Source organism: Modicisalibacter tunisiensis (assembly GCF_020148005.1).
In the GTDB taxonomy this organism is placed as follows: Bacteria; Pseudomonadota; Gammaproteobacteria; order Pseudomonadales; family Halomonadaceae; genus Modicisalibacter; species Modicisalibacter tunisiensis.
Window position 1 is genome coordinate 496,153 of the sequence record NZ_JAGXFD010000001.1, and the last position, 57,287, is coordinate 553,439.

The 57,287-nt window shown below is 67.6% G+C and carries 48 protein-coding genes, 4 tRNA genes and 1 rRNA gene (1 of these 53 running past the window's edge); 21 read left to right on the forward strand and 32 right to left on the reverse strand.

Annotated features, from left to right (window positions below):
* Positions 1-3: 3 nt before the first annotated feature.
* The 4 genes from KGQ91_RS02310 to tyrS all read right to left on the reverse strand — a co-directional run bounded on the left by KGQ91_RS02310 (position 4) and on the right by tyrS (position 3,715).
* Positions 4-79: transfer RNA gene (locus KGQ91_RS02310), tRNA-Ala, on the reverse strand.
* Between the two features lie 123 nt (positions 80-202).
* Positions 203-279: transfer RNA gene (locus KGQ91_RS02315), tRNA-Ile, on the reverse strand.
* A gap of 94 nt (positions 280-373) precedes the next feature.
* Positions 374-1,911, reverse strand: a 16S ribosomal RNA gene (locus tag KGQ91_RS02320).
* A gap of 607 nt (positions 1,912-2,518) precedes the next feature.
* Positions 2,519-3,715, reverse strand: a complete 1,197-nt coding sequence (gene tyrS, locus KGQ91_RS02325) for a tyrosine--tRNA ligase (RefSeq protein WP_224416434.1) — start codon at positions 3,713-3,715, stop codon at positions 2,519-2,521.
* A gap of 100 nt (positions 3,716-3,815) precedes the next feature.
* Here tyrS and KGQ91_RS02330 point away from each other — a divergent pair, with 100 nt between their 5' ends.
* On the forward strand, positions 3,816-4,925 hold the full coding sequence (locus tag KGQ91_RS02330) for an anhydro-N-acetylmuramic acid kinase (RefSeq protein ID WP_224416433.1): 1,110 nt from the start codon (positions 3,816-3,818) through the stop codon (positions 4,923-4,925).
* A gap of 26 nt (positions 4,926-4,951) precedes the next feature.
* Here the strand turns inward: KGQ91_RS02330 and KGQ91_RS02335 are convergent, their stop codons facing one another.
* Positions 4,952-6,097, reverse strand: a complete 1,146-nt coding sequence (locus tag KGQ91_RS02335) for a PilT/PilU family type 4a pilus ATPase (RefSeq protein ID WP_224416432.1) — start codon at positions 6,095-6,097, stop codon at positions 4,952-4,954.
* Positions 6,098-6,135: 38 nt separating this feature from the next.
* The gene (locus KGQ91_RS02340) at positions 6,136-7,176 is read right to left on the reverse strand and encodes a type IV pilus twitching motility protein PilT (protein WP_163650527.1); all 1,041 of its coding nucleotides are present in this window, start codon (positions 7,174-7,176) and stop codon (positions 6,136-6,138) included.
* 47 nt (positions 7,177-7,223) lie between these two features.
* On the opposite strand from KGQ91_RS02340, the gene KGQ91_RS02345 reads away from it, so the two are divergent.
* From KGQ91_RS02345 to metW, 5 genes are all read left to right on the forward strand, one after another.
* Positions 7,224-7,931: a YggS family pyridoxal phosphate-dependent enzyme gene (locus tag KGQ91_RS02345; protein WP_163650526.1), complete on the forward strand. Its 708-nt coding sequence runs from the start codon at positions 7,224-7,226 to the stop codon at positions 7,929-7,931.
* A 28-nt stretch (positions 7,932-7,959) separates the two neighbouring features.
* The gene (gene proC, locus KGQ91_RS02350) at positions 7,960-8,796 is read left to right on the forward strand and encodes a pyrroline-5-carboxylate reductase (protein WP_224416431.1); all 837 of its coding nucleotides are present in this window, start codon (positions 7,960-7,962) and stop codon (positions 8,794-8,796) included.
* A 12-nt stretch (positions 8,797-8,808) separates the two neighbouring features.
* Positions 8,809-9,399: a YggT family protein gene (locus KGQ91_RS02355; protein WP_163650524.1), complete on the forward strand. Its 591-nt coding sequence runs from the start codon at positions 8,809-8,811 to the stop codon at positions 9,397-9,399.
* Positions 9,400-9,486: 87 nt separating this feature from the next.
* On the forward strand, positions 9,487-10,647 hold the full coding sequence (gene metX, locus KGQ91_RS02360) for a homoserine O-succinyltransferase MetX (RefSeq protein WP_163650523.1): 1,161 nt from the start codon (positions 9,487-9,489) through the stop codon (positions 10,645-10,647).
* Positions 10,647-11,258, forward strand: a complete 612-nt coding sequence (gene metW, locus KGQ91_RS02365; RefSeq protein ID WP_163650522.1) for a methionine biosynthesis protein MetW — start codon at positions 10,647-10,649, stop codon at positions 11,256-11,258. The genes metX and metW overlap by 1 nt, the downstream gene beginning before the upstream one ends.
* Before the next feature lie 34 nt (positions 11,259-11,292).
* Here metW and sfsA read toward each other — a convergent pair whose 3' ends face one another.
* Together sfsA and KGQ91_RS02375 are read right to left on the reverse strand one after the other, a co-directional pair.
* Complete coding sequence (gene sfsA / locus KGQ91_RS02370; RefSeq protein WP_163650521.1) at positions 11,293-12,051, reverse strand: DNA/RNA nuclease SfsA; 759 nt, start codon at positions 12,049-12,051, stop codon at positions 11,293-11,295.
* 1 nt (position 12,052) lies between these two features.
* The gene (locus tag KGQ91_RS02375) at positions 12,053-13,219 is read right to left on the reverse strand and encodes an aminotransferase class I/II-fold pyridoxal phosphate-dependent enzyme (protein WP_163650520.1); all 1,167 of its coding nucleotides are present in this window, start codon (positions 13,217-13,219) and stop codon (positions 12,053-12,055) included.
* Positions 13,220-13,457: 238 nt separating this feature from the next.
* On the opposite strand from KGQ91_RS02375, the gene dksA reads away from it, so the two are divergent.
* The 12 genes from dksA (at position 13,458) to hisC (ending at position 26,591) form a co-directional block, all read left to right on the forward strand.
* Positions 13,458-13,895, forward strand: a complete 438-nt coding sequence (dksA, locus tag KGQ91_RS02380) for an RNA polymerase-binding protein DksA (protein WP_163650519.1) — start codon at positions 13,458-13,460, stop codon at positions 13,893-13,895.
* Positions 13,896-13,955: 60 nt separating this feature from the next.
* Complete coding sequence (gluQRS, locus tag KGQ91_RS02385; protein ID WP_163650518.1) at positions 13,956-14,843, forward strand: tRNA glutamyl-Q(34) synthetase GluQRS; 888 nt, start codon at positions 13,956-13,958, stop codon at positions 14,841-14,843.
* A gap of 87 nt (positions 14,844-14,930) precedes the next feature.
* On the forward strand, positions 14,931-15,107 hold the full coding sequence (locus KGQ91_RS02390) for a hypothetical protein (protein ID WP_224416430.1): 177 nt from the start codon (positions 14,931-14,933) through the stop codon (positions 15,105-15,107).
* A complete protein-coding gene (locus tag KGQ91_RS02395; protein WP_224416429.1) occupies positions 15,097-18,060 on the forward strand; it encodes an ATP-binding protein in 2,964 nt (987 codons plus the stop codon). The genes KGQ91_RS02390 and KGQ91_RS02395 overlap by 11 nt, the downstream gene beginning before the upstream one ends.
* The gene (locus KGQ91_RS02400; RefSeq protein WP_224420173.1) at positions 18,038-19,429 is read left to right on the forward strand and encodes a sigma-54-dependent transcriptional regulator; all 1,392 of its coding nucleotides are present in this window, start codon (positions 18,038-18,040) and stop codon (positions 19,427-19,429) included. Before KGQ91_RS02395 ends, KGQ91_RS02400 begins: the two co-directional genes overlap by 23 nt.
* Before the next feature lie 214 nt (positions 19,430-19,643).
* On the forward strand, positions 19,644-19,949 hold the full coding sequence (locus tag KGQ91_RS02405; RefSeq protein ID WP_163650514.1) for a hypothetical protein: 306 nt from the start codon (positions 19,644-19,646) through the stop codon (positions 19,947-19,949).
* A gap of 408 nt (positions 19,950-20,357) precedes the next feature.
* Positions 20,358-21,767, forward strand: coding sequence for a polynucleotide adenylyltransferase PcnB (pcnB, locus tag KGQ91_RS02410; protein ID WP_163650513.1), 1,410 nt, complete (start codon positions 20,358-20,360; stop codon positions 21,765-21,767).
* Positions 21,760-22,260 carry a 2-amino-4-hydroxy-6-hydroxymethyldihydropteridine diphosphokinase gene (gene folK, locus KGQ91_RS02415; RefSeq protein WP_163650512.1) on the forward strand — a complete coding sequence of 167 codons (501 nt, stop codon included), beginning with the start codon at positions 21,760-21,762 and terminating at the stop codon, positions 22,258-22,260. Before pcnB ends, folK begins: the two co-directional genes overlap by 8 nt.
* A 122-nt stretch (positions 22,261-22,382) precedes the next feature.
* Positions 22,383-23,174, forward strand: coding sequence for a 3-methyl-2-oxobutanoate hydroxymethyltransferase (gene panB / locus KGQ91_RS02420; RefSeq protein WP_224416427.1), 792 nt, complete (start codon positions 22,383-22,385; stop codon positions 23,172-23,174).
* Positions 23,174-24,025, forward strand: a complete 852-nt coding sequence (gene panC / locus KGQ91_RS02425) for a pantoate--beta-alanine ligase (protein WP_224416426.1) — start codon at positions 23,174-23,176, stop codon at positions 24,023-24,025. The genes panB and panC overlap by 1 nt, the downstream gene beginning before the upstream one ends.
* A 188-nt stretch (positions 24,026-24,213) precedes the next feature.
* Entirely contained in the window at positions 24,214-25,392 is a 1,179-nt protein-coding gene (locus tag KGQ91_RS02430; protein ID WP_163650509.1) for an acetyl-CoA C-acetyltransferase, read from the forward strand.
* A 140-nt stretch (positions 25,393-25,532) separates the two neighbouring features.
* The gene (hisC, locus tag KGQ91_RS02435; protein ID WP_224416425.1) at positions 25,533-26,591 is read left to right on the forward strand and encodes a histidinol-phosphate transaminase; all 1,059 of its coding nucleotides are present in this window, start codon (positions 25,533-25,535) and stop codon (positions 26,589-26,591) included.
* Between the two features lie 90 nt (positions 26,592-26,681).
* On the opposite strand, the gene pnp is transcribed toward hisC, so the two are convergent.
* The 15 genes from pnp to rlmE form a co-directional block, all read right to left on the reverse strand.
* Positions 26,682-28,805 carry a polyribonucleotide nucleotidyltransferase gene (gene pnp / locus KGQ91_RS02440; protein WP_224420174.1) on the reverse strand — a complete coding sequence of 708 codons (2,124 nt, stop codon included), beginning with the start codon at positions 28,803-28,805 and terminating at the stop codon, positions 26,682-26,684.
* A 194-nt stretch (positions 28,806-28,999) separates the two neighbouring features.
* Complete coding sequence (gene rpsO, locus KGQ91_RS02445; protein ID WP_163650506.1) at positions 29,000-29,269, reverse strand: 30S ribosomal protein S15; 270 nt, start codon at positions 29,267-29,269, stop codon at positions 29,000-29,002.
* 108 nt (positions 29,270-29,377) lie between these two features.
* Complete coding sequence (gene truB / locus KGQ91_RS02450; protein WP_224416423.1) at positions 29,378-30,280, reverse strand: tRNA pseudouridine(55) synthase TruB; 903 nt, start codon at positions 30,278-30,280, stop codon at positions 29,378-29,380.
* Positions 30,280-30,681, reverse strand: coding sequence for a 30S ribosome-binding factor RbfA (rbfA, locus tag KGQ91_RS02455; protein WP_163650504.1), 402 nt, complete (start codon positions 30,679-30,681; stop codon positions 30,280-30,282). The genes truB and rbfA overlap by 1 nt, the downstream gene beginning before the upstream one ends.
* A gap of 21 nt (positions 30,682-30,702) precedes the next feature.
* Positions 30,703-33,213, reverse strand: coding sequence for a translation initiation factor IF-2 (gene infB / locus KGQ91_RS02460; RefSeq protein ID WP_163650503.1), 2,511 nt, complete (start codon positions 33,211-33,213; stop codon positions 30,703-30,705).
* 27 nt (positions 33,214-33,240) lie between these two features.
* A complete protein-coding gene (gene nusA, locus KGQ91_RS02465; protein ID WP_163650502.1) occupies positions 33,241-34,734 on the reverse strand; it encodes a transcription termination factor NusA in 1,494 nt (497 codons plus the stop codon).
* 28 nt (positions 34,735-34,762) lie between these two features.
* A complete protein-coding gene (gene rimP / locus KGQ91_RS02470; protein WP_163650501.1) occupies positions 34,763-35,224 on the reverse strand; it encodes a ribosome maturation factor RimP in 462 nt (153 codons plus the stop codon).
* Between the two features lie 142 nt (positions 35,225-35,366).
* Positions 35,367-35,443 (reverse strand) — tRNA-Met (locus KGQ91_RS02475).
* A 109-nt stretch (positions 35,444-35,552) separates the two neighbouring features.
* Positions 35,553-35,639, reverse strand: a tRNA-Leu gene (locus KGQ91_RS02480).
* Positions 35,640-35,762: 123 nt separating this feature from the next.
* Positions 35,763-36,125, reverse strand: a complete 363-nt coding sequence (gene secG / locus KGQ91_RS02485) for a preprotein translocase subunit SecG (RefSeq protein ID WP_163650500.1) — start codon at positions 36,123-36,125, stop codon at positions 35,763-35,765.
* Between the two features lie 2 nt (positions 36,126-36,127).
* A complete protein-coding gene (gene tpiA, locus KGQ91_RS02490) occupies positions 36,128-36,877 on the reverse strand; it encodes a triose-phosphate isomerase (protein WP_163650499.1) in 750 nt (249 codons plus the stop codon).
* A gap of 76 nt (positions 36,878-36,953) precedes the next feature.
* Entirely contained in the window at positions 36,954-38,303 is a 1,350-nt protein-coding gene (gene glmM / locus KGQ91_RS02495; RefSeq protein ID WP_224416417.1) for a phosphoglucosamine mutase, read from the reverse strand.
* Positions 38,300-39,163: a dihydropteroate synthase gene (gene folP, locus KGQ91_RS02500; RefSeq protein WP_224416416.1), complete on the reverse strand. Its 864-nt coding sequence runs from the start codon at positions 39,161-39,163 to the stop codon at positions 38,300-38,302. Before folP ends, glmM begins: the two co-directional genes overlap by 4 nt.
* A gap of 96 nt (positions 39,164-39,259) precedes the next feature.
* Entirely contained in the window at positions 39,260-41,224 is a 1,965-nt protein-coding gene (gene ftsH / locus KGQ91_RS02505; RefSeq protein WP_224420175.1) for an ATP-dependent zinc metalloprotease FtsH, read from the reverse strand.
* Between the two features lie 93 nt (positions 41,225-41,317).
* Positions 41,318-41,965 carry a 23S rRNA (uridine(2552)-2'-O)-methyltransferase RlmE gene (gene rlmE / locus KGQ91_RS02510; protein WP_224420176.1) on the reverse strand — a complete coding sequence of 216 codons (648 nt, stop codon included), beginning with the start codon at positions 41,963-41,965 and terminating at the stop codon, positions 41,318-41,320.
* 241 nt (positions 41,966-42,206) lie between these two features.
* Here rlmE and yhbY point away from each other — a divergent pair, with 241 nt between their 5' ends.
* Positions 42,207-42,533: a ribosome assembly RNA-binding protein YhbY gene (gene yhbY / locus KGQ91_RS02515; protein WP_224416413.1), complete on the forward strand. Its 327-nt coding sequence runs from the start codon at positions 42,207-42,209 to the stop codon at positions 42,531-42,533.
* A gap of 124 nt (positions 42,534-42,657) precedes the next feature.
* Here the strand turns inward: yhbY and greA are convergent, their stop codons facing one another.
* The 4 genes from greA to dapB form a co-directional block, all read right to left on the reverse strand.
* A complete protein-coding gene (gene greA / locus KGQ91_RS02520) occupies positions 42,658-43,134 on the reverse strand; it encodes a transcription elongation factor GreA (RefSeq protein ID WP_163650494.1) in 477 nt (158 codons plus the stop codon).
* Entirely contained in the window at positions 43,131-46,361 is a 3,231-nt protein-coding gene (carB, locus tag KGQ91_RS02525; protein WP_224420177.1) for a carbamoyl-phosphate synthase large subunit, read from the reverse strand. The genes greA and carB overlap by 4 nt, the downstream gene beginning before the upstream one ends.
* A gap of 51 nt (positions 46,362-46,412) precedes the next feature.
* Entirely contained in the window at positions 46,413-47,558 is a 1,146-nt protein-coding gene (carA, locus tag KGQ91_RS02530) for a glutamine-hydrolyzing carbamoyl-phosphate synthase small subunit (protein ID WP_224416411.1), read from the reverse strand.
* A gap of 295 nt (positions 47,559-47,853) precedes the next feature.
* Entirely contained in the window at positions 47,854-48,666 is an 813-nt protein-coding gene (gene dapB / locus KGQ91_RS02535) for a 4-hydroxy-tetrahydrodipicolinate reductase (RefSeq protein WP_224420178.1), read from the reverse strand.
* Positions 48,667-48,792: 126 nt separating this feature from the next.
* On the opposite strand from dapB, the gene KGQ91_RS02540 reads away from it, so the two are divergent.
* Entirely contained in the window at positions 48,793-49,764 is a 972-nt protein-coding gene (locus KGQ91_RS02540) for an esterase-like activity of phytase family protein (protein WP_163650490.1), read from the forward strand.
* Here the strand turns inward: KGQ91_RS02540 and KGQ91_RS02545 are convergent.
* The 5 genes from KGQ91_RS02545 to grpE all read right to left on the reverse strand — a co-directional run bounded on the left by KGQ91_RS02545 (position 49,736) and on the right by grpE (position 55,432).
* Positions 49,736-50,662, reverse strand: a complete 927-nt coding sequence (locus KGQ91_RS02545; RefSeq protein ID WP_224416409.1) for a DMT family transporter — start codon at positions 50,660-50,662, stop codon at positions 49,736-49,738. The two genes, KGQ91_RS02540 and KGQ91_RS02545, sit on opposite strands and share 29 nt — an antisense overlap.
* A gap of 64 nt (positions 50,663-50,726) precedes the next feature.
* Positions 50,727-51,344 (reverse strand): LysE family translocator, encoded by a 618-nt coding sequence (locus tag KGQ91_RS02550; protein WP_224416408.1) that lies wholly within the window; start codon positions 51,342-51,344, stop codon positions 50,727-50,729.
* A 192-nt stretch (positions 51,345-51,536) separates the two neighbouring features.
* A complete protein-coding gene (dnaJ, locus tag KGQ91_RS02555; protein ID WP_224416407.1) occupies positions 51,537-52,682 on the reverse strand; it encodes a molecular chaperone DnaJ in 1,146 nt (381 codons plus the stop codon).
* A gap of 89 nt (positions 52,683-52,771) precedes the next feature.
* Positions 52,772-54,706, reverse strand: coding sequence for a molecular chaperone DnaK (gene dnaK, locus KGQ91_RS02560; RefSeq protein WP_224416406.1), 1,935 nt, complete (start codon positions 54,704-54,706; stop codon positions 52,772-52,774).
* A 105-nt stretch (positions 54,707-54,811) separates the two neighbouring features.
* Positions 54,812-55,432, reverse strand: coding sequence for a nucleotide exchange factor GrpE (gene grpE, locus KGQ91_RS02565; protein ID WP_224416405.1), 621 nt, complete (start codon positions 55,430-55,432; stop codon positions 54,812-54,814).
* 195 nt (positions 55,433-55,627) lie between these two features.
* On the opposite strand from grpE, the gene recN reads away from it, so the two are divergent.
* Positions 55,628-57,287, forward strand: the 5' portion of a protein-coding gene (gene recN / locus KGQ91_RS02570; protein ID WP_224416404.1) for a DNA repair protein RecN. The gene runs 14 nt beyond the window's last position; 1,660 of the gene's 1,674 nt are visible here — the first part of the coding sequence; the start codon lies at positions 55,628-55,630; its stop codon lies beyond the right edge, outside the window.

The window sequence follows — 57,287 nt, forward strand, 5'->3', positions numbered from 1 at the left end:
TGATGGTGGAGCCTACCGGGATCGAACCGGTGACCTCCTGCGTGCAAGGCAGGCGCTCTCCCAGCTGAGCTAAGGCCCCCAATCACGTCAAGAACGTCAGCTTGCGCTTTCATCCTTGGCAATCCTGGTCAGGACAAGGCATTTCGAGGCGACGCCTAGCCTGCTAGGCGATTCACGAAATAACGCTGTCATGGCTAGGATTTGGTGGGTCTGGGCAGACTCGAACTGCCGACCTCACCCTTATCAGGGGTGCGCTCTAACCAACTGAGCTACAGACCCGGCTTACCACTGGGTCCTCGACCCAAACAGTCGTTGCTCTGGCCGATCAGGTAATTCATTGTGGACACTTGACCGGACACGGTGACGTGTCGGTTAAGGAGGTGATCCAGCCGCAGGTTCCCCTACGGCTACCTTGTTACGACTTCACCCCAGTCATGAACCACACCGTGGTGATCGCCCTCCGAAGTTAGGCTAACCACTTCTGGTGCAGTCCACTCCCATGGTGTGACGGGCGGTGTGTACAAGGCCCGGGAACGTATTCACCGTGACATTCTGATTCACGATTACTAGCGATTCCGACTTCACGGAGTCGAGTTGCAGACTCCGATCCGGACTGAGAACGGCTTTCTGGGATTCGCTCCCTCTCGCGAGATTGCAACCCTTTGTACCGTCCATTGTAGCACGTGTGTAGCCCTACCCGTAAGGGCCATGATGACTTGACGTCATCCCCACCTTCCTCCGGTTTGTCACCGGCAGTCTCCCTAGAGTTCCCGACCGAATCGCTGGCAAATAGGGATAGGGGTTGCGCTCGTTACGGGACTTAACCCAACATTTCACAACACGAGCTGACGACAGCCATGCAGCACCTGTCTCTCGGTTCCCGAAGGCACCAAGGCATCTCTGCCAAGTTCCGAGGATGTCAAGGGTAGGTAAGGTTCTTCGCGTTGCATCGAATTAAACCACATGCTCCACCGCTTGTGCGGGCCCCCGTCAATTCATTTGAGTTTTAACCTTGCGGCCGTACTCCCCAGGCGGTCGACTTATCGCGTTAACTGCGCCACTAAGTCCTCAAGGGACCCAACGGCTAGTCGACATCGTTTACGGCGTGGACTACCAGGGTATCTAATCCTGTTTGCTACCCACGCTTTCGCACCTCAGCGTCAGTGTCAGTCCAGAAGGCCGCCTTCGCCACTGGTATTCCTCCCGATCTCTACGCATTTCACCGCTACACCGGGAATTCTACCTTCCTCTCCTGCACTCTAGCCTGCCAGTTTCAAATGCCATTCCCAGGTTGAGCCCGGGGCTTTCACATCTGACTTAACAGGCCGCCTACGCGCGCTTTACGCCCAGTAATTCCGATTAACGCTTGCACCCTCCGTATTACCGCGGCTGCTGGCACGGAGTTAGCCGGTGCTTCTTCTGCGGGTGATGTCGTCCGTGCCGGGTATTAACCGGCACGCTTTCTTCCCCGCTGAAAGTGCTTTACAACCCGAAAGCCTTCTTCACACACGCGGCATGGCTGGATCAGGCTTTCGCCCATTGTCCAATATTCCCCACTGCTGCCTCCCGTAGGAGTCTGGGCCGTGTCTCAGTCCCAGTGTGGCTGATCATCCTCTCAGACCAGCTACGGATCGTTGCCTTGGTGAGCCGTTACCTCACCAACAAGCTAATCCGACATAGGCTCATCCGATAGCGCAAGGTCCGAAGATCCCCTGCTTTCTCCCGTAGGACGTATGCGGTATTAGCCTGGGTTTCCCCAGGTTATCCCCCACTACCGGGCAGATTCCTATGCATTACTCACCCGTCCGCCGCTCGACGCCTCCCAGCAAGCTGGGATCGTTTCCGCTCGACTTGCATGTGTTAAGCCTGCCGCCAGCGTTCAATCTGAGCCATGATCAAACTCTTCAGTTTAAAGTCTGATAGTTCCTAAGGTGGAACCAAACCTGACTCAAGGTTCAAACGTCTCTTGACGAGTCGCTTGCCTTGATATTTGGTGACGTGTCACCGTTATCTCGGCCAAGCGCCCACATGAATTACCTGATCGAATTGTTAAAGAGCGTCGCAACCGTTGCTCGTTGAGCGCCTCGTTGCGAGAGAGGCTGTATTCTACCGATTCGGCCCGGCGTGTCAAGCGGCGTCTGGCGTCGTGGCGATCGGTGAACACCGATCCCGCGGCGGCCGCCGGCCTGCCGAATCACGGGAGAGCATTCTAGGCGTTTCGACGTGGCCTGGCAAGTGCAATTTTCATCGCACCTTCCAAAAACCGTCGAGGAAACAACCACTTGCTTCTCCCCTCCACCGCCGGTGACGTGTCCCGTCGTCGGCAGCGGATGCGTACTTTACGCCCCACCTTCGGCCCTGACAAGCCCTCGGCCGAAAAAAATTTCGAGGTCCTCCCGAATGCCCCCTTTCACCTGGCCACGCCCGCTCTCGCGAGACGCCGACAAACCGGGTGTGGATAAACCAGAACGCCCGCCAGAAGGCGGGCGTCGGAAACGGCAACAAGCTGACAGTACTCTCAGGCGAGCGTCACCCGTGCGTAGCGCTTCTTGCCGGCCTGGATCACGTAGCTCCTGCCGGTATCGAGCATGTGATCGCGGGCGACCACTTCGCCATCGACCTTGACCCGGCCATTGCCGAGCATGTCCTTGGCCTGGGCGCTGTTGTTGGTCAGGTTGGCGCGGTTGAGCACCGCGGCGATGGGTGCCTGCCCGCCCTCGAACTCGACCGTGACTTCCGGCATGTCCTCGGGGAGCTCGCCCTCGGCCAGCTGGTTGCCGGCGCTGCGGTGCGCGTTGGCGGCGGCTTCCTCGCCGTGGTAACGGGCGATCAGCTCGCGCGCCAGCTCCATCTTGATGTCCCGGGGGTTGGCACCCGCGTCGATGCGCCGACGCAGGTCCTCGATTGCCTCGTTGGACTTCAGCGACAGCAGCTCGAAGTAGCGCCACATCAGCGAGTCGGGCATCGACACCAGCTTGTTGAACATGGTGCCCGGGGCCTCGTCGAGCCCCACATAGTTGCCCAGCGACTTGGACATCTTCTGCACACCATCGAGCCCCTCGAGCAGCGGCATGGTGATGACGACCTGCGGCGCCTGCCCGAAGTGCTTCTGGATCTCGCGGCCCATCAGCAGGTTGAACTTCTGGTCGGTGCCACCCAGCTCGACATCGGCCTCCAGCGCCACCGAGTCGTAGCCCTGCACCAGCGGGTAGAGGAACTCGTGAATCGAGATCGACTGGTTGGCCCTGTAACGCTTCTCGAAATCGTCGCGCTCGAGCATGCGTGCCACCGTGGACTGGGCGGCCAGCTCGATCATGTCGGCGGCGGAGAGCTTGCTCATCCAGTCGGCATTGAAGGCGACGATGGTCTTCTCCGGGTCGAGCACCTTGAAGACCTGCTCGCGGTAGGTCCTGGCGTTGGCCTTGATCTCCTCCTCGGTGAGCGGCTTGCGGGTGACGTTCTTGCCGGTGGGGTCGCCGATCCGTCCGGTGAAGTCGCCGATCAGGAAGATCACCTCGTGGCCCATGTCCTGGAACTGACGCATCTTGGTCAGCAGCACGCTGTGCCCGAGGTGCAGGTCCGGGGCGGTGGGGTCGAAGCCGGTCTTGATACGCAGCTTGCGCCCGGAAGCGAGCTTCTGCTTCAGCTCATCCTCGAGCAGGATTTCATGAGCACCGCGCTTGAGCAGCGCCAGCGCATCGGCGACATCGGTCATCGTGCCCTTCTCCACAGCAAACGGTTGTCTGGATCAATGGCCGGGGATGGTAGCATGTCTGGCACACGCGGTTGAGCGCATCCCACGGAAGGAGACCTTCATGCCCCTGTTCGTCGGCCTGATGTCGGGCACCAGCCTGGACGGCATCGATGCAGCCCTGGTCCGCTGCGGCGAGGGCCGCCCCGAGCTGCTGGATGCCGTCGGCGTGCCCATGCCGGAGACGCTGCGCGCCGACCTGCTGGCCCTGTGCCAGGCCGACGCGGTGCGCTTCGCCGACCTGGCCCGGGCGGAATCGGCCTTCTGCCGGCGGCAGGCCGAGGCGGTCCAGCAGCTGCTCGAGCGCAACCACCTGGACGCCGGCGCGATCGCCGCCATCGGCAGCCACGGCCAGACCATCGAGCACGCCCCGGACGGCGAGGCCCCCTATACCTGTCAGCTCGACAATCCCAGCCTGCTGGCCGAACTGACCGGCTGTGCCGTGGTCGGTGACTTCCGCCGCCGCGACCTGGCCGCCGGCGGGCAGGCGGCCCCGCTGGCCCCGGCCTTTCATGCCGCACTGTTCTCGGACAGCGACGAATGGCGGGCGGTGCTCAACCTGGGCGGCTTCGCCAACCTGACCCTGCTTCCGCCCGGCTCGCGAGCGCTGCCGGTCACCGGCTTCGATACCGGGCCGGCCAATACGCTGCTCGACGCCTGGTACGCCCGCCATCATGACCACGGCCACTATGATGCCGACGGTCGCTGGGCCGCCGCCGGCACGGTCGATGCCGCCCTGCTCGAGCGCCTGCTGGAAGATCCGTTCTTCGCCCGACACCCGCCCAAGAGCACCGGCCGCGAATACTTCCACCTCGCCTGGCTGGAGGCACAGCTGAGCGGCCGCGAAGCGGCGCGGGACGTTCAGGCGACGCTCGCCGAACTGACCGCCAGGAGCATCGCGCTGGGCGTTACCCAGACGCTCGGCCCGGTGCCCGCCACCCTGATCCCCTGTGGCGGCGGCACGCACAACGCCGATCTGCTGCAACGCCTGGGCCGCCATCTGCCGACCCTGACGCTGGCCGGCTGCGAGACGTTCGGCTGGCATGCCGACTGGCTCGAGGCCGGCGCCTTCGCCTGGCTGGCCTGGCGGCGTCTGGAAGGGCTGCCCGGCAACCTGCCGGCCGTCACCGGCGCGGCGGGCGGACGCGTGCTGGGCGGCCTCTACAGCCGCTGACGCCGCGCCGAGCGCGGCAGCGGCCTTCAGTAGTCGTCGCTGTCGCGCAGCGACAGCCGGTCGGCGGCATCCAGCGCCTGCTCCACGCCCTGATGGGCGCCGTCGCCGAACTTGATCATCATGCGCAGGTCGTTGGCCGACTCGGCATGGACCAAGGCCACATCCTCGCTGATGTCGCCCCGTCGATAGCACTCATAGAGCGCCTGGTCGAAGGTCTGCATGCCCAGCTCCCGCGAACGCGCCATCAAGCCCTTGATCTCGCCCACCTCGCCCTTGCGGATCAGGTCGCCGATCAGCGGCGAGCGGCGCAGGATCTCGATCGCCGCCACGCGACCCCGGCCGTCCTGACGCGGCAGCAGCTGCTGGGCGACGATCGCCTGCAGGTTCAGCGACAGATCCAGCCAGACCTGCTCGTGGCGTTCGGCGGGAAAGAAGTGGATGACGCGCTCGAGCGCCTGGTTGGCGTTGTTGGCGTGCAGGGTCGCCAGGCACAGGTGACCGGTCTCGGCGAAGGTCAGCGCCTGCTCCATGGTCTCGCGGGAGCGGATCTCGCCGATCATGATCACGTCCGGCGCCTGGCGCAGGGCGTTCTTCAGCGCCACCTCGAACGACTCGGTATCGATGCCCACCTCGCGCTGATTGATGATCGCGCGGCGATGCGGATGGATGTATTCGATCGGGTCCTCGATGCACAGGATGTGGCCGCCGGCGCTGGCGTTGCGATACTGGATCATCGACGCCAGGGTGGTGGACTTGCCGGTGCCGGTGCCGCCCACCACGAACACCAGCCCCCGCTTGAGCAGCGCCAGCTCGCCCAGCGCGTCCGGCAGGCCCAGCGCCGTCAGCGACGGAATGTCGAAGGCGATGCGGCGGATGACCATGGCCATCTGGCTGCGCTGATAGAAGGCGCTGACCCGAAAGCGCCCCTTGCCCTGCAGGCTCAGCGCGAAGTTGGCCTCGTGGTCGCGCTCGAAGCGCTCGGTCAGGCCCTGGGGCAGGGCCGCCATCACCAGCTGGCGAACTTGGGCGATCGACAGCGGCGTCTCGCCCAGCGCCACCAGCTGGCCGTCGATCTTCAGCGAGGCCGGCGCATTGGTGGAAATCAGCATGTCCGAGGCCTGCTTGTCGATCATCAGGTCCAGCAGCTGCTGCAGCCATTCACCGGGTGTCATGCCGGTCTCCTTGTCGCGTCACCATGGTATTCATTGTTTCAGGAGGCCGCCGGCAGGCGTCCCTTGGCCTTGGCCTGGGCCTCCTCGCGGGACACCAGGTTCTGGTTGACCAGCCGGCTCAGCGCCATGTCCAGGGTCTGCATGCCCAGGTTGCCCCCGGTCTGGATCGCCGAATAGATCTGCGCCACCTTGTCCTCGCGGATCAGGTTGCGCACCGCCGAGGTGGCCACCAGGATCTCGTGGGCGGCGACGCGCCCGCCCCCCTGGCGCTTGAGCAGGGCCTGTGACACCACCCCCTGCAGCGACTCGGAGAGCATCGAGCGCACCATCGCCTTCTCGTCGCCGGGAAAGACGTCGATGACCCGGTCGATGGTCTTGGCCGCCGAGGTGGTGTGCAGCGTGCCGAATACCAGATGTCCGGTCTCCGCCGCGGTCAGCGCCAGCCGGATGGTCTCCAGGTCACGCAGCTCGCCGACCAGGATCACGTCGGGATCCTCGCGCAGCGCCGAGCGCAGCGCCTGGGAGAATCCCTGGGTGTGACGGTGCACCTCGCGCTGGTTGATCAGGCTGCGCTTGCTGACATGCACGAACTCGATCGGATCCTCGATCGTCAGGATATGATGGTGGCGTGTCTCGTTGATGTAGTCGACCATCGCCGCCAGCGTCGTCGACTTGCCCGAGCCGGTGGGCCCGGTCACCAGCACCAGCCCCCGCGGCATCCGCGCGAACTGGCGGAACACCTCGCCCAGCTCCAGGTCCTCGAGCGTCATCACCCGGCCGGGGATGGTGCGGAACACCGCCCCCGCACCGCGGCCCTGATTGAAGGCATTGACGCGAAAGCGCGCCACCCCGGGCACCTCGAAGGAGAAGTCGGTCTCAAGGTAGGCCTCGTAGTCGCGGCGCTGGCGATCGCCCATGATGTCGTAGATCATCCGGCGGACTTCACTGTCCTCCATCGCCGGCACATTGAGCCGGCGAATGTCACCGTCGACCCGGATCATCGGCGGCAGCCCGGCGGACAGGTGCAGGTCCGAGGCGTTCTGCTTTGCCGAGAATGCCAGTAGTTCGGTAATATCCATTCACTTCCCCTGCTCGTGTTGCTGTCGTTATTCGGATAGAGGCCAGTATGCCAGACGCTCAGGTCAGCGAAGCCCTCCTGCGCGCCCGCCGGCGCCTGGACGCGGCTCTTCGGCAGTCCGGCCGCCGTGCCGACGCCACCCGCCTGCTGGCGGTCAGCAAGACCCAGCCGGCCGAACGCCTCCGCGAGGCCTACCGGGCCGGGCAGCGCGACTTCGGCGAAAACTACCTGCAGGAAGCCCTCGACAAGCAGGCCGCGCTCGCCGAGCTGGAAGATATCGTCTGGCATTTCATCGGCCCGCTGCAATCCAACAAGACCCGCGAGGTGGCCGAGCATTTCCGCTGGGTGCACAGCGTCGACCGGCTCAAGATCGCCCGCCGCCTCTCGGCCCAGCGCCCCGCCGAACTCGGCCCGCTGGAGATCTGCCTGCAGGTCAATGTCAGCGGCGAGGCCAGCAAGTCGGGCGTGCCGCCCGAGGCGCTCGAGGCACTGGCCCTCGAGGTCGCCGGCCTGCCCAATCTGCGCCTGCGCGGGCTGATGGCGATTCCCGCCCCGGCCGAGACCCTGGACGCCCAGCGCCGGCCCTTCGCCCAGCTGCGCGAGTGCCTGGAACGCCTCAACACGGCGCACCCCGAACGGGCCCTGGACACCCTGTCGATGGGCATGAGCGGCGACCTGGAAGCCGCTGTGCAGGAAGGCGCCACCTGGGTGCGGCTGGGCACCGCCATCTTCGGGGCCCGGCCTCCGCGCCCCTGACCACTCACGCTTCTCAGAGGAGCTTCGCATGGCAAGCCAAGTCACCTTCATCGGCGCCGGCAACATGGCCAGCGCCATCTTTGGCGGCATGATCGACAACGGCTATCCGGCCACGGCGATCACCGCCACCAGCCCCGACGCCGAGCGGCTGACGGCGCTCGCCGCCGAACGTGGCATCCACACCACCGACGACAACGCCGCGGCCGTCGCCGAGGCCGACGTGGTGGTGCTGGCGGTCAAGCCGCAGATCATGCGCGAGGTCTGCGAAGGCCTGCGCGACGCCGTGCAGGCGCGCCGTCCGCTGATCGTCTCGGTAGCCGCCGGCCTCACCGCCGAAACCCTGGACACCTGGCTCGGCGGCGACCTGGCGGTGGTGCGCTGCATGCCCAACACGCCGTCGCTGGTGGGGGCCGGCGCCAGCGGCCTCTACGCCAATGCCCGGGTCAGCGACGCGCAGCGCGAGCTCGCCACCACGCTGCTGGAGGCCGTGGGCATCGTCGAGTGGGTCGACGACGAGGCCCTGCTCGAGGCCGTCACCGCGGTGTCGGGCAGCGGCCCGGCCTACTTCTTCCTGGTCTTCGAGGCCCTCGAGGAAGCCGGGGTACGGCTCGGCCTGCCCGCCGCCACGGCGCGCCGGCTGGCCTTGCAGACCGGCCTGGGGGCGGCGACGATGGCGCAACGCAGCGAGCACGACCCCGCCCAGCTGCGCCGCAACGTGATGTCGCCGGGCGGCACCACCGAGCGCGCCATCCACAGCCTCGAGGACGGCGGGCTGCGCGAGCTGTTCGCCGACGCAACCGAAGCCTGCGCCGCCCGCGCCCGCGAGATGGCCGCCGAACTCGGCGAGTCGACGCCGAACCGATAACGGAGGGACTCCATGGGAAGTCAACTGGGAAGCGCCGGCCTGATGCTGGTCAACACCCTGATCAACATCTACCTGTTCCTGCTGATGCTGCGCTTCCTGCTGCAGGCATCGCGTGCCGACTACTACAACCCGATCAGCCAGTCGGTGGTCAAGGTGACCCAGCCGGTGGTCAAGCCGCTGCAGGGATTCCTGCGGCCCATGGGTCGCGTCGACCTGGCGACCCTGGCGGCCGGCTTCATCATCAAGGCGCTGAGCATCATCCTGATCATGCAGGTGGCGATCGGCGGCATTCCCTCCTTCGGCGGCATCGCCATCGCCTCGGTGGCGGCGCTGGCCAGCGCGATCCTCAAGATCTACTTCTTCGCCCTGATCGGCATGATCATCCTCAGCTGGGTGGCGCCTCACGCCAGCCACCCGGGCGCGATCCTGATCATGCAGCTGGTCGAGCCGATCATGGCCCCGGTACGCCGCGTGATCCCGCCGCTGGGCATGATCGACCTGTCGCCGATCGTGGTGTTCATCGCCATCAACCTGATCGACAGCGTCCTGGTCGGCTCGCTGACCCGCGCCGCCGGCATCGCCGGCGCCCTGGTCGGTCTCTGAACGGCGGCCCGGCAATCGACAATACCGATAATGACGCAAGACACAGGGTCCGACCGGGCCCTGTCACGAACTGGACACGGACCCCTCATGCCCGAAACGCTCCCCGCCGATTCGGTCGGTCTGGTGACGCCGCAGCAGGCCCGCTTCGACGAGCCCCTGCCGCTGGCCTGCGGCAAGACCCTGCCGGCCTATGAGCTGGTCTACGAGACCTACGGCGAGCTCAATGCCGAGCGCAGCAACGCCGTGCTGGTCTGTCATGCCCTGTCGGGCCATCATCACGCCGCCGGCTATCACAGCCCCGACGACCGCAAGCCCGGCTGGTGGGACGCCCACATCGGTCCCGGCAAGGCCATCGATACCGACCGCTTCTTCGTGGTTTCCCTGAACAACCTGGGGGGCTGCCACGGCAGTACCGGCCCCTGCCACATCAATCCCGAGACCGGCCGCCTGTGGGGACCGGAGTTCCCGGTGATGACCGTCGGCGACTGGGTCGACAGCCAGGTCCGGCTCGCCGACCGGCTGGGCATCGCGCGCTTCGCCGCCGTGGTCGGCGGCAGCCTGGGCGGCATGCAGGTGCTGCAGTGGGCCATGCGCTACCCGGAACGCATCGCCAACGCCGTGGTGATCGCCGCCACCCCCCGGCTGACCGCACAGAACATCGCCTTCAACGAGGTCGCCCGCCAGGCGATCCGCTCCGACCCCGACTTCCACGGCGGCTGGTACGCGGCGCACGATACCGTGCCCAAACGCGGCCTCAAGCTGGCGCGCATGGTCGGCCACATCACCTACCTGTCCGAGCACTCGATGGGCGCCAAGTTCGGCCGCGACCTGCGCAGCGACGAGCTCAACTTCGGCTATGACGTGGAGTTCCAGGTCGAGTCCTACCTGCGCTACCAGGGCGACGCCTTCTCCACCGCCTTCGACGCCAACACCTACCTGCTGATGACCAAGGCGCTGGACTACTTCGACCCGGCGGCCGACCATCAGGGCGACCTGGCCGCCGCCCTGGCGCCGGCCTCCTGCCGTTTCCTGGTGGTCAGCTTCTCCACCGACTGGCGCTTCACACCGGAACGCTCGCGGGAGCTGGTCGATGCGCTGATGCGGGCCCGCAAGCCGGTCAGCTACGCGGCCATCGACTCCCCGCATGGCCACGATGCCTTCCTGCTCCCGGACGCGCGCTATGGCGCCGTGTTCGGCGGCTTCATGCACCGCGTGGCCCGCGACCTCGGCCTGGAGGAGCGTCACTGATGCGTCCCGACCTGACACTGATCCATCACTGGGTGCCCGAGGGTGCCCAGGTCCTCGACCTGGCCTGCGGCGACGGCACCCTGCTCGACGCCCTGGCCCGCGACAAGGGCGTCACCGGCTACGGCCTCGAGATCGACCCCGACGGCATCACCGCCTGCCTGGAACGCGGCGTCAACGTCATCGAGCAGGACCTCGACCAGGGCCTGGCCAACTTCGACGACGACGCCTGCGACCTGGTGATCATGACCCAGGCCCTGCAGGCCCTGCGCCGCCCCGACCGGATGCTCGACGAGATGCTGCGGGTGGCCAGCGAGGCGATCATCACCTTTCCCAACTTCGCCTACTGGCGTCATCGCCTGTACCTGGGCTTCAAGGGCTTCATGCCGGTGTCGCGCTCGCTGCCCTACGCCTGGTACGACACGCCCAACATCCACCAGTCCACCTTCAACGACTTCGAGCGCCTGTGCACCGACAAGGGACTGGTGATCACCGACCGCGCGGTGGGCCGGGGCGACCATGAAAGCCACTGGTCCAGCCGGCTGTGGCCCAACCTGTTCGGCGAGATCGCCATCTTCCGGGTCGGCCGCGGCGAGGCACGCCGTCATGGCTGAAGACGCCGGATCGCGCCGGATGCCGGTGCCCGCGTCAGTCGACGACGCCGGCGTCGTGCAACTGGCGATGCAGTGACACCGGCAAGCGGTCGTCCAGGCTGATGCCGGCCGGCCGACCGTCGTCCCGATCCACCCGGCACCCGTAGGCCAGCACCTCGACCCCCGCCTCGACGACCCGCCGCAGCGTCTCCGCATAGCGCGGGTCGAGATGCGCGGCCGGGGCGACGTCACGGATGCCGGTATGGGCGACACAGAACAGCAGCACCGCGCGGTGCCCGGCGGCGACCTGCGCCGCCAGGGTCTCGAGGTGCCGGGTGGCACGCTCGCTGACCGTATCGGGAAAGTAGCCGTGACCGTCGGCTTCCTGCAGGGTGACCTGCTTGACCTCGACGAAGGCGGTGCCGTGCTGCGGGTCGTCGAGCCGGAAGTCGAGACGTGCCCCCTCGAGCTTCGCCTCGCGCTTGAGCGTGGCATAGCCGGCCAGCGCTTCCACCCGCCCGGCGCGCAGCGCCTCCTCGACGATGGCATTGGTGCGCCCGGTATGCACGGAGGCCAGGGCCACCCCGCCGTCCGGCCGGGGCAGCTCGATCAGCTCCCAGGTCCAGGCCAGCTTGCGTGCCGGGTTGGTACTCGGCGACAGCCAGACCCGGCAGCCCGGCACGTTGACCGCGCGCATCGAGCCGGTATTGGGGCAGTGGGCGACCACCACGGTGCCGTCGGCGAGTTCGACATCGGCGAGGAAGCGCTTGTAGCGCCGCCGCAGGATGCCGGGAACCAGCGCCTCGTAGGTCATCTCAGGGCGTCTCGCGGTCCAGGAAACGCGCCAGCCGCGCCACCGCCTCCTCGAGCCGGGCGACGTCGTTGGTGAAGGCGATGCGCACGTGATGCTCGCCGCCGCGCACGGCGAAATCGACGCCCGGGGTGATGGCGACGTTCTCGGTCTCCAGCAGTCGCTGGCAGAAGGCCTGGCTGTCGCGGGTGTAGCGCGACACGTCGAGCCACAGGTAGAAGGCCCCCTGGGGCGGCACCGCCGGCGCCAGCCCCAGCCGCTCGAGCCCGGCGAGCAGCGCATCGCGACGCCGGTGCAACTCGCGCCGACGGCGTTCGAGCTCGCCGGCGCACTCGGGGGTGAAGGCCGCCAGGGCGGCGTGCTGCGACAGTGTCGGCGCGGCGAGGAAGACGTTCTGGGCCAGCCGGGTCAGGGGTTCCACGGCGGCCTCGGGGGCGACCAGCCAGCCCAGGCGCCAGCCGGTCATGCCGAAGTATTTCGAGAAGCTGTTGACCACGAAGGCCTCGGGGGCCACCGCCGCGGCACTCACCGGCGCCACATCGTAGCTCAGCCCCTGGTAGATCTCGTCGACCAGCAGCGCACCGTCGCGACGGGCTACCTCGCCGGCCACGGCACGCAGGCCGCCGGCATCGAGCATGTGCCCGGTGGGATTGGAGGGCGTGGCCAGCATCGCCAGCCGGGTCGCCGGCTGCCAGTGCCGGGCGACGAGCGCGGCGTCGAGCTGCCAGCCGCTTTCGTCGCCCACCGGCACGCAGTCGATCTCGGCATCGGCCAGCCCCATGAAGTGGCGGTTGCAGGGGTAGGTGGGATCGGCCATCAGCACCCGGTCGCCGCGCCCCACCAGCAGCTGGCTGGCCAGCAGCAGCGCCCCCGAGGCCCCCGGGGTGACCAGGATCCGCGCCGGATCGATGGCGGCGCCGAAGTGCGCCGCATAGTGGCCGGCAATCGCCTCGCGCAGCGCCGGAATGCCGCCGGCCGGCGTGTAGCGGGTCCGCCCCTCGGCCAGCGCCTGCCGCCCGGCCTCCACCACCGGCTCGGGCGTGGCGAAGTCGGGCTCGCCGATCTCCAGGTGAATCACGTCGTGTCCGGCCGCCTCGCGCGCCTGGGCCTGCTCCAGCAGCCCCATCACCCGAAACGGCTGCACCCGATCGATACGGGCGTTCCAGTTCATGCCGGCGTCCTCCTCCTGCGCCATCGCCAGATCCGCACGCCACGTTGCCCGGGCATGCGACACGGGTCAATCTTCTCACGACAAGCGCCCGCAGCGGTTGCAAACCCCCCGCTTTTTCGCTAAATAAGCAAGGCTTCGGGTGGGCATGCCATCCGCGGAGGCGGCGGAGACGGACACGCCGACCCGCTTCCGACCGGCCGGGCATCGGCCCAAGTCACTTGCGTAATGAGGCAGCCCCATGCCAGTAGCGGAACAGAAAACGGAAGCGCCCAAGAGATTCACCCCGTACGAGCCGGCGCCGGGTGAAGAGTACATGAACGACAAGCAGCTGGAGCACTTCCGCCAGATCCTGCTGGGCTGGAAGCAGGATCTCATGGAAGAGGTGGACCGCACCGTGCGCCATCTGCAGGAAGACGCCAACAACTACGCCGACCCGGCCGACCGGGCGACCCAGGAAGAAGGCTTCAGCCTTGAGCTGCGCACCCGCGATCGCGAGCGCAAGCTGCTCAAGAAGATCAACGAGACCCTCGAGAAGATCGACGAGGACGACTACGGCTTCTGCGAGGCCTGCGGCGTCGAGATCGGCATCCGCCGCCTCGAGGCACGCCCGACCGCCACCCTGTGCGTCGACTGCAAGACGCTGGCGGAGCTCAAGGAAAAGCAGCTGGGCGGCTGATCCCCCGTCCGACCGGACACGGGCGCCGCATGGCGCCCGTTTGCGTTTCAGGAGAGTTCGATGCCCGGTTATCGCGGCCGCTTCGCCCCCACGCCCTCCGGCCCGCTGCACCTCGGCTCGCTGGTCGCCGCGCTGGGCAGTTACCTCGACGCCCGCCATGTCGGCGGCACCTGGCTGCTGCGCATCGAGGACGTCGACCCGCCGCGCTGCCCGCCGGGCACCGCCGACGCCATCCGCCGCCAGCTCGAGATTTACGGCCTCCACTGGGACGGCGAGGTCCGCCATCAGCGGACTCGCGACGCCGCCTACCAGGCGGCGCTGGATCGCCTGGCCGCCGCCGGGCTGGCCTACCCGTGCAGCTGCTCGCGCAAGGAATGGCGCGAGCACCCCGTCTACCCCGGCTGGTGCCGCGACGGCGTGCGCGCCCCCGGGCGCCCGCTGGCCTGGCGGCTGCGCAGCGATCTCGGGGAACGCCCGGTCATCTGGCATGACCGCCTGTTCGGCGCGCAGTGCTTCGACCCCGCCGAGCGGGGGGACGTGGTGCTCAAGCGCAAGGAGGGGCTGTGGGCCTATCAGCTGGCGGTGGTGGTGGATGACGCCGACCAGGGCATCACCGACGTGGTGCGCGGCGTCGACCTGCTCGACAACACGCCCTGGCAGTGGCAGCTGCAGGCCGCGCTGGGCGTCCCGCATCCGCGCTACCTGCACCTGCCGCTGGTGGTGGCCGAGAACGGCCAGAAGCTCTCCAAGCAGAACCTCGCCCCCGCGCTGCCCGAGGACGACGCCAGCGTTCGCCACCGGCTGCACGACGCCCTGGGCCTGCTGGCCCAGGCGCCGCCGGCGGCCCTGCGCACGGCCCCCGTGGCCGAGCAGCTCGCCCACGCCGTCAGCCACTGGGACCCGGGCCGGCTCGACGCCCGCGCGCATCTTCCCGCCCCGCCCGCCTGAACGCGGGCAGGGATGCGACACACGTCGGCTTGAGTCGCTGCCCTCGCCTTCCCTACACTCGAGGATTTCTTCCGCGCGGACCTGCGAATGTACGTTTACCGCATCATGCTGTTTCTGGTCTTCGGCGGCTATCTGCTGTCGCCGGCGCTGATGAGCGGCTGGGCGGTTCCCGGCATGGCCTGGTATCGCCCCTTCCTGATCTGGGGCGGGCTGATCGCCCTATCGATATGGCTCGAGCAGAAAAGGAAGCTCGATGAGCATTAGCCTGACGGGGCTGCTGGCGCTGACCGCCGGCTACCTGGGGCTGATGCTGCTGATTGCCGGCGTCGTGGAGCGGGGCTGGCTGCCGGCGCGGGTCGTGCATCATCCGCTGGTCTACGGCCTGTCGCTGGGCGTCTACGTCAACGCCTGGGGCCTGTTCGGCAGCGTCGCGCTGGCCGCCGAGATCGGCTACGGCTACCTGGCCTACTTCCTGGGCGTGGCCGGCGCCTTCCTGCTGGCGCCGGTGCTGCTGGTGCCGATCCTGCGCCTGACCCGCACCTATCAGCTGGCCTCGCTGGCCGACCTGTTCGCCTTCCGTTTCCGCAGCCGCTGGGTCGGCACGCTGGTGACCGTGATCACCCTGCTCGCCGTGCTGCCGCTGCTGGCCCAGCAGGTGCAGGTGGTGGGCGCCATCGCCTATCGCCTGAGCGGGGTTGCCGAGCCGGCCTGGCTGGCGCTGGCCTTCTGCGTGCTGGCGGCGGTGATGGCCCTGCGCCTCGGCGCGCGCCACGCGCATCTCAACGCCGACCACGACAGCCTCGCCGTGGCCGTCGCCACCGGCTCGCTGCTCAAGCTCGGTGCCATGCTCACCCTGGGCGGCATCGCCCTGTACGGTGTCTTCACCGGCCCGGCCGACCTGCAGCAATGGCTCGATGGGCCCGGCCAGCCGCTGCAGGCGCTGGCCGCCCGGCTGCCGCCCGGCCAGTGGCGCACCCTGCTGCTGCTGTTCTTCGCCGCCGCCTTCCTGGCGCCCCACATGTTCCACATGGCGTTCGCCCGCGGACCGTCACGCCAGGCACTGCTGCAGGCGGGCTGGCAACTGCCGCTGCTGCTGCTGCTGATCGCCCTGCCCGCGCCGCTGATCCTGTGGGCCGGACAGGCGCTCGGCACCGCCTCGCCGAAGACCGGGCTCGCCTACCTGGCATTCACCCTCAGCGACACCCCCGGCGTGATCGCGCTGGTCTTCGTCGCCGGCCTCGCCGCCGCCGCCGGCACCCTGGTGGTCACCACCCTGGCGCTGGCCGGCATGGCGCTCAACCACCTGGTGCTGGTGGCCCACCCGCCGGCGCGCCAGGGCAACCTGTACGGCTGGCTGCTCGGCCTGCGCCGCCTGCTGATCATCGCCGTGATTCTCGGCGGCTGGGTGTTCTACCGGCTGGTAGGCGTGCATCACGACCCTACCACCCTGGGGCTGGTAGCCTTCATCGGCATCGCCCAGTGCCTGCCCGGCATGCTGGCGGTGCTCTACTGGCCGGGCGCCAACCGCAAGGGCATGGTCAGCGGCCTGCTGGTCGGCAGCCTGCTGTGGCTGGGCGGGCTGTGGCTGCCGCTGATCGCCGACCTGCCGCCACTGGTGGTCGTGCCGCCGGGGCTCGAGCTGCTCGAGAACGAGCCGGCCTGGTACGCCGTCACCCTGATCTCGCTGGCCGCCAATGCCCTGACCTTCATCGGGGTCTCGCTGATGACGCGCACCTCCGACGGGGAGCGCGCCGCCGCGGAGGCCTGCTCGATCGATGCCGTCATCCGCCCCAAGCGCCTGCCGCTCAGCGCGCGCACGGCGGCGGATTTCAAGCAGCACCTGAGCGCGGCCCTGGGCACCGATGTCGCCGCCCGCGAGGTCGACCACGCTCTGGACGACCTGGGCATGTCGCCTCAGGAAAGCCGACCCTACGCCCTGCGCCGGCTGCGCGGCCGGGTCCAGGCCAATCTGTCGGGCCTGATGGGCCCCTCGGTGGCGCGGGACATCGTCGACCGCTTCCTGCCCTTCCAGAACGGCCCGCAGCCGGCCACCGATGACGTGCACTACGTCGAGAGCCTGCTCGAGGCCTACCGCTCGCGCCTGACCGGCCTGGCTCGCGAGCTCGACGGACTGCGCCGCTACCATCGCCGCACCCTGACCCAGCTGCCGGTCGGCCTGTGCGCCTTCGGCGACGATGGCGAGCTGCTGATGTGGAACGAGGCCCTGGCGCGGCTGTCCGGCATCGAGGGCGACAGCGTGATCGGTGCGCGCCGCGAGAGCCTGCCGGCGCCCTGGGCGGAACTGCTGGGGCGCACCTTCGATCACCACGACCGCTTCCTGTACAAGCAGGCCGTGCCGCTGGCAGCCGGCACCCGCTACCTGACCCTGCACAAGGCCGACCTCGACGTGGCCGACGGCGAGCGCGGCGGTACCGTGGTGCTGATCGAGGACCACAGCGACATGAAATGGCTGGAGGACGAGCTGGTCCATGCCGAACGCCTGGCCTCGATCGGCCGCCTGGCCGCCGGCGTCGCCCACGAGATCGGCAACCCCGTCACCGGCATCTCCTCGTTGGTCCAGAACCTGCGCTACGACACCGACGACCCGCTGGTGCTGGAGACGGCGGACCAGATCCAGCAGCTCACCGAACGCATCTCGCGAATCGTCGGCTCGCTGGTGAGTTTCGCCCACGGCGGCCGACACGGCGGACAGGCCACCGGCATGGCGCCCTGCGACGTCCGCGAACTGGCCGACGAGGCCCTGCACTTGATACAGCTGGCCCGCTCGGGCGAGGATATCGTCTATTGCAACGACTGCCCCGCCGGCCTGACGGTGCAGGGCGATGCCCAGCGGCTGGTGCAGGTGCTGGTCAACCTGCTCGGCAATGCCCGGGACGCGAGCCCGCCGGGCGCCACGGTCGTCGTCGAGGCGGGAGCGCGGGACGGCGGGGTGTATCTGGCGGTGGTCGACACCGGCGGCGGCATCGATCCCGCGATTCGCGATCACCTGTTCGAGCCCTTCACGACCACCAAGCCCCCGGGAGAAGGCACCGGACTCGGCCTGTCGCTGGTCTACAGCATCATCCGCGACCACCGGGGCCAGGTGCATGTCGAATCGCCCCTTCCCGACCTCGATCACGGCACCCGCATCGCCCTGTGGCTGCCGGAACCCCATCAGGATGGCAGAGACACCGATGACCCAGATTCTGATCGTTGAAGACGAAGCCATCATCCGCACGGCGCTGCGCCGCCTGCTGGAGCGCCACGCCTACACGGTCAGCGAGGCCGAATCGGTCGATGACGCCCGGCGCCAGGGTCTCGATCGCTTCGACCTGATCATCAGCGACCTGCGCCTGCCCGGCGATCCGGGCACCGCGCTGATCGAGGCCGCCGCACCGGTGCCCGTGCTGATCATGACCAGCTACGCCAGCATGCGCTCGGCCGTGGATGCCCTGAAGCAGGGCGCCGTGGACTACGTGGCCAAGCCCTTCGACCACGAGGAGCTGCTGGCCACCGTGCGCCAGGCCCTCGAGCAGCATGCCCCGCGCCGCGAGAGCACCGAGGCCCCGTCGCCGGCCGCGCAGCCCCAGGTCCCGCAGGACATGATCGGCGACTGCCCGGCGATGCAGGCCGTGTACACCCGCATTCGCAAGACGGCGCCGGCGGACGTCACGGTACTGATCCAGGGCGAGTCGGGCACCGGCAAGGAGCTGGTCGCCCGCGCCATCCATCGCCAGAGCCGGCGAGCACGGGCACCGCTGATCTGCGTCAACTGCGCGGCGATTCCCGAGACGCTGATCGAGTCCGAGCTATTCGGTCACGAGAAGGGCGCCTTCACCGGCGCCAGCGCGGCGCGCACCGGACTGGTCGAGGCCGCCGACGGCGGCACGCTGTTCCTCGACGAGATCGGCGAACTGCCGCTCGACGCCCAGGCGCGCCTGCTGCGCGTGCTGCAGGAGGGCGAGATCCGCAAGATCGGCTCGGTCGAGACCCGTCACGTCGATGTGCGCCTGATCGCCGCCACCCATCGCGACCTGCATGCGCTGTCGAAGAGCGGCGAGTTCCGCCTCGACCTCTACTATCGACTCAACGTGATGCAGATCGACCTGCCGCCCCTGCGCGAACGCGAGGGCGACATCCTGAAGATCGCCGATGTGCTGCTGCAGTCCGCCTGTCGCCGTCACGACCGCGAGGGCCTGAAACTCTCGCGCTCGTCGCGCCGCGACATCCGCGACTATCCCTGGCCGGGCAACGTGCGCGAGCTGGAGAATGCCCTGGAACGCGGGGTGATCCTCGCCGAGGGCAACCTGATCCATCCCGACGACCTGGGCCTCAGGCCCTCCCCCAGACCCCGGACGCCGGTGACGCCGCGCGGCCCGGCGGATACCGACGACGGCGGCAAGGCGGTAGCCGAGGAGGATCTCTCCCTGGAGGACTACTTCCAGCACTTCGTGCTCGAGCATCAGGACCAGATGAGCGAGACCGAACTGGCGCAGAAGCTGGGCATCAGCCGCAAGTGCCTCTGGGAGCGGCGTCAGCGCCTCGGCATCCCCCGCAAGAAGTCGCCCCGCAGCCGCTCGGCCTGACGACGCGTTTCTGCCTGACGTATACGCCTTCCTTGCCATTGCCGACGACCGCCGGCGAAAGCCGAACGGTCATCGGCTGCGGCTGCGACCAAGGTCGTCCAAGACCATGGTCTAACAGGAATTTCTTCACGCGAAACGCCTCCCGGGACCGGCCGAACCGGAAGGTCTGCACCACTTGTTACCATCCCACCCAGCATTTTCCCCATCGCGGGGCATGAACGGTAACACCCGCGCTACCGACGACGATCAGCTGTCGACACCAAAAACACAAGATCCTGTTTTTAAAGAACAAAAGAACACATGGCATGCCTGGTGCAACATATCGGTCAAGAAAAACAAGACCCGGATGCCGGCGACGCCAACAACAACAAGAGACGTTCGCGGCGACAGCGCGTTGCAAGAACCCAACAACAAGCCAGGCAACGACATCGATTCCCGAGGGCGAACAACAACAAGCACCCAGGCGAGGAATCCATCGGCCACAACAATCACAACAGGGCCGAGACAATCCGGTGAATGAATCGGGACGCGACGCTCCGTGCACGGGACGAACAACAACAACGCCTGTCCGAGGAGCACCTTCGGCAACAACAACAAGCCGCCGGAGGGAGGCAGACACCCCTGCCGTCGTGTTGGATTATTGTTTTGAATACGAGGCGGTCGCCATCAGGAAGACAACCAACAACAAGACTCTGCTTGCCTGATGACTCCGATTGGTGACTGTGGTGCGTATTCAAGGCGATGCGCCATCACGAAGAAAAATCAACAGCATGGACGCTGTCGGAAAGCTTAAGGGGAGGCCATTGGCCTCCCCTTTCTCATGGACTCTCACGGGCGTGCGCCGCCTCCGACGTGCCTTCAATGCTTTGCAAGGGTCCGGCGCTCCGCTACACTGGCTTTTTCGCGAACAGCGAGACACTATCGCGGCATGTTCAAAGGATTTACCCGCTTTCTGCAACGCCCCGGTGAACGATTGAAGACACTCTTCGGCAATCAGGACGGCTCCGGCCAGACTCCCGGGCTTCGCATACTTCCCCGAGAAGACCACCCCATTTCGCGGCGCCTGTTCAGCGACAGCGCGCTCAAGGTGCTCTATCGCCTGCACAACGCCGGCTTCGAGGCCTATCTGGTCGGTGGCTGCCTGCGCGACGCCCTGCTCGGCAAGACACCCAAGGATTTCGACGTCGCCACCGACGCCACGCCGGATCAGCTGCGCGAGCTGTTCCGCAACTCGCGCATCATCGGGCGGCGCTTCCGTATCGTTCACGTGCGCTTCGGGCGCGAGATCATCGAGGTCACCACCTTCCGCGGCCGCCCCGGCGACGAGCACGGCGAGCACCTCGCCCATCAGTCCGAAGACGGGCTGCTGCTGCGCGACAATGTCTGGGGCAGCGTCGAGGAAGACGCCATGCGCCGCGACTTCACCGTCAACGCGCTCTACTACAATATCGCCGACTTCTCCCTGCACGACTGGGCCGGCGGCCTGACCGACATCGAGAACCGCACGCTGCGCCTGATCGGCGATCCGCAGGTGCGCTATCGCGAGGATCCGGTGCGCATGCTGCGGGCGATCCGCTTCGCCGCCAAGCTGGACTTCAGCCTGGCCGCGGCGACCGAAGCCCCGATCCGCGACATGGCACCGCTGCTGCTGCAGATTCCCCCGGCCCGCCTGTTCGAGGAAGTGCTCAAGCTCTTCCTCTCCGGCCAGGCGGTGGCCACCTATCACCTGCTGCGCGAGTACGGCCTGTTCGCCATGCTCTTCCCCGAGGCGGACGAGTCCATCGCCGAGCTCGAGTGGGCCGAACCCCTGATCCTCCAGGCCCTGGCCAATACCGACGAGCGCATCCGCCAGGAGCGGCCGGTCACGCCCGCCTTCCTGTTCGGCGCCCTGCTGTGGCCCGGCGTGCAGTGGCGGGCCCGGCAGCTTCAGGCGGAAGGTATGCCGCCGATTCCCGCCCAGCAGACCGCAGCCCAGCAGGCCGTGTCGCGCCAAATCCAGCACACCTCGATTCCCAAGCGCTTCAGCCTGCCCATGCGCGATATCTGGGACCTGCAGGAACGCCTGCCCCGGCGCCGCGGCAAGCGTGCCTTTCAGACCTTGGAGCATCCGCGCTTCCGCGCCGCCTACGACTTCCTGCTGCTGCGCGAGAGCGCCGGCGAGATTGCTCCCGGCCTGGGGCACTGGTGGACGGCCTTCCAGGAAGGCGACGAACACGAGCAGCGCCGCCTGCTCGGCAAGGTGGACGCCGACCCCGCCGGCACCCCCGGGCCGCGCCGCCGCCCGCGCAAGCGCCGCCGCGGTGGGCGCAACCGGCGCTCGACGCCCGACCATGACTGAGCCGCGGCCCCGCCTTGCCTACATCGGCCTGGGCAGCAACCTCGACGACCCCGAGCATCAGGTGCGTCGGGCCCTGGCCGAGCTGGAGGCCCTGCCGCTGACCCGGCTCGAAGCCGGTTCACCGCTGTATCGCAGCGCACCGATGGGGCCCCAGGATCAGCCGCCGTTCATCAATGCCGTGGCCCGACTGGCCACGCAGTTGTCGCCGCTGGCGCTGCTCGACCAGCTGCAGGCCCTCGAACAGCGCCATCGCCGCGTCCGCCGACGCCACTGGGGGCCGCGCACCCTGGACCTCGACCTGCTGCTCTACGAGGGGTGCCGGGCTCGCTGGCCACGCCTGACCCTGCCCCATCCGGGGATCGCCGAGCGCAACTTCGTGCTGGTGCCGCTGGCCGACATCGCCCCGGACGAGCGCCTCGGCGACACGCCCGTGTCAGGCCTGGCCCGCGCCCTCGGCCGGGACGGCTTGCAGCGCCTGGCCTCGCAGCAGTAGAGTTGCATCACGATTGTTACCATCCCACACTTCAGACCCGAAGCGGGTAACAACCCAGGTAACACCCTGCCCGCCATGCCCTCGAAACGGGTGCAGTCCGACAAGTCGACGAGAAGCCAGTCATGAAAACCGTCACCGTGAGCACGCTGCAGGCCGCCAAGCGCGCCGGCGAGCCGTTCAGCTGCCTGACCGCCTATGATGCCTCCTTCGCCGAGGCCGCCAGCCGGGCCGGCATCGAGGTCCTGCTGGTCGGCGACTCCCTGGGGATGGTCCTGCAGGGCCATGCCAGCACCCTGCCGGTCACCCTCGACGACATCGCCTACCACACCCGCTGCGTGGCGCGCACCAAGGGAGCCAGCCTGCTGATGGCCGACCTGCCGTTCATGAGCAACGCCTCGACGGAGCGGCTGCTGCAGGATGCCGGCGCCCTGATGCGGGCCGGCGCGGAGATGGTCAAGATCGAGGGCGAGGCGTGGATGGCCGACGGCATCCGCGAGCTGACCCGGCGCGGCGTCCCGGTCTGCGCCCACCTGGGGCTGACGCCGCAGATGGTCCACCAGTTCGGCGGCTTCAAGATCCAGGGGCGCGAGGCCGACCGCGCCGAGCAGCTCATCGCCGATGCGCGCACCCTGGTCGAGGCCGGCGCCTCGGTGATCCTGGTCGAGTGCGTGCCCGCCAGCCTGGGCCGCGCCATGCAGGCGGCGCTCGAGGTGCCGGTGATCGGCATCGGTGCCGGCGCCGGCACCGACGGCCAGATCCTGGTGATGCACGACGTGATCGGCGTGAGCAGCGGCTACATCCCGCGCTTTTCCAAGAACTTCCTCGCCGAGTCCGGCTCGATCCAGGGCGCCTTCCGGGCCTACCATGACGCTGTCAAGGCGCGTCGCTTTCCGGCCGAGGAGCACAGTTTCTAATGCAGACTATCCACGACATCGCCACGCTGCGCCGCACCCTGGGCGAGGCACGCCGGGCCGGACAACGCATCGGCCTGGCACCGACCATGGGCAACCTCCACCGGGGCCATCTGGCGCTGGTCGCCGAGGCACGCCGCCGGGCCGACCTGGTGGTCGCCAGCATCTTCGTCAACCCGCTGCAGTTCGGGCCCGACGAGGACTTCGCCAGCTATCCGCGCACGCTCGATGCCGACCGGGCCGCGCTCGAGGACGCCGGCTGCGACATCCTCTTCGCGCCCGCCGCCGAGGCCATCTACCCGCGCGGCACCGGGGCGTCCTCCACCGTGCACGTGCCCGACGTCAGCGAGGGGCTGTGCGGCGCGCGCCGGCCCGGCCACTTCGACGGCGTCTCCACCGTGGTGAGCATGCTGTTCAACCTGGTCCAGCCCGATCTCGCCTGCTTCGGCGAGAAGGACTATCAGCAGCTCGCGGTGATCCGCCGGATGGTCGCCGACCTGCACTTTCCCGTCGAGATCGTCGGCGTACCCATCGTGCGTGCCGAGGACGGCCTGGCCCTCTCCTCGCGCAACGGTTACCTGAGCGCCGAGCAGCGCGCCCGGGCCCCGCGCCTGCAGGCCGTGCTTGCGGCGACCCGCGAGGCGCTTGCGGGGGGCGAGGCGCCCGACGCGGCACTGCGCGAGGGCCTCGTCCGCCTCACCGAGGCAGGCTTCAAGCCCGACTACCTCGAGCTGCGCCGGGCCGACGACCTGGGGCCGGTGACCGACGTCACCCGCGAGGCGGTACTGCTGGCCGCGGCCCACCTGGGACCGGCCCGCCTGATCGACAACCTCCCGGTAACGTTGCCACGCTGATCGCGGTCCATCGAGGAACGCCATCCCCATCCAGTTCGCCTGATCGCCCCGCCCCGCCCCGCCGGCGGGGCGCTTTTCCCGCCCCCGAGTCTGTCCACCGTCAAACTTCGACGGATTGGCAATTGCCGCAGCGCACAAGCTTCTCCTATGCTGACGGGGCATTTCGCCCTCGATTCAAGGAGTCTCACATGCAAGACGTGGTCATCGTCGCGGCACGCCGCACCGCCATCGGCACCTTCGGCGGGTCGCTCGCCGGGATTCCCGCCGCCGAGCTCGGCGCCAAGGTGATCCAGGATATCCTCGCCACCACCGGCGTCGCCCCCGAGCAGGTCGACGAGGTCCTGCTCGGCCACGTCCTGACCGCCGCCTGCGGCCAGAACCCGGCCCGCCAGGCTTCCATCCTGGGCGGCCTGCCCGACGGCGTGCCGGCGATGACCATCAACAAGGTCTGCGGTTCCGGTCTCAAGGCGCTGCACCTGGCCACCCAGGCGATCCGCTGCGGCGACGCCGAGCTGATCCTCGCCGGCGGCCAGGAGAACATGTCCCTGGCGCCGCATGCCCTGCCGCATTCGCGCACCGGCCAGCGCATGGGCGACTGGAAGGCGGTCGACACCATGGTCTACGACGGCCTGTGGGACGCCTTCAACCAGTACCACATGGGCATCACCGCCGAGAATCTCGCCGAGAAGTACGGCATCACCCGCGAGCAGATGGACGAATTCGCCGCCGAATCCCAGCAGAAGGCCAGCGCCGCCATCGAGGCCGGTCGCTTCGACAGCCAGATCGTCCCCGTCGAGATTCCCCAGCGCAAGGGCGATCCGCTGGTCTTCAAGACCGACGAAGGCCCGCGGGCGGGGATCACCGCCGAGAAGCTCGGCGGCATGAAGCCGGCCTTCAAGAAGGACGGCACCGTCACCGCCGGCAACGCCTCGTCGATCAACGACGGCGCCGCCGTGACCATGCTCTGCAGCGAGAGCAAGGCCCGCGAACTGGGACTCGAGCCGCTGGCCCGCATCAAGGCCTACGCCAATGCCGCCGTCGATCCGGCGATCATGGGCATCGGCCCGGCCCCGGCGACCCGCCGCTGCCTGGAGAAGGCCGGCTGGACGATCGACGACCTCGACCTGATCGAGGCCAACGAGGCCTTCGCCGCCCAGGCCCTGTCGGTCAACAAGGAACTCGGCTGGGATCCGGCCAGGATCAACGTCAACGGCGGGGCGATCGCCCTGGGCCACCCGATCGGCGCCTCCGGCTGCCGGATCCTGGTCACGCTGGTCCACGAGATGATCGCCCGTGACGCCAGGAAGGGTCTGGCCACGCTGTGCATCGGCGGCGGCCAGGGCGTGGCGCTGGCCATCGAACGCTAAGCACCGCCCTTTCCCCCGGGCCGGCATCCGTCGGCCCCGCACACGGCGACGTCGTCTCTTCGGCGTCGCCGTGTCGCGCTTGCGCCCCCGGCCCCGCCACGTCACCATGACGGGGTTTATCCCACATCGTGTGAGCCATCATGAGCAAGTTCTGGAGCCCGGACGTTCGCGAGCTGACGCCCTACGTCCCCGGCGAGCAGCCCCGTGAACGACTGATCAAGCTGAACACCAACGAGAACCCCTACCCGCCGGCGCCGGGCGTCGAACAGGTGCTGCGCGACTACCCGGTCGACCACCTGCGCCTCTACCCCGATCCCGACGCGCTGGCGTTGCGCGAGGCACTGGCCCGCGAGCATGGCGTGGAAGCCGAGCAGGTCTTCGTCGGCAACGGCTCCGACGAGGTGCTGGCCCTGGCCTTCCAGACCTTCTTCCGGCAGCCTCGGCCGCTGCTGATGCCGGGCATCACCTACAGCTTCTATCCGGTCTACTGCCGCCTGTACGATATCGCCTACCGGACCGTGGCGCTCGACGATCACTGGCAGGTGCCGCTGGATGCCCTGAGCGGCGACAACGGCGGCGTGATCTTCGCCAATCCCAACGCGCCGACCGGCCACGGCCACCCGCGGGAAGCCATCGCCCGCCTGCTGGCGCGCGTCACCGACAGCGTGGTGCTGATCGACGAGGCCTACGTCGACTTCGGCGGGGAAAGCAGCGTGCCGCTGGTGGCGGCGCATCCCAACCTGCTGGTGGTGGGTACCTTCTCCAAGTCGCGCAGCCTGGCCGGGCTGCGGATCGGCTACGCGATCGGCTCGCGGGAACTGATCGAGGGACTGGAGCGGGTCAAGAACTCCTTCAATTCCTACCCGCTCGACAGCCTGGCGATCGCCGCCGGCGTCGCCGCGCTGGACGACCGCGAACACTTCGACGCCTGCCGCGAGCACGTCATCGCCACCCGCGAGCGTACCCGCCGGCGGCTCGTCGAGCTGGGCTTCGAGGTGCTGCCCTCGCAGACCAACTTCCTGCTCGCCCGCCACGAGGGCCACGACGCCGGTGAGCTGTTCACCGGCCTGCGCGAACGCGGCATCCTGGTGCGTCACTTCAACAGCGAGGCGCTGCACGACTTCCTGCGCATCTCGATCGGTACCGACGACGAGATGGACAGTCTGATCGAGGCACTCGAGGCGCTCTGCCGCGGGTAACGCCATGTCGCCAGCGTAACCGGCCGGCCATGAAAAACGGCCCACCCGCTTGGCGGGTGGGCCGTCTTCGATACCGGCGACCGGGAAGGCTTACTCGGCGAGGCTGGCCTCGAAGGCGGCCTTTTCCTCGGCCCCCACTTCCTTGATCGACAGCTTGACGCGGTTGCGGTTGTCGATGTCGAGCACCTTGACGATGACCTCGTCACCCTCGTTGAGATAGTCGCGGACGCTGTTGACCCGCTCGGGCACGATCTGCGAGATGTGCACCAGACCGTCGGTGCCCGGCATGAAGTTGACGAAGGCGCCGAAGTCGGCGATGCGCACCACCTTGCCCTTGTAGAGCTTGCCGATCTCGGCTTCGGCGGTGATGCCCAGCACGGTGTCGATGGCGCGCTTGGCGGCCGCCTTGTCCTCGGCGTAGATGCGCACGGTGCCGTCGTCGTCGATGTCGATCGAGGCCCCGGTGTCGTCGCAGATCTGGCGAATGGTGGCGCCGCCCTTGCCGATGACGTCGCGGATCTTGTCCGGATCGATCTTGATGGTGGCCATGGAGGGCGCGTTGGCGGAGACCTCCTCGCGGCTCTGGGCGATCACCTGGTTCATCTCGCCGAGGATGTGCAGCCGCGCCTCATGGGCCTGCTGCAGCGCCTGCTCCATGATCTCCTCGTTGATGCCCTCGATCTTGATGTCCATCTGCAGGGCGGTGACGCCGGAGGCCGAGCCGGCCACCTTGAAGTCCATGTCGCCGAGGTGATCCTCGTCCCCCAGGATATCGGTGAGCACGGCGAACTTGTCATCGTCCTTGACCAGGCCCATGGCGATACCCGCCACCGGCGCCTTGAGCGGCACACCGGCGTCCATCAGCGCCAGCGAGGAGCCGCACACCGAGGCCATGGAGCTGGAGCCGTTGGACTCGGTGATCTCGGAGACCACGCGGATGGTGTAGGGAAATTCCTCGTCGCTGGGCAGCATGGCCTGGACGCCGCGGCGCGCCAGACGGCCGTGGCCGATCTCGCGACGCTTGGGACCACCCATGAAGCCGGCTTCGCCCACGCTGTAGGGGGGGAAGTTGTAGTGCAGCAGGAACCGGTCCTTGCGCTCGCCTTCCAGCGACTCGATCAGCTGGGCATCGCGCAGGGTGCCGAGGGTGGCCACGACCACGGCCTGGGTCTCGCCGCGGGTGAAGATCGCCGAGCCGTGGGTCTTGGGCAGGCTGCCGACCTCGATGTTCAGCGGACGCACGGTCTTGTGATCGCGGCCGTCGATGCGCGGCTCGCCGTTGATCACGCGCTGGCGCACGACCCGTTTCTCGAGCGCGGCAAAGGCACCACCGACCGCCTCGGCATCGAACTGGCCCTCCCCGTCACCGGCGAGCTGCTCGACCGCCTCGGCCTTCAGCGCGGACAGCGCATCCTGACGGGCCATCTTGTCGGTGATGCGGTAGGCCTCGCCGACCTTGCTCTCGAAGGTGCTGGCGAGCGCGTCCTTCAGGGCGGTGTTCTCGGCGGCCGGCTGCCAGTCCCAGCGCGGCTTGCCGGCCTCGGCGGCCAGCTCGTTGATGGTGGAGACGGCGACCTGCATTTCCTGATGGCCGTAGAGCACGGCGCCGAGCATCTCGTCCTCGAGCAGCTCGCTGGCCTCGGACTCGACCATCAGCACGGCCTTCTCGGTGCCGGCGACGACCATGTTCAGCTCGGAGGCGGCGAGCTCCTCGACGCTCGGGTTGAGGAAGTAGCCGCGCTCCTCGGTGAAGCCGACGCGGGCGGCGCCGATCGGGCCGTTGAAGGGCACGCCGGAGACGGCCAGGGCCGCCGAGGTACCGAGCATCGCGGCGATGTCCGGATCCTGGTTACGATCGGCGGAGAGCACGGTGCAGATGACCTGCACCTCGTTCATGAAGCCCTTGGGGAACAGCGGGCGGATCGGGCGATCGATCAGCCGCGAGGTGAGGGTCTCCTTCTCGGTGGGACGTCCCTCACGCTTGAAGAAGCCGCCGGGAATCTTGCCGACCGAGTAGGTCTTCTCCTGGTAGTGGACGGACAGCGGGAAGAACGGCTGGGCGGGGTTGACGTCCTTCTTCGCCACCACGGTGCACAGCACCACGGTGTCGTCCATGGTGACCATCACGGCACCGGAGGCCTGGCGGGCGATGCGCCCGGTTTCCAGGGTGACGGTACTGTTACCGTACTGGAATGTCTTTCTGACCGGATTCACGGGGCTTCCTTCAACTTGTCGGTTTCATGTTCGGGCGTTTCTTGACTCGGCGACCATTTTAGGCGTTCACGTCGGCGAGAGCTACCGGTCCCGGCCTCGCCCGAAGCCGGCGGCCGTTGCCGTCCGGCCAAAAAAGAACAAGCAACCCCGTAGGGTTGCTTGTTCCGAAATCATCCGCGGGATGACGGCCGAACTCAGCGGCGCAGTCCCAGGCGCTGGATCAGCGACTGATAGCGCTCGAAGTCCTTGCGCTTGAGGTAGTCGAGCAGCTTGCGGCGCTGGTTGACCATGCGGATCAGGCCACGACGCGAGTGGTGATCCTGCTTGTTGGTCTTGAAGTGGGACTGAAGGCCGTCGATGTTGGCGGTCAGCAGGGCCACCTGAACTTCGGGGGAACCGGTGTCGTTGTCACCACGGCCGTATTCCTTGACGATCTCGGCCTTCTTTTCAGCGGTCAATGCCATCTGTGTCTCCAGTAAGCAATATGCCTGATGGGGATGAATGTCGGAGACCACGCATATTTGCAGTCTCCCCGTACGCCGCGTGAGCGGCGACGATGGGCGCCACCGGACTCAGCCGGTGGCCACCAGCCGGCGCGGGGCGATCTCGCCCGGCGCCGTGACCGTGACCAGCCCCAGGAAGGACTCGTCACGATACAGCCTGGCCAGGGCATCGCCGGCCAGACCGGCGGTGTCCGTGGCGGCGCGCTGCCCATGGAGCAGGCGCGCGGCCGTGGCCTGCGCGACGTCCAGCCGCGGCAGATGCCGCACCAGCACGTCCATCGGCAACAGGGCCGTGTCGCGGGACTCGAGCGCGTCGAGCGCGGCGAAATCCAGCATGTCGTCGGCCGCGAAGGGCCCGGACCGCAACCGGCGCAGGGCTGTGATATGCGCGCCACAGCCCAGGGCCCGGCCGATGTCCTCGGCCAGCGTGCGGATATAGGTGCCCTTGCTGCAGGCGACGTCCAGCTCGAAGGCATCGCCCTCGAAGGCAAGGAGGCGCGCATCATACACCCTCACACGGCGCGCTGCACGCTCGACCTGCTTGCCCTCGCGGGCCAGTTCGTAGAGCTTGCGCCCCTCGTGCTTGAGCGCCGAATGCATCGGCGGGATCTGATCGATCTCGCCGCTGAAGTCGGCCAGCACACGCCGTACCCGCGCTTCGTCGACGCCCTCGACAGGGCGACGCTCGACGACGGCACCCTCGGCATCCCCGGTGTCGGTGACCACCCCCAGCTGCACCCGAGTGCGGTACGCCTTGTCCGCCTCGAGCAGGTAGGAGGAAAACTTGGTCGCCTCGCCGAAGCACACCGGTAGCAGCCCGGTGGCCATCGGATCGAGGGTGCCGGTATGCCCCGCCTTCTGCGCCTGGAACAGGCGCCGCGCCCGCTGCAGGGCATGATTGCTCGACACGCCGGCGGGCTTGTCGAGCAGCAGCACGCCGTCGATCGGCAGGCCGCGACGCCGACGCGCCATCAGCGGGATTCCTCGTCGTCGGGCGCCTCGTCGTCGCGCCGGACACGATCGGATTCCACGGCCTCGTTGATCAGCGACGACAGCTTGTGGCCCCGGGCCACGCTCTCGTCGTAGTGGAAGCGCAGCTCGGGCACATGGCGCAGCTTCACGCGACGCGCGATCTGACTGCGCAGGAAACCGCCGGCGCGCTTGAGCACCGCCAGGTTTTCCTTGATCCGCGCCGGGTCGTCATCGCCCAGCAGGGTGATGTAGACATCGGCGTAGCCCAGATCGCGGCTGACGGTCACGCCGCTGACGGTGACCATGCCCAGGCGCGGGTCCTTGACCTCGCGCTGGATGAGGACCGCCAGCTCCTGCTGGAGCTGATCGGCCACCCGGTCGGTACGCTGGAACTCGCGCATCCGTGACTTCTCCTCGACGCCTTACAGGGTACGCTCGACCTTGATCTGGTCGAAGACCTCGATCTTGTCGCCGACCTGGACGTCGTTGTAGTTCTTGACGCCGATACCGCACTCCATGCCGTTGCGGACCTCGTTGACGTCATCCTTGTAGCGACGCAGGGATTCCAGCTCGCCTTCGTAGATGACCACGTTGTCGCGCAGGACACGGATCTTCTTGTTGCGGTGCACGGTGCCCTCGACAACCATGCAGCCGGCCACCGCGCCGATCTTGGGCGCCTTGAAGACATCGCGCACCTCGGCGACACCGACGATCTCTTCCTTCCACTCCGGCGCCAGCATGCCGCTCATCGCCTGCTTGACCTCGTCGATCAGCTGGTAGATGACGCTGTAGTAGCGCAGGTCGAGACCCTCGCGCTCGATGATCTCGCGCGCGGCGGCATCGGCACGGACGTTGAAGCCGACCACGATGGCGTCACTGGCCAGCGCCAGGTTGGCATCGGTACCGGTGATGCCGCCGACCCCGGAGGACACCACGGCGACCTGAACCTCATCGGTGGAGAGTTCCTCCAGCGCGCCCTTGATCGCTTCCAGCGAGCCCTGGACGTCGGCCTTGAGGACGATGTTGACCTTGGCCACCTCGTCCTGACCCATCTGGCTGAACATGTTCTCCAGCTTGGCCTTCTGCTGGCGGGCCAGGCGCACCTCGCGGTACTTGCCCTGACGGAAGTTGGCGACCTCACGGGCCTTCTTCTCGTCGGCCAGGACCATGAAGTCCTCGCCGGCTTCCGGGGTGCCGTCCAGGCCCTGGATCTCGACCGGCATGGCCGGGCCGACCTGCTCGACCTGCTTGCCGAGTTCGTTGGTCAGCGCCCGCACACGGCCGTAGTGCAGCCCGGCCAGGACGATGTCGCCCCTCTTCAGGGTGCCGTTCTGGACCAGCACGGTGGCCACCGGCCCGCGTCCCTTGTCGAGACGCGACTCGACCACCACGCCCTTGGCCGGCGCTTCGGGAACCGCCTTGAGCTCGAGCACCTCGGAGACCAGCAGCACGGCCTCGAGCAGCGAATCGATGCCTTCGCCGGTCTTCGCCGAGACGTGGACGAACTGGGTGTCGCCGCCCCACTCCTCGGAGATCACGCCGTGCTGCGACAGCTCGTTCTTGACGCGATCCGGGTCGGCACCCGCCTTGTCGATCTTGTTGACCGCGACCACCAGCGGCACGCCGGCCGCCTTGGCATGCTCGACCGCCTCGATGGTCTGGGGCATCACGCCGTCGTCGGCGGCCACCACCAGGATGACCACGTCGGTGGCCTGGGCACCACGGGCGCGCATGGCGGTGAACGCCGCGTGGCCCGGGGTATCGAGGAAGGTCACGCCGCCGTGGTCGTCCTCGACGTGATAGGCACCGATGTGCTGGGTAATGCCGCCGGCCTCGCCGGTCGCCACCTTGGTGCGGCGGATGTAGTCGAGCAGCGAGGTCTTGCCGTGGTCGACGTGACCCATCACCGTGACCACCGGCGCGCGGGTGATTTCCTCGCCCTCGTAAGAGATGCCCTCGAGGACCTCGGTCTCCAGCGCATCGTCCTTGACCAGCTTGGGCTTGTGGCCCATCTCCTCGACGACGATCGCCGCGGTGTCCTGGTCGATGGTCTGGTTGATGGTCACCGCCGCGCCCATGGTGAACATGGCCTTGATGACCTCGTTGGCCTTGATGGCCATCTTGTCGGCCAGGTCAGCGACGCTGATCGACTCGGGGATCGCCACCTCGCGCACGATCGGCTGCGTCGGCTTCTGGAAGCCGTGCTTGCCGCCGCCGCTGTCGCGACCACCGCGACGGCTGCCGCGACGCTCGGCACGCTTGGCCTTCTTGCCGCCACCGCGACGGCGCTCGGCACGCTCCTCGCGATCCTCATCGCGACTGGTTTCGTGACGCCCCTTCTTGGCGGCCGCCTTCTTGGGATTGGCGCGGCGGTTGTCGCTGCGCGGCTCCTTGGGCGGCGCCTCGACCGCCGGCGGCTCTTCGGCCGGCAGCTCCAGCTCGGTGGGAACCACCGCCTCGGCCGGCTTCGCCGCTTCCTGCTTGGCGGCTTCCTCGGCGGCCTTGGCAGCCTCTGCCTCGGCACGGGCCTGCGCCTCGCGCTCGGCCTGCTCGCGGGCCTGGGTGGCATCGGCCATGTCCCCGACCAGCTGACGCGGCCCGTGATCGGCCGGCTCCGGCGCCTGCTCCGGGGTCTCGTCGCGCTTGACGTAGGTGCGCTTCTTGCGCACCGAGACCTCGATGCTCTTGCCGCGGCCGTCTCCGGAACGGATCCGGCTCTTGGTCTTGCGCGTCAGGGTGATGCGATTCTTGGCCCCCTGGCCGCTACCGCCATGACTCTTGGTGAGATGGTCGAGAAGGCGCCGCTTGTCCTCCTCGGACACCGCATCGCCTTCAGCCTTGTGGGGAAGCCCCGCTTCCTTCATCTGCTCCAGCAGGCGGGACGTATCGCGTCCCACCTTGGCTGCAAAGTCTTTAACCGTCATTTCTGCCATTACGACCCTCCTGAGCCCGTGACCTAGTTACTCTTCACTCTCGAACCAGGGCGCACGGGCGGTCATGATCAGTGCCGCGGCGCGCTCTTCGTCCACGTCCTCGATATCCTTGAGATCATCGATGGACTGTTCGGCAAGGTCCTCCATGGTGACGATGCCCCGGCTGGCCAGCGTGAAGGCCAGGTGACGGTCCATGCCGTCCATTTCAAGGAGGTCCTCGGCGGGCTGAGCACCGTCCAGCTCCTCCTCGGAGGCGATTGCCAGGTTCAACAGCTCGTCCTTGGCGCGTGCGCGCAACTCTTCCACCAGGTCTTCGTCGAAGTCCTCGATCTCGAGCATCTCCTCGAGCGGCACATAGGCCAGCTCTTCCAGCGACGTGAACCCCTCCTCGACCAGGGTTCTCGCCAGCTCTTCGTCGACCTCGAGGTGATTGATGAAGTACTCGACCAGGGTATCGACTTCCTGCTCCCGCTTGCCCTCGGCCTCTTCCTCCGTCATTACATTGAGCGTCCAGCCGGTCAGCTCGCTGGCCAGACGCACGTTCTGCCCGCTGCGGCCGATGGCCTGAGCGAGGTTGTCCTCGGCCACGGCGACATCCATGGCATGGGCGTCCTCGTCGACCAGAATCGACGCCACGTCCGCCGGTGCCATGGCATTGATCACCAGCTGGGCAGGGTTGTCATCCCAGAGGATGATGTCCACCCGCTCGTTGCGCAGCTCGTTGGAGACCGCCTGGACCCGCGACCCGCGCATGCCGACACAGGCACCGACCGGATCGATGCGCTTGTCGTTGGTCTTCACCGCGATCTTGGCCCGCGAGCCCGGATCACGTGCCGCGCCCTTGATCTCGATGAGCTGCTCGGCGATCTCGGGCACCTCGATCTGGAACAGCTCGATGATCAGCTCCGGACGCGTGCGCGACAGGATCAGCTGGGAGCCGCGCGCCTCGGCGTCGACCTTCCACAGCAGCGCGCGCACCCGTTCGTTCATGCGGTAGCGCTCGCCGGGAATCATCTCGCTGCGCGGCAGGAAGCCCTCGGCGTTGTCGCCGAGGTCGATGATCAGGCCATCGCGCGTCGTCTTCTTGACGATGCCGGCGATCAGCTCGCCCTCGCGCTCGGAATAATGACGCACGATCTCGGCCCGCTCCGCCTCGCGCACCTTCTGCACGATGACCTGCTTGGCGGTCTGTGCCGCGATGCGGCCGAAGGCGGCGTTCTCGATGCGCTCCTCGACGACGTCGCCGAGCCCCAGCGGCGGATCGCGACGCTCGGCGTACGACAGCTTGATCTCGGCGTCGGGGTTCTCGAACTCGTCGTCCTCGACCACCACCCAGCGGCGGAAGGTCTCGTAGTCACCGGTGGCACGATCGATCTGCACCCGCACGTTGACCTCCCGGCCCTCGAAACGCTTGCGCGAAGCACTGGCCAGCGCCGCCTCGACCGCACCGAAGATCACGTCGCGTGACACGCCCTTTTCGTTCGAGATCGCGTCAACGACCAGCAGAATCTCTTTGCTCATGCCTTAAGCCTCGCCAGAAAACCAGTCCTCATCCATCGAACTGCGGAACGACCCGCGCCTGCTCGATGCCATCGATAGGAAAGCAGTACTCTTCACCGTCGAGCTGCAGCAACACCTCGTCGTTCTCGACGCCCGCCAGCAGCCCCTTGAACTTGCGCCGCCCTTCGTAGGGCGCGCGAAGGCGCAAGGCCACGACATGTCCCCGGTAACGCGTGAACTGCTCCAGCGTGAAAAGGGGACGGTCCATGCCGGGCGAGGACACCTCCAACTGGTACTGGCCGGGGATCGGATCCTCGACATCGAGCACACCGCTGACCTGACGACTGACGCCGGCGCAGTCGTCGACGGTGATGCCGTCGGGACCGTCGATGTAGATGATCAGTCGTGAATGCTTGCCCTGGGACAGGTATTCGATCCCCCAGAGCTCAAAGCCCATGGACGTCACCACCGGTTCGATGAGTGCGTTCAGCGCAGCGTCCTTGATTGCCACAGATGAAGGCTCCTACAGCAGTTGCATCAGGCACCTGACCGGGAGTTAAGAGGAAAGCTAGGTGGCTGATTGGCGTTAGTGTCAACAGAGCGAGCTGCTAACAAAAAGCCCCTTCATAGGAAGGGGCCTTTCACAAGAAACTTGGTAGCGGGGGCCGGATTTGAACCGACGACCTTCGGGTTATGAGCCCGACGAGCTACCAGACTGCTCCACCCCGCATCATAGGTTGGCGATTATAAGAACTCGCTCACCCTTCGGTCAAGGACTCGAGCGCATCGCCACGTCTTGCCAATCGTGCTTCTGAATGGGCCTGACCAGGCCTGTCAGATGGTGCCGAAGGGGGGACTTGAACCCCCACGACCATAAGGTCACTACCCCCTCAAGATAGCGTGTCTACCAATTCCACCACTTCGGCAACAGGGGGCGAACACAGGATTGCAAGCCAACGGGGCAATCCACCTTGTGTTCTTGCTCGGGCGGTCGACTTGACGATGAACCACCCGAAACAGCACTGCTATCAACGTCTAAGGCGTGGAGATCACTCTCCGGAATCCTCTAGCGTTGGCGCAGTATTATCCTGACTCTTGCTGCTTTCGTCAAGGGCCGGCGAGGACTTTTGTTGTTCCACGACGGTCGCGTCCGGAATGCCGGCATCGGGGGCGTTGTCCGCCTGCGATGACGCCAGGTAGGCCAGGGCCAGCGAGGTGATGAAGAATGCCCCGGCCAGCACCCCGGTCAGCTTGGCCAGGAAGCTGCCGCTGCCGCGGGAGCCGAAGACGGTCTGAGACGCGCCGCCGCCGAAGGAGGCGCCGGCGTCGGCACCTTTGCCCTGCTGCAACAGGACGAGGGCGACCAGCGCGATGGCGATCGCCACGTGAATCATGAGAATGGCAACTTGCATGGTTAACCTGCTGACTGACAGATGGCTAGAAAATCGTCGACCTTGAGCGAGGCACCGCCCACCAGGCCGCCGTCGATATCCGGCTGGGCGAGCAGCTCGGCGGCATTGTCGGCCTTCATGCTGCCGCCGTACAGCAGGCGCGCCGCCTCGCCCAGCTCGGGCGCATAGGCGGCCAGCCGGCGGCGGATGGCTGCATGCACCGCCTGGGCCTGCTCGGGGGTGGCGGTACGCCCGGTACCGATCGCCCACACCGGCTCGTAGGCGATCACCAGGCGCTGGCGCGACTCGGCCGCCAGGGCATCGAAGACGGCCTCGACCTGCCCCAGCACTACCGCCTCGGTGCGCCCCGCCTCGCGCTGCTCGAGGGTCTCGCCGACACACAGCACCGGGGTCAGCCCGCCCTCCAGCGCGGCCTGCGTGCGCGCCAGCACATCGGCATCGCCCTCACGGCAGAGCGAGCGTCGCTCGGAGTGGCCGACCAGCACGTACCGCACGCCGAACTCGGCCAGCATGGCGGCGCTGACCTCGCCGGTGTGGGCACCGGACGGTTCGGGGTTGAGCGTCTGGGCCCCGTGCGACACCGGTGTCCCGCCGAGTGCCGACTGAACCGCGGCCAGGTAGGGAAACGGCGGGATCAGGCAGACCTCGACGGACGGCGACAGGGCCGCTTCGGCAAATGCCTGCCCGAACTGCTCGACCAGCGCCAAGGAACCGTTCATCTTCCAGTTGCCGGCGATCAGCGGCATGCGCATGGGCTAGCTACCCCCTTTATCGAAGTGGTGCAAGATGGTATAGGAGCCTCCCGGGCAACACAACCGGCGCCGCGCCTCAGGCGATCAACGCCTCGACATCGGCGGCGATGCGCCGCGCCAGGGCATCGACATCGAAGCGCGGACGCCCCTCCACCATGACCCGGATCAGCGGTTCGGTGCCCGAGGGCCGCAGCAGCACGCGCCCCTCGCCGCCCAGTTCGGCCTCCACGGCCGCCACCGCGTCGGCCAGCCGTGGATGGTCGAGCAGCGAGTGCGCCTCGGCCCCCGGCGCGAGACGCACATTGACCAGCGACTGGGGCGCCTTCTCGAAGCCGGCCAGCAGGCTCGCCAGCGAGGCGCCGCGAGTGACCATGATCGCCAGCACCTGCAGGGCCGAGACGATGCCGTCGCCGGTGGTCTGCACATGGCCGCAGACGATGTGCCCCGACGACTCGCCGCCCAGCTGCCAGCCATTGGCCACCAGGCGCTCCATCACGTAGCGATCCCCCACCTTCGCTCGCTCGAAGGGGATGCCCATGCCCTCGAGCGCCGCCGCCAGGCCGAAGTTGCTCATCAGCGTGCCGACCACGCCGCCGCCCAGTACGCCACGCTCGTGGCGATCGCGGGCGATCAGGTAGAGGATGTCGTCGCCGTCGACCTCGCGACCGTCGGCGTCGACCAGGATCACCCGGTCGCCGTCGCCGTCGAAGGCGATGCCGAGATCGGCGCCGCGCTCGATGACCGCGGCCCGCAGCGACGCCGGATGGGTCGAGCCGACCTTCTGGTTGATGTTGAGCCCGTCGGGGCTCGCACCCAGCACGCTGACCTCGGCACCCAGTTCGCGGAACACGCTGGGCGCGATGTGATAGGTGGCGCCATGGGCGCAGTCGAGGACGATGGACAGCCCGTTGAGGGCCAGGCGCTTGGGCACCGTCGACTTGCAGAACTCGATGTAGCGCCCCGGCGCATCGGGCACCCGCACCGCCTTGCCCAGCCGGTCGGCGGAAACGGTCTCCAGCGGCCTGTCGAGTTCCGCCTCGATCGCCGTTTCCACGTCGTCGGGCAGCTTGGCGCCCTCGGCGGAAAAGAACTTGATGCCGTTGTCCTGGAAGGGGTTGTGGGAGGCGGAAATGACGATCCCCGCGTCGGCCCGGAAGGTATGCGTCAGGTAGGCGATCGCCGGCGTGGGCATCGGCCCGAGCAGTGCGACATCCACGCCGGCGGCCGACAGCCCGGCCTCCAGCGCCGACTCGAACATGTAGCCGGAAATCCGCGTATCCTTGCCGATCAGCACCTTGGCCTGGGAGTTCTTGCGACCCAGCACCTGCCCGACCGCCCAGCCCAGCTTGAGCATGAAGTCCGCCGTGATGGGATACTCCCCCACGGTGCCGCGAATCCCGTCGGTCCCGAAATAACGTCGTGTCATGATTCCGCACCTTCCTGTAGCACGGCCCAGGCCATGTTGACCGCATCCACGGTGGGCCCCACGTCGTGGACACGCACGATTCGCGCGCCGCGCTCGACGGCCAGCGTCGACAGCGCCAGCCCGCCGGGCAGGCGCTCCTCGACCGGCCGGTCGAGCACCTTGCCGATCATGCTCTTGCGCGACATGCCGGCCAGGATCGGCAGGCCGAAGCGATTGAGCTCGGCCATCCGGTTGAGCAGCCGCAGGTTGTGCTCGACCGTCTTGGCGAACCCGAAGCCGGGATCGAGGATCAGCCGCTCGCGCCGGATGCCCGCCGCCTCACAGTCGGCGATGCGCGTCTCGAGGAAGCGCGCCACCGCCACCTCTATGGGTTGATCGTAGGCGGCCAGCTGCTGCATGTCACCCGGCTCGCCGAGCATGTGCATCAGACAGACCGGCAGACCGCTGGCGGCGGCCGCCTCCATCGCCCCGGGGCGCTGCAGAGACCGCACGTCATTGATCAGCCCGGCCCCCGCATCGGTGACCGCGCGCATCACCGCCGGCGAACTGGTGTCCACCGAGACCAGCGCATCCAGCTCGCGGACCAGCGCCTCGACGATCGGCACCACGCGCTCCAGTTCCTCCTGCTCGGAGACCACGGCGGCACCCGGCCGGGTCGACTCGCCGCCGACATCGATGATCGCCGCGCCATCGGCCAGCATCGCCTCGGCATGGAACAGGGCATCGTCGCGACGCGAGAAGCGCCCGCCGTCGGAAAAGGAATCCGGCGTCACGTTGAGGATCCCCATGACCCGGGGGTAACTGATATCGAGCCGGTGCCGGCCGCACGACAGCATGGCCGTGGAAGCAGCGTCTTTCATGGCAAGGTCCTTGGCAAAAGCGGTCACTCTAATGAGCCGTCCAGAACGGCGCAAGGCGCCCCGCGGGGCGCCTTGCTGTACTTCCACTGGTCAGGGTCAGTGACCGGCGGGGCCACCCAGCGGGTCGGAGGGGCGACGATTCGGCTGATCCTCCTCGCCGTCCTCGCCCTCGTCGGCATCGGGCCGGGGCTCGGCCACCGCGGAACCGCCGCCGGCGCCGCTGTCGTTGCCCCAGTCCTTCGGCGGACGCGGCTTGCGGCCGGCCATGATGTCCTTGAGCTGGTTCGCGTCGATGGTCTCGTACTGGACCAGCGCCTCGGCCATCATGTCGAGCTTGTCGCGGTTGTCCTCGAGCAGCTGCTTGGCGTGGGCGTAGCACTCGTCGATGATGCGCCGCACCTCCTTGTCGAGGCGCGAGGAAGTCTCGCCGGACTTGAGCTTGCCGCTGCCCTGGCCGGGGCCGCCGAGGAACTGGTGCGACTCGTCCTCGTCGTACATGATCGGCCCCATCTCCTCGGACAGCCCCCACTTGGCGACCATGTTGTGGGCCAGTTCGGTGGCGCGCTTGATGTCGTTGGAGGCCCCGGTGGTCACGCCATTGGGGCCCAGCGTCATCTCCTCGGCGAGGCGCCCGCCGAACAGCGAGCAGATCTGGCTGATGATCTGCTGGCGCGAGAAGCTGTAGCGATCCTCCTCGGGCAGGAACATGGTCACGCCCAGGGCCCGTCCGCGCGGGATGATCGTGACCTTGTAGACCGGGTCGTGCTCGGGCATCAGCAGCCCGATGATCGCGTGACCGGACTCGTGATAGGCGGTGTTGAGCTTCTCCTTCTCGGTCATCACCATCGAGCGGCGCTCGGCGCCCATCATGATCTTGTCCTTGGCCATCTCCAGCTCTTCCATGCCCACCAGGCGGCGGTTGCGCCGCGCGGCGAACAGCGCCGCCTCGTTGACCAGGTTGGCCAGGTCGGCACCGGAGAAGCCGGGCGTACCGCGGGCGATCAGGCTGGCCTTGACGTCCTCGCCCAGCGGCACCTTGCGCAGGTGCACGCCGAGGATGTGCTCGCGGCCGCGGATGTCGGGCAGCGGCACCGTCACCTGGCGGTCGAAGCGGCCCGGGCGCAGCAGCGCCGGGTCGAGCACGTCCGGCCGGTTGGTGGCGGCGATGACGATGATGCCGTCGTTGGCCTCGAAGCCGTCCATCTCGACCAGCAGCTGGTTCAGGGTCTGTTCGCGCTCGTCGTGACCGCCGCCCATGCCGGAACCACGATGGCGGCCGACGGCGTCGATCTCGTCGATGAAGATGATGCACGGCGCCTGCTTCTTGGCCTGCTCGAACATGTCACGCACGCGCGAGGCGCCCACGCCGACGAACATCTCGACGAAGTCGGAACCGGAGATGGTGAAGAACGGCACCTTGGCCTCGCCGGCGATCGCCTTGGCGAGCAGCGTCTTGCCGGTCCCCGGCGGGCCGACCATCAGCACCCCGCGGGGGATCTGGCCGCCCAGGCGCTGGAACTTCGAGGGATCCTTGAGGAAGTCGACCAGTTCCTCGACCTCCTCCTTGGCCTCGTCGCAGCCGGCGACGTCGGCGAAGGTGGTCTTGACCTGATCCTGGGTCAGCAGCTTGGCCTTGGACTTGCCGAAGCTCATCGGCCCGCCCTTGCCGGCGCCGCCGCCCTGCATCTGGCGCATGAAGAACAGGAAGATGGCGAGGATGATCAGGATCGGGAAGCTGGCGATCAGCAGCCGGGTCCACAGGCTCTGCTCCTCCGGCTTCTTGCCGGTGACGCTGACGTCATGCGCCAGCAGGTCGTCCATCAGCTTGGGGTCCTGGGCCGCCGGGCGAACCGTCTGGAAGTTCGAGCCGTCCTCGCGCTCGCCGGTGATGGTATAGCCGTCGATGGTCACCGAACGGACCTGGCCGTTCTGCACCTGCTGGACGAACTGCGAGTAGTTCATCGTCTGCGGTGACGTATCGACACTGAAATTGTTGAACACCGTCAGCAGCACCGCCGCGATGATCAACCACAGGATCAGGTTCTTCGCCATGTCGTTCAAGGGAATACCCTCATTGCATCAATCTGTCTGCCAAGCGCGCCCATGCCGTTGACACTACACCACAGATGGGGGTGGTCAACCACGGTTGCAAGCTCAGCCCTTGAATCCGTCCGCCAGCAGGTACACTTCCCGCGAGCGGTCTCGCGAGGCGCCCGGCTTGCGGGTCAGCACCCGCGTGAAGCTGTCGCGCAGCGCCTTCAGGTAGTCGTCGAACCCTTCCCCCTGGAACACCTTGGTCAGCAGGCGCCCGCCGGGCTTCAGGGTCTGTCGGGCCAGGTCGAGCGCCAACTCCACCAGGTACATCGCCCGGGGTTGATCGATGGCGGCCATGCCACTCATGTTGGGCGCCATGTCGGAAATGATCAAATCCACCGGGCGCTCGCCGAGCCGCACCAGGATCGCCTCGAGCACGGCCTCCTCGGTGAAGTCGCCCTGGATGAACTCGACGCCGGCCAGGGCATCCATCTCGAGGATGTCGGAGGCGATCACCAGGCCGTTCGGCTCGACGCGCTCGGCCGCCACCTGGCTCCAGCCGCCCGGTGCGGCACCCAGGTCGATCACCGTCATGCCGGGCCTGAACAGCTGGTCCTTCTCGTCGAGCTCGAGCAGCTTGTAGCTGGCCCGCGAGCGATAGCCGTCCTGCCACGAGCGCTTGACGTACGGATCGTCGAAATGTTCTTTGAGCCAGCCGGCACTGCGCTTGCTGCCGGCGGCGGACTTGCTGGAAGCGTTTCGAGCCACGCGATCACCTAACGGGGGTTCGCCCGACGGGCAAAGCCATGGGGGTCACAGAAAACGGAAACCTGGCGGGTGTCATGCGGAAGTCTGGCGGGAGGCAATCCGGCCCGGGCGCTTTGCAACGCTCGGCTTTCGCCGTACCATGGCGCGCTCAGTGGTCGCGACCCGGATCGGAGTCCCTCACGACCGTCGTCGACCGAACTTGCCGCTCCCCACGCACGCCAACCGGAACGATCACCATACCATGAGCTTGTCACAGGCACAAAAGAAAGCATTGCGCAGCATTGGCCATCATCTCTCGCCCATCGTGACGGTTTCCGACAACGGTCTCACCGACGGAGTGCAGGCCGAACTCGAGCGCGCGCTCACCGACCACGAACTGGTCAAGATCAAGATCGCCGTCGGCGAGCGCGACACCCGCCGGGCGGTCGCCGAGCAGCTGTGCGCCGACAGCGGTGCCGAGCTGGTGCAGACCATCGGCAAGGTGGCCCTGCTCTACCGCAAGAACCCCAGGGCCAATCCCAAATTGTCCAACATCACCCGCTTCGAGAATCATCACGGCCGGCACTGAGCTTCGCTCAGAGCTGTAAGCGGGAAGCCATAAGCTGTAAGTCAAATACAAAACACCCCCGAGGCAGAGTCTCGGGGGTGTTTTCTTACCGCTTAACGCTTGTGGCTCACGGCTGCCCGAAGGGCTAGAGGTGCTCGACGCTGGAGATCTCGTACTCGACGTCGCCACCGGGGGTGCGCACCGCCACCACGTCGCCCTCTTCCTTGCCGATCAGCGCCCGGGCGATCGGCGAGGTCACCGAGATCTTGCCCGCCTTGATGTCGGCCTCGTCCTCGCCGACGATCCGGTAGCGCACCTCGTCATCGGTCTCCAGGTTGAGCAGCTCGACGGTCACGCCGAAGATCACCTTGCCGGTCCGGGGCATCTTGGTGACGTCGATCACCTGGGCCGTGGACAGCTTGGACTCGATCTCCTGGATCCGCCCCTCGATGAAGCCCTGCTGCTCGCGGGCGGCGTGGTACTCGGCGTTCTCCTTGAGATCGCCGTGCTCGCGCGCCTCGGCGATGGCGTTGATCACCTTCGGCCGCTCCACGCTCTTGAGCTGATTGAGTTCTTCCCGCAGGCGCGCCTCTCCGGCGACGGTCATCGGGACCTTGTTCATGTGCTTGCTCCTGCGTGCAGTTCCTGAAGCCGCCGCACGGTAATCTGATTACCGTACTCGAGTGCCATGCAAACGGCCCGCGCCCCCGCCAGCGTCGTGGCGTAGGGGACCTTGTGGGCGAGTGCGGTGCGGCGGATTACGGAAGAATCGTTGATCGCCTGACGGCCTTCGGTCGTGTTGACGATATAGGCCACGTCATCGTTCTTGATCAGGTCGACGATGTGCGGGCGCCCCTCGAAGACCTTGTTGACGGCCTTCACCGGCAGATTGGCGGCCTCGAGCGCCTGGGCGGTACCGCGGGTGGCGATCAGATCAAAGCCCAATGCTAGCAGAGATTGCGCAACCTCGATAACGCCGGCCTTGTCCGGGTCGCGGACCGACAGGAAGGCCTGGCGCTCGCCGGTGAGCGGCGGAATCGCCTCGCCGGCACCCAGCTGCGCCTTGTAGAAGGCCTCGGCGAAGGTCGCGCCACTGCCCATCACCTCGCCGGTGGACTTCATCTCCGGCGACAGGATCGGGTCGACGCTGGGGAACTTGTTGAACGGGAAGACCGCTTCCTTGACGTTGTAGTAGCCGGGGATCAGTTCGGTGGTGAAGCCCTGCTCGTCGAGCGTCTTGCCGGCCATGCAGCGCGCGGCGACCTGCGCCAGCGAGGTGCCGATGCACTTGGAGACGAACGGCACGGTGCGCGAGGCGCGCGGGTTGACCTCGATGACGTAGATCTCGCCGTCCTGCCAGGCCAACTGGACGTTCATCAGGCCCACCACGTTAAGCTCGACGGCCATCTTCTTGACCTGCTCGCGCATCGCGTCCTGCACCTCCGCGGGCAATGAGTAAGGCGGCAGCGAGCACGCCGAGTCGCCGGAGTGCACCCCGGCCTGCTCGATGTGCTGCATGATCCCGCCGATCACCACCGTCTTGCCGTCGGACACCGCATCGATGTCGACCTCGACGGCGGCATTGAGGAAGTGGTCGAGCAGCACCGGCGAGTCGTTGGAGACCTTGACCGCGTGGGTCATGTAGTTCTCCAGTTCGTCGGCCGAGTAGACGATCTCCATGGCCCGCCCGCCGAGCACGTAGCTCGGCCGCACCACCAGCGGATAGCCGATCTTCTCGGCCTTGGCGAAGGCGTCCTCGAAGCTGCGCGCGGTGGCGTTGGGCGGCTGCTTCAGGCCCAGCTTGTCGATCATCTGCTGGAAGCGCTCGCGGTCCTCGGCGCGGTCGATGGCATCCGGCGTGGTGCCGATGATCGGCACGCCGGCGGCCTCGAGCTCGCGGGCCAGCTTGAGCGGCGTCTGACCGCCGAACTGCACGATCACCCCGACCGGCTGCTCCTTGTCGGCGATCTCCAGCACGTCCTCGAGGGTCACCGGCTCGAAGTAGAGCCGATCCGAGGTGTCGTAGTCGGTGGAGACGGTCTCCGGGTTGCAGTTGACCATGATGGTCTCGTAGCCGTCCTCGCGCATGGCGAGCGCGGCGTGCACGCAGCAGTAGTCGAACTCGATGCCCTGGCCGATGCGGTTGGGCCCGCCGCCGAGCACCATGATCTTCTGGCGATCGCTGGGCGCGGCCTCGCACTCCTCCTCGTAGGTGGAGTACATGTAGGCGGTGTGCGAGGCGAACTCCGCGGCACAGGTATCCACGCGCTTGTAGACCGGGCGGATGCCGGCCTTCTGGCGCGCCTTGCGGAACTCCTTCTCGGAGACGCCGAGCAGCCGCGACAGGCGCGCATCGGAGAAGCCCTTGCGCTTGAGGCGGAACAGGTCGCGGCTGTCGAGCTCGGCCAGCGAGCGCCGGGTCAGGTCCTGCTCGGTGCGGACCAGATCCTCGAGCTGGACCAGGAACCAGCGGTCGATGTTGGTCAGCGCGAAGACCTCGTCGACGCCCATGCCGGCGCGCATGGCATCGGCGATGAAGAAGATGCGGTCGGCGCCGGCGGCCTGCAGCTCGCCCTTGATCAGCGCCAGGTTCTCGTCGCTGAACTCGGTGACCTTGGGATCGAGACCGTCGTTGCCGGTCTCCATGCCGCGCAGCGCCTTCTGCAGCGATTCCTGGAAGGTGCGGCCGATCGCCATCACCTCGCCCACCGACTTCATCTGCGTGGTCAGCCGATCGTTGGCCTGCGGGAACTTCTCGAAGGTGAAGCGCGGGATCTTGGTGACCACGTAGTCGATGGCCGGCTCGAAGGACGCCGGGGTCTTGCCGCCGGTGATGTCGTTCTGCAGCTCGTCCAGGGTGTAGCCCACCGCCAGCTTGGCGGCGATCTTGGCGATCGGGAAGCCGGTGGCCTTGGAGGCCAGCGCCGAGGAGCGCGACACCCGCGGGTTCATCTCGATGACCACCATGCGCCCGGTCTGCGGGTCGACGCCGAACTGCACGTTGGAGCCGCCGGTCTCGACGCCGATCTCGCGCAGCACCGCCAGCGAGGCGTCGCGCATGATCTGGTATTCCTTGTCGGTCAGCGTCTGCGCCGGAGCCACGGTGATCGAGTCGCCGGTGTGGATGCCCATCGGGTCGAAGTTCTCGATGGCGCACACGATGATGCAGTTGTCGTTCCTGTCGCGGACGACCTCCATCTCGTATTCCTTCCAGCCCAGCAGCGACTCGTCGATCAGCAGCTCATGGTTGTTGGAGAGCTCGAAGCCGCGATGGCAGATCTCCTCGAACTCCTCCTTGTTGTAGGCCACGCCGCCGCCGGAGCCGCCCATGGTGTAGGAGGGCCGGATGATCACCGGGAAGCCCAGCTCGGACTGGATCTCCCAGGCCTCGTCCATGCGATGGGCGACCTTCGCCTTCGGGCACTCGAGGCCGATGTTGCGCATCGCCTTGTCGAACAGGTCGCGATCCTCGGCCTTGTTGATGGCGTCGGCATTGGCGCCGATCATCTCCACGCCGTGCCTGGCCAGCACGCCGTGCTTGTCGAGGTCCAGCGCGCAGTTGAGCGCGGTCTGGCCGCCCATGGTGGGCAGCAGCGCGTCGGGGCGCTCCTTCTCGATGATCTTCTCGACGGCCTGCCAGGTGATCGGCTCGATGTAGGTGGCATCGGCCATCACCGGGTCGGTCATGATGGTGGCCGGGTTGGAGTTGACCAGGATGACCCGGTAGCCCTCCTCGCGCAGTGCCTTGCAGGCCTGGGCGCCGGAGTAGTCGAATTCACACGCCTGGCCGATGACGATGGGGCCGGCGCCGATGATCAGGATGCTCTGGATGTCGGTACGTTTAGGCATGACGATTCCCGCGAAAAAGAAGTGACGAACGGCGACGCAGACGGCTGGGGCTCAGCGGCGCTGGCGCATCATGCCGACGAAGCGGTCGAACAGCGGCGCGACATCCCGCGGCCCCGGGCTCGCCTCGGGGTGGCCCTGGAAGCTGAAGGCCGGCCGGTCGGTGCGTTCGATGCCCTGCAGGGTACCGTCGAACAGCGAGCGGTGCGTGGCCCGCAGGGTCGCCGGCAGCGTGGTCTCGTCGACCGCGAAGCCGTGGTTCTGACTGGTGATCATCACGTGTCGGGTGTCGAGGTCCTGCACCGGATGGTTGGCGCCGTGGTGGCCGTGATTCATCTTCACGGTCTTCGCCCCGGAGGCCAGCGCCAGCAGCTGGTGGCCCAGGCAGATGCCGAACAGCGGCACGCCGCTTTCCAGCAGCTCGCGGAGCGCCGTGATCGCGTAGTCGCAAGGCTCCGGGTCGCCGGGGCCGTTGGACAGGAAGATGCCGTCCGGGTCGAGCGCCAGCACCTCGCTGGCCGGCGTCTGGGCGGGCACCACCGTCAGGCGGCAGCCGCGGGAGGCCAGCATGCGCAGGATGTTGCGCTTCACGCCGTAGTCGTAGGCGACCACGTGGAAGGGGCGCTCGCCCGCCGCGGCATCGGCATAGCCGGCCCCCAGCGCCCACTCGCCCTCGCTCCACGCGTAGGGCGACTGGCAGGACACCACCCTGGCCAGGTCCATGCCCTTGAGGCCCGGAAAGTCCCGCGCCACGGCCAGGGCGCGTTCGGCGGCGGCGTCCCCCTCGGCCTCGGCGCCGGCGAGAATCGCCCCGTTCAGCGAGCCCTTGTCGCGCAGGAGGCGGGTCAGGCGGCGCGTGTCGATATCGGCGATGCCGAGGATGTTCTGGGAACGCAGGTAGTCGTCGAGCGACTGCTGGTTGCGGAAGCTGCTGGCCAGCAGCGGCAGGTCACGGATCACCAGGCCTGCCGCGGCGATCCGGCCGGATTCCACGTCTTCCGCATTGGTCCCGGTATTGCCGATGTGCGGATAGGTCAGGGTGACGATCTGTCGGGTGTAGGAGGGGTCGGTGAGGATTTCCTGATAGCCGGTCATGGCCGTGTTGAACACCACCTCGCCGCTGGTCTGTCCATCGGCGCCGATGGCGCTACCCTGAAACACGCTGCCATCTTCCAAGGCCAGTATCGCGGGTCTGTTCAACGCAACGTCCTCCATTGCTTGTCGTGAATCGTGGTGCCTGCCCAGCCGTACCGCCACGCGGGCTGCCGTTCGAGGGATCAATCAGGCGGGTGGGGACAGGACGCGCAGCCGGCCGATCTCGACACGCAGGTCGTAAAAAAGCGGGACGAAACCCGGTAGAGACGGTTTCATCCCGCTTGTTGTCATCGATTCGGCATACGTGGCCTTGCTGGTCGCCTTCACCCGGCCAAATTGACTGGATTCTACGCGATTTTCGCAGTCCGGGCTACCCCTGGCCACGATGCGACCGGGCGGGTCAGGCCAGCCCCAGCACGTCCTGCATGTCGTAGCGGCCCGCCTCGCACCCGGCGACCCAGCGCGCCGCGCGCACCGCGCCCCGGGCGAAGGTCATGCGACTCGAGGCCTTGTGGGTGATCTCGATGCGCTCGCCCTCGGTGGCGAACATCACGGTATGCTCGCCGACGATGTCGCCCGCGCGCACGGTGGCGAAGCCGATCTCCTTGTCGCTGCGCGGCCCGCACTGGCCGACGCGCTCGAACACGCCATGCTCCTTGAGGGTGCGGCCCAGCGCATCGGCGACCACCTCGCCCATCTTCAGCGCCGTGCCGGAGGGCGCATCGACCTTGTGACGGTGATGGGCCTCGATCACCTCGATGTCGTAGCCTTCGTCGCCCAGCGCCCGGGCGGCGGTGGCCAGCAGGTTCAGCGTCAGGTTGACGCCGACGCTCATGTTGGGCGCGAAGACCATCGGCACCCGATCGCGGTAGCCGTCGAGCTCGGCCAGCTGGGCGTCGTCGAGGCCGGTGGTACCGATCACCAGGCGCTTGCCGTGCTCGGCGCAGAACGCCAGATTGGCCAGGGTGGTGGCCGGGTTGGTGAAGTCGATCAGCACGTCGAAGTCGTCGGCGACGGCGGTCAGGTCGTCGCTGGCGGTCACGCCCAGCCGGCCGACGCCGGCCAGCTCGCCGAGGTCGGCGCCGGCCAGCGAGCTGCCCGCTTCGACGATCCCCGTCGCGAGCCGGGCCGACGCGTCCTGATCAACGGCCGAGACCAGCGTGCGGCCCATGCGGCCGGCGACACCCATGATGGCGATACGTGGGACGGACATGCAGACTCCTTGCGCAACTGTCGAAATGGCGATGTGGCGCAGTATATCAACGCACCGTCAGGGCGTCTGTCATGCAACCGCCATCGCCGTTTCCTACGCTGAACGAACGTCCTCGCCGGAGCCGCCATGCCTGCTTATCATCGCCGCCCGCTCCTCATCACCGCCTGCCTGCTGCTGACGGTCGGCTGCGCCGCGGGGGTTCGCCCCACCTCACTCGCCACGACGCAGACGCACGAGCGGCCCGTGCACGTGGCGTGGTGCGGTACTCTAGCGCTACCGGAAGCCTGGCTCGGCGATACGCCGCTGGGCGGGCTGTCCGCGCTGAGCTGGGATGCCGACGCAGCGCAGCTCTACCTGCTCTCGGACCGCGGTCGCGTGCACCGCGCGCGGCTAGAGTTTACCGATGGCACGCTCACCGGCCTGGTCCCGCTCGCCAGCCACGTGCTTCGCGATACTGCAGGCCACCCCCTGCCGACCGAAGCCGCCGATGCCGAATCGCTGATTCTCGAACGCGCCGACGACGGCGCCCCGGGCAATACACGGTTGCTGATCGGCTTCGAGGGCGATACCCGCCTGCAGCGCTTCTCCGCCGACGGTCGCGCGCTCGACCCGCCGCTGCGCCCCACCGGGTTGCGCGGCGCCGGCGACAACACCGGTCCCGAGGCGCTGACCGTGACGCAAGACCACGGGGTAATCGTCGGCCTGGAGAGCCCGCCGGCCGGCAGCGACGCCGGCGTCACCCGGCTGTTTTCGCTCGCCGGCGGCCGCGAATGGCGCTACCCGCTGGCCGACGAGGCGGGCAGCGCGCTCACCGACCTGGCCACCGAGGGCGATGACCTGCTGGCCCTGGAGCGAGCCTTCGCTCCGCCGGCGCCGCTGGTCATCAGCCTGCGGCGGGCCCACCTCGGCGACGACGGCAAGGTGGCGGTCACCGACCTCGCCCGGCTGTCGAGCGGCGAGGGCTGGCGGGTCGACAACTTCGAGGGCCTCGTCGCGCTTGGCGACCGGCGCTACCTGATGGTCAGCGACGACAACTTCAGCGTGCTTCAGCAGACCCTGCTCAGTTGCTTCACGCTGCCGCCTGCAGCCGACGGTTGACCGCATCACGGCGCAGCAGCAAAGCGATCGCCGCGAGCACCAGGGTGCTGCCGGGCAGCCACTCCCAGCCGATGTGCTGCGGCTCGCGCACGAACAGCACCAGCATCGACACGAACGGCACAAGATAGCCGTAGGCCGTCACGGCGGCCGGCGTCAGCACCGCCGTGGCGCGCTGCTGCAGCCAGAAGGTCAGCCCGCTGGAGAATAGCCCCAGATAGACCAGCAGCGCGGCGTCACCGACGGTCATGCCCGCAAGATCACTCGGCGATTCGCCGATCAGGCCCAGCAGTCCGATCAGGCCACCACCGACCAGCAGGCTCCAGAAGGTGCGCAGCCCCGCGCGCGGCGACAGCCAGCCCCGCGCCAGCCCCCACTTGCTGAGTACCGGGTACAGCGCGGACGCCACGCAGCCCACGAAGAACGCCGCTTCGCCGATGCCGAAGCGCATGCCGTCGAGCCGCCCGCCGGATTCCGCCCAGGCCAGCCCCAGCGCGCCGATCGCCCCCAGCAGCAGCACCCCCGGCAGCCGCCAGGCCAGGCTTTCGACGCGAAACATCAGGCCCAGGCCGAAGGCCAGCAGCGGCACGCTGACGAAGAGCGTCGCCATCGACAGCGCCGTGGCGCGGTGCGCCGCCCAGAACATGGTGCCGAAGAAACCCGCCAGGCACAGACCCATGACCGCGTAGAGCGCCAGCCCCGCCAGGCCCGGCCAGCGATCGGCATGATGAAACAGCAGCGGCGACAGGGCCAACGCAGCGACGGCGAAACGGATCGCGGTCAGCAGCAATGGCGGCAGCCCCTCGCTCATCAGCCCCACGGCGGGAAACGACAGCCCCACGAGCAGCGCCCACAGCATCATGCCCAGATGGGCGCGGGCCACCTCGCGACTAGACGTCATCGGCGACCTCCAGCGAGGAATCAAGAGACACAGTTGCGGCCTCGTCGCCGTGAAACGGTGAGGATCACCGCGAGAGCGTCAGCAGACCGTGGCCGCCCAGCGCGGCCAGCAGCCCGGCGCCGAGGCGCTGGACCAGGCGCGACGAACCGCGCTGCGCAAGCAGCCAACGCCGCAACGGCGCGGCCAGCGCCACCACCACGATGTCCGCCGAGGAGAACAGCAGATTGGTGGCCACCCCCAGGCACAGCAGCTGCCAGGTGACCGGCATCGCCGCCTCGGGCTGCACGAACTGCGGCAGGAAGGCGACGAAGAACAGCGCCGTCTTGGGGTTGAAGATCTCCACCAGCATGCTGTCGCGCAGCACACGCCGGGCGGATGCCGACGCCGCGACATCCGACGCCGCGGGCAGCCCCTCGCGCCACAGGCGCAGCGCCGCCCACAGCAGGTAAACGCCGCCGATCACCTTCATCGCCACATAGGCCGGCGGCACCGCAGCGAACAGCGCTGCCAGCCCCAAGGTCGCCGCCACCACGTGGACGTAGCAGCCCAGGTGCACACCCAACGCCGCCAGCCAGCCGAAGCGCTGCCCGCGCCCCAGGGTCTGGGCCACGGTATAGAGCATTGCCGGGCCGGGTAGATAGGCAAAGCCCAGCGCGGCGAGCACGAACGTCAACAGGTGCACAGCGGCCTCCATCGGAGCATCGATCGGGTTCATCCAGCCTAACGCCTCGCTCGCCAAGGCGCACCTTGACGGCAGCCGCCAGCGCAGGCCTCCGGTTCGGTGACTGCTTTCGCCAGGGCGGTGGCTCTCGCCGCAAAAAGGCCCCGACTCGCGAAGAGCGGGGCCTCGTCTTTGGCGGAGCATGGAGACGCCTTACGGCTTCATGTCCTCGAAGAACTTCTTCACGCCGTCGAAGAAGCTCGACTTCTTCGGCGAGTGGTGGCTCTTGCTGCCGTCGAGGCTCTCCTGGAACTGGCGCAGCAGTTCCTTCTGCTCCTCGCCGAGGTTGACCGGCGTCTCCAGCACGACCTTGCACAGCAGGTCGCCGGCGGGGCCGCCGCGCACCGGCTTGACGCCCTTGCCGCGCAGCCGGAACAGCTTGCCGGTCTGGGTTTCCGGCGGAATCTTCAGCTTGACCCGGCCGTCGAGGGTCGGCACTTCCAGCTCGCCCCCCAGGGCGGCATCGACGAAGTTGATCGGCACCTCGCACTGCAGGTGGCGGCCATCACGCTCGAAGATCGGGTGCGGCTTGATCGCCACCTGGACGTAGAGGTCGCCTTCCGGGCCGCCGTTGGCGCCGGCCTCGCCCTCGCCGTTCAGGCGGATGCGATCGCCGCTGTCGACGCCGGCGGGAATCTTCACCGACAGCGTGCGGGTCTCGCGCACCCGGCCCTCGCCGTGGCACTCGCGGCACGGCACCTTGATGGTCTGGCCGGCACCGTGACAGGTCGGGCAGGTCTGCTGCACGGCGAAGAAGCCCTGCTGCATGCGCACCTGGCCCATGCCGTGACAGGTCGGGCAGGTCTCCTTGCTGGAGCCCGGCTCGGCGCCGCTGGCATCGCAGTGGCCGCAGGCCACATGGCGCGGCACGCGGATGTCGACGGTGGTGCCGGCGACGGCATCCTCGAGATCGAGCTCGAGATTGTAGCGCAGGTCGGCACCGCGCTGCGGGGCGTTGGGGTTGCGCCGCCCGCCGCCGCCGAAGATGTCGCCGAACACATCGCCGAAGATGTCGCTGAAGCCGCCGGCACCGGCACCGCCGAAGCCGCCGCCACCGAAGCCGCCCGCCTGGCCGTCGACACCGGCATGGCCGAACTGATCGTAGGCCGCGCGCTTCTCGTCGTCGGTCAGGACCTCGTAGGCCTCGGAGACCTCGCGGAATTTCTCGGCCGCGGTATCGTCGTCCGGATTGCGGTCCGGATGGTACTTCTGGGCGAGCCGTCGGTAGGCCTTCTTGATCTCTTTCTGATCGGCCCCGCGTTCGACGCCCAGCACTTCATAGTAGTCACGCTTGGACATGGATCTTGTCCGCCTCCGTGTCGGGCCACGGAAACAGCGACGCGGGAGTCATGCTCCCGCGCCGCCGGTTTCCGTGGGATCAGACGTGGTTACTGCTTCTTCTGGTCGTCGTTGACTTCCTCGTACTCGGCGTCGACCACGTCGTCCTCGGTCTTCCTGGCACCGCCGTCGGCCTGCTCGGCACCGCCCTGCTGGGCCGCCTCGCCCTGCTCGGCGTACATCTTCTGGGCCAGGCCGCCGGAGGCCTCGGTCAGCGCGTCCAGCTTGGTCTGGATTTCCTGCTGGTCGTCGCCCTTGACCGCTTCCTCGAGCTCGCTGATCGCCGTCTCGATCTTCTGCTTCTCGTCGTCCGTGGCCTTGTCGCCGGCCTCGCTGAGCGTCTTGCGTGCCGCGTGGATCATGCCGTCGGCCTGGTTGCGCAGCTGGACCAGCTCCTCGAACTTCTTGTCCTCGGCGGCGTGCGCCTCGGCGTCCTGGACCATCTGCTCGATCTCTTCCTCGGACAGGCCGCTGGAGGCCTTGATGACGATCGACTGTTCCTTGCCGGTCGCCTTGTCCTTGGCGGAGACGTTGAGGATGCCGTTGGCGTCGAGATCGAAGGCGACCTCGATCTGCGGCACGCCGCGCGGCGCCGGCGGGATGTCGGCCAGGTCGAAACGGCCCAGCGACTTGTTCTGGCCGGCCTGCTTGCGCTCGCCCTGCAGCACGTGGATGGTCACGGCCGTCTGGTTGTCATCCGCGGTCGAGAAGGTCTGGGTCTTCTTGGTCGGGATGGTGGTGTTCTTCTCGATCAGCGGGGTCATCACGCCGCCCAGCGTCTCGATGCCCAGCGTCAGCGGGGTGACGTCGAGCAGCAGCACGTCCTTGACGTCGCCGCCGAGCACGCCGCCCTGGATCGCGGCACCGATGGCCACGGCCTCGTCCGGGTTGACGTCCTTGCGGGCGTCCTTGCCGAAGAACTCGGCAACCTTGGTCTGCACCAGCGGCATGCGGGTCTGGCCGCCGACCAGGATCACGTCGTCGATCTCGCTGCTGGACAGTCCGGCGTCGGCCAGCGCGGTCTTGCACGGGCCCAGCGACTGCATCACCAGCTCCTCGACCAGCGACTCGAGCTTGGCCCGGGTGATCTTGACGTTGAGGTGCTTGGGCCCGGTGTTGTCGGCCGTGATGTACGGCAGGTTGACCTCGGTCTGCTGCGCAGCGGACAGCTCGATCTTGGCCTTCTCGGCGGCTTCCTTGAGACGCTGCATGGCGAGGTTGTCGCCGGACAGGTCGATGCCGCTGTCGGCCTTGAACTGGTCGACCAGGTAGTTGATCAGCTTGAGGTCGAAGTCCTCGCCGCCCAGGAAGGTGTCGCCGTTGGTGGCCAGCACCTCGAACTGGGTCTCGCCGTCGACGTCGGCCACCTCGATGATCGAGATATCGAAGGTCCCGCCGCCCAGGTCATAGACCGCGATGGTCTTGTCGCCGCGCGACTTGTCCATGCCGTAGGCCAGCGCCGCCGCGGTCGGCTCGTTGATGATGCGCTTGACCTCGAGGCCGGCGATGCGCCCGGCGTCCTTGGTGGCCTGACGCTGGGAGTCGTTGAAGTAGGCCGGCACGGTGATCACCGCCTCGGTCACGGTCTCGCCAAGGTAGTCCTCGGCGGTCTTCTTCATCTTCTTCAGCACCTCGGCGCTGACCTGCGGCGGAGCCAGCTTCTTGCCCTTCACCTCGACCCAGGCGTCGCCGTTGTCGGCCTCGGCGATGGTGTAGGGCACCATCTTGATGTCCTTCTGGACCACGTCGTCCTGGAAGCGACGGCCGATCAGGCGCTTGATGGCATACAGCGTGTTGCTCGGGTTGGTCACCGCCTGGCGCTTGGCGGCCTGGCCGACCAGCGTCTCGCCGTCATCGGTGTAGGCGATGATCGACGGCGTGGTGCGTGCGCCTTCGGCGTTCTCGATGACCTTCGGCTTGTCGCCGTCGAGCACGGCGACACAGGAGTTGGTTGTCCCCAGGTCAATACCAATGATGCGTCCCATATAAACACCTCGAAGAATCGTTACTTGCTGTTCGGAGCGGCGATACCGCGTCTTTGTCGTCTATGTGGGGGCTCGTCGGCGCCTTTCAAGGGCCGGCCCGCCGGTTCAGCCCGCGGCCTGGCTGACCACCACCATGGCCGGGCGCACCAGACGGCCGTTGAGCAGGTAGCCCTTCTGCATGACGTCGATCACGGTGTTGGGCTCCACCTCGGCGTTGGGCACCATCGCCATGGCCTCGTGATACTGCGGGTCGAACGGTTCGCCCTGCGGCTCGACGGACTCGACGCCGAACTTGGCCAGCACATCGAGTTGCAGCTTGAGGGTCATCGACACGCCCTCGCGGTGCGCCTCGCTGGCGTCCTCGCCCATCGATTCCAGCGCCTTTTCCAGGCTGTCGACCACCGGCAGCAGTTCCTTGACGAACTTCTCGAGGGCGAACTTGCGCGCCTTCTCGACGTCCTGCTCGGCACGGCGGCGCACGTTCTGCGCCTCGGCGGCGGCACGCACCGCCTGATCCCTGGCATCGCTCAGCGCCTGCTCGAGCTCCTCGACCTTGGCCGCCAGGATCTCCGCTTCGGGATCGGCCATCGCCTCGGCGTCGGCGGCCGCGTCCTCGGCGGCATCGGCCTCGTCGAGCTGGCCCTCGAGCGGCTCGTCCTGTGGCTCGGCGCCCTGTTCGGCGCGTTGCAGTTCCTCGTCCAGCGGCGTCTGTGGGTCTTTGGCCATGTCGCTCTCCTGAGAAAGTCGCCCCGCGACCGCGCCGCGGCCGCCGGGAGTGATCGATTGCCCTCGTATATGGGGATGACCGCGACAATCTCAAGGCGCTCGGCAGGGTTCGCGGCAGTGGATTGCAGGGGACCCGGTGCTACTGTATAAACACACAGACCCTTGTCGTGCCGATTCCCGTTCCAGGAGGTGGCCATGCTGGTGCAACTCGCCGTTCGCGACTTTGCCATCGTCGAGCGTCTCGAACTCGATCTCGGTGGTGGCATGACCGCCATCACCGGCGAGACCGGCGCCGGCAAGTCCATCCTGCTCGATGCCCTGGGCCTGTGCCTGGGCGAACGCGCCGATGCCGCCAGCGTTCGCCACGGCACCCGGCAGGCCGATCTCAGCGCGCGCTTCGATATCCAGCGCCTGCCGGCCGCCCGCGCCTGGCTGGAGACCCGCGAACTGCCCGCCGACGACTGCCTGCTGCGCCGGGTCGTCACCCGCGCCGGCCGCTCCAAGGCCTGGATCAACGGCCAGCCCTGTACCATCGCCGACCTCAAGGCCCTCGGCGAGACCCTGATCGAGATCCACGGCCAGCATGCCCATCAGGCACTGCTTCGCGAGGAGACCCATCGCCGCCTGCTCGATGATTTCGCCGGCCTGGGTGCCGACGTCGCCGCCCTGGGCGAGACCTTCCGCCACTGGCAGTCCCTGCAGCGCCGGCTCAAGCAGCTGGCCGACACCAGCGACGAGCTGCAGGCCCGCCGCCAGCTGCTGCGCTATCAGGTCGAGGAACTGGATCAACTGGCCCTGGCCGAGGGCGAGCTGGCCGCGCTGGAGCGCGAACAGGCCACGCTGGCCAACGCCGAGCAGATCATCGGCGACACCCAGTTCGCCGTCGACTGCTGCGAGCATGACGATGGTGGAGCGCTGAACCTGCTGCACCAGGCACTGAGCCGACTCGAGGCCCTGCCCGGCAGCGAGCGGGGCGCGATGGCCGAGGCGCGCGGCATGCTCGGCGAGGCCCGCATCCAGATCGAGGAAGCCGCCCGCGAACTGCGCCACCTCGCCGATGCCACCGAGCTCGACCCGGAACGCCTGGCGCATGTCGAGGAACGCCTGGGCGAGGTGCACCGCATCGCCCGCAAGCATCATGTGATGCCCGAGGAGCTGACGAGCCTGCATGCCACCCTGCGCGACGAGCTGGAGAGCCTGGAGGGGGGCGATCAGGACCTCGAGGCCCTGAGTGCCGAGGCCGAGACCGCCCGCGAGGCCTATCGGCAGCAGGCCCGGCGCATCGGCGACACACGGCGCCAGGCGGCCCCGGCCTTCGCCGAGGAAGTGCAGTCGCAACTGGGCTTTCTGGCCATGGGCAAGGCGCATTTCGCCGTGGACGTCGAGGAACGCGACACTCCGCAGCCCGAGGGTCTGGAAGCCGTGCGTTTCCTGATCAGCGCCAATCCCGGTCAGCCGCCTCGGCCGCTGGCGAAGGTCGCCTCCGGCGGGGAACTGTCGCGCATCAGCCTGGCCATCCAGGTGGTCGCCGCCACCCACAGCACCATCAGCACGCTGGTCTTCGACGAGGTCGACGTGGGCGTCTCCGGCGCCACGGCGGAGATCGTCGGCCAGCTGCTGCGGCGGCTGGGCACGAACGGCCAGGTCATGACCGTGACCCACCTGCCGCAGGTCGCTGCCCAGGCACATCACCACCTGCATATCGAGAAACAGACCGCCGAGGACACCACGCAGACGCAGATGGCGCTGCTCGACGGCGCCGGGCGCGTCCGCGAGCTGGCGCGCATGCTCGGCGGCGTCCATCTTTCGGACCAGACCCTGGCCCATGCCCGGGAGATGCTGTCCGCCAGCCAGC

Bases quoted from the DNA above. Each gene is read 5' to 3' on its own strand.
- KGQ91_RS02430 (WP_163650509.1), top strand. From the start codon at position 24,214: ATGCAAGACGTGGTCATCGTCGCGGCACGCCGCACCGCCATCGGCACC.
- pcnB (WP_163650513.1), top strand. From the start codon at position 20,358: ATGTTCAAAGGATTTACCCGCTTTCTGCAACGCCCCGGTGAACGATTG.
- KGQ91_RS02405 (WP_163650514.1), top strand. From the start codon at position 19,644: ATGAACGGTAACACCCGCGCTACCGACGACGATCAGCTGTCGACACCA.
- rbfA (WP_163650504.1), bottom strand. From the start codon at position 30,681: ATGCGCGAGTTCCAGCGTACCGACCGGGTGGCCGATCAGCTCCAGCAG.
- KGQ91_RS02340 (WP_163650527.1), bottom strand. From the start codon at position 7,176: ATGGATATTACCGAACTACTGGCATTCTCGGCAAAGCAGAACGCCTCG.
- proC (WP_224416431.1), top strand. From the start codon at position 7,960: ATGGCAAGCCAAGTCACCTTCATCGGCGCCGGCAACATGGCCAGCGCC.
- glmM (WP_224416417.1), bottom strand. From the start codon at position 38,303: ATGACACGACGTTATTTCGGGACCGACGGGATTCGCGGCACCGTGGGG.
- dapB (WP_224420178.1), bottom strand. From the start codon at position 48,666: ATGTCCGTCCCACGTATCGCCATCATGGGTGTCGCCGGCCGCATGGGC.
- KGQ91_RS02355 (WP_163650524.1), top strand. From the start codon at position 8,809: ATGGGAAGTCAACTGGGAAGCGCCGGCCTGATGCTGGTCAACACCCTG.
- folP (WP_224416416.1), bottom strand. From the start codon at position 39,163: ATGAAAGACGCTGCTTCCACGGCCATGCTGTCGTGCGGCCGGCACCGG.
- KGQ91_RS02375 (WP_163650520.1), bottom strand. From the start codon at position 13,219: ATGAACTGGAACGCCCGTATCGATCGGGTGCAGCCGTTTCGGGTGATG.
- secG (WP_163650500.1), bottom strand. From the start codon at position 36,125: ATGCAAGTTGCCATTCTCATGATTCACGTGGCGATCGCCATCGCGCTG.
- infB (WP_163650503.1), bottom strand. From the start codon at position 33,213: ATGGCAGAAATGACGGTTAAAGACTTTGCAGCCAAGGTGGGACGCGAT.
- panC (WP_224416426.1), top strand. From the start codon at position 23,174: ATGCAGACTATCCACGACATCGCCACGCTGCGCCGCACCCTGGGCGAG.
- KGQ91_RS02335 (WP_224416432.1), bottom strand. From the start codon at position 6,097: ATGACACCCGGTGAATGGCTGCAGCAGCTGCTGGACCTGATGATCGAC.
- KGQ91_RS02330 (WP_224416433.1), top strand. From the start codon at position 3,816: ATGCCCCTGTTCGTCGGCCTGATGTCGGGCACCAGCCTGGACGGCATC.
- truB (WP_224416423.1), bottom strand. From the start codon at position 30,280: ATGGCGCGTCGGCGTCGCGGCCTGCCGATCGACGGCGTGCTGCTGCTC.
- metX (WP_163650523.1), top strand. From the start codon at position 9,487: ATGCCCGAAACGCTCCCCGCCGATTCGGTCGGTCTGGTGACGCCGCAG.
- dnaK (WP_224416406.1), bottom strand. From the start codon at position 54,706: ATGGGACGCATCATTGGTATTGACCTGGGGACAACCAACTCCTGTGTC.
- rpsO (WP_163650506.1), bottom strand. From the start codon at position 29,269: ATGGCATTGACCGCTGAAAAGAAGGCCGAGATCGTCAAGGAATACGGC.
- grpE (WP_224416405.1), bottom strand. From the start codon at position 55,432: ATGGCCAAAGACCCACAGACGCCGCTGGACGAGGAACTGCAACGCGCC.
- carB (WP_224420177.1), bottom strand. From the start codon at position 46,361: ATGCCTAAACGTACCGACATCCAGAGCATCCTGATCATCGGCGCCGGC.
- KGQ91_RS02390 (WP_224416430.1), top strand. From the start codon at position 14,931: ATGTACGTTTACCGCATCATGCTGTTTCTGGTCTTCGGCGGCTATCTG.
- metW (WP_163650522.1), top strand. From the start codon at position 10,647: ATGCGTCCCGACCTGACACTGATCCATCACTGGGTGCCCGAGGGTGCC.
- panB (WP_224416427.1), top strand. From the start codon at position 22,383: ATGAAAACCGTCACCGTGAGCACGCTGCAGGCCGCCAAGCGCGCCGGC.
- gluQRS (WP_163650518.1), top strand. From the start codon at position 13,956: ATGCCCGGTTATCGCGGCCGCTTCGCCCCCACGCCCTCCGGCCCGCTG.
- dnaJ (WP_224416407.1), bottom strand. From the start codon at position 52,682: ATGTCCAAGCGTGACTACTATGAAGTGCTGGGCGTCGAACGCGGGGCC.
- KGQ91_RS02540 (WP_163650490.1), top strand. From the start codon at position 48,793: ATGCCTGCTTATCATCGCCGCCCGCTCCTCATCACCGCCTGCCTGCTG.
- KGQ91_RS02400 (WP_224420173.1), top strand. From the start codon at position 18,038: ATGACCCAGATTCTGATCGTTGAAGACGAAGCCATCATCCGCACGGCG.
- dksA (WP_163650519.1), top strand. From the start codon at position 13,458: ATGCCAGTAGCGGAACAGAAAACGGAAGCGCCCAAGAGATTCACCCCG.
- tpiA (WP_163650499.1), bottom strand. From the start codon at position 36,877: ATGCGCATGCCGCTGATCGCCGGCAACTGGAAGATGAACGGTTCCTTG.
- KGQ91_RS02545 (WP_224416409.1), bottom strand. From the start codon at position 50,662: ATGACGTCTAGTCGCGAGGTGGCCCGCGCCCATCTGGGCATGATGCTG.
- KGQ91_RS02345 (WP_163650526.1), top strand. From the start codon at position 7,224: ATGCCAGACGCTCAGGTCAGCGAAGCCCTCCTGCGCGCCCGCCGGCGC.
- greA (WP_163650494.1), bottom strand. From the start codon at position 43,134: ATGAACAAGGTCCCGATGACCGTCGCCGGAGAGGCGCGCCTGCGGGAA.
- KGQ91_RS02395 (WP_224416429.1), top strand. From the start codon at position 15,097: ATGAGCATTAGCCTGACGGGGCTGCTGGCGCTGACCGCCGGCTACCTG.
- nusA (WP_163650502.1), bottom strand. From the start codon at position 34,734: ATGAGCAAAGAGATTCTGCTGGTCGTTGACGCGATCTCGAACGAAAAG.
- folK (WP_163650512.1), top strand. From the start codon at position 21,760: ATGACTGAGCCGCGGCCCCGCCTTGCCTACATCGGCCTGGGCAGCAAC.
- hisC (WP_224416425.1), top strand. From the start codon at position 25,533: ATGAGCAAGTTCTGGAGCCCGGACGTTCGCGAGCTGACGCCCTACGTC.
- sfsA (WP_163650521.1), bottom strand. From the start codon at position 12,051: ATGACCTACGAGGCGCTGGTTCCCGGCATCCTGCGGCGGCGCTACAAG.
- yhbY (WP_224416413.1), top strand. From the start codon at position 42,207: ATGAGCTTGTCACAGGCACAAAAGAAAGCATTGCGCAGCATTGGCCAT.
- tyrS (WP_224416434.1), bottom strand. From the start codon at position 3,715: ATGACCGATGTCGCCGATGCGCTGGCGCTGCTCAAGCGCGGTGCTCAT.